Here is a 56,383-nt window from a genome sequence, read left to right as displayed (position 1 = left end):
GCTGGGTCGGCCCCGCCGAGGAGCGCGACCGGATCCTCGCGCAGCTCGAATTGCGGCGTGACCGCGCCCGCGCTCGGCTGAACGGCCGCCTGGAACGCCTGCGTCGCCGCGCGACGCGGGTGATGGCCGCGGACCGCCCGACGGGCGCGGCCCAGGGCGCCTCGCTTCACTGAGCGGTATCCGCTCGACGGGATCGTGGTCGTCTCCGGCATCCTTGCGGGCGGAGCGATGCGACCTCGGGAAGCGCACAACCGGCGAGCGTAGCGCCGCAGGGTCGCGGCGCTACGCTCGCGATGACGATGGGGGCGCCGTCGCGGAGCCGCTCAGGCGTGAAGTTTGACCGGGGCTGGACCCTCGACGAGTGCGGGGATCACCGGGAGCGGCGCGCGCGTCTCGGCCTCGGACAGCGGCACGACCATCGTGGGCGGGAGTTCGATCGGCGCCGCGTCCGCCACGGCATCGGCGGTATGGCGCGCCATGAACGCGACGATCTCCGGCACGATCTCGGCCCGGAACCGGGAGCCGTTGAACACGCCGTAATGCCCCGCGCCCATCTGGAGATGGTAGGCCTTCCGCGCGTCGGGCAGGTTCGGCGTTAGGTCCAGAGCGGCGCGGGTCTGGCCGATCCCGGTGATGTCGTCCTTCTCGCCCTCGATCGCCATCAGAGCGCAGCGGCGGATCGCGCCGAGATCGACCGGCTGGCCCCGGTGGCGCATCTCGCCCTTCGGCAGCGCGTGGCGGATGAACACCGTGTCCACGGTCTGGAGGTAGTACTCCGCCGGCAAGTCCATCACGGCGAGGTACTCGTCGTAGAACTCGCGGTGCTTGGCCGCCGAATCGCCGTCTCCCTGCACGAGCTGGTCGAACAGGTCCCAGTGCGCCTTGCGGTGGCGCTCCAGGTTCATGCTGACGAAGCCGGCGAGTTGCAGGAAGCCCGGGTACACGTCGCGGCCGTGGCCGGCGTGCGGCCAGGGCACCGTGTGGATGCAGTGCCGCTCGAACCACGCGATCGGGTGCTCCTGCGCCAGCCGGTTGACGGCGGTCGGCCCGCGGCGGGTGTCGATCGGGCCGCCGATCAGGGTCGCGGTGCGCGGTATGGCGGGGTGGTCCTCCGCCTCCATGCGGGCGATCGCCGCCAGCACCGGAACCGAGGGCTGGCAGACGGCCATCACGTTGAGATCGGGACCCAGCGCCTCGAACAGGGCGATGCAGGTGTCGATGTAGTCGTCGAGGTCGAAGCGCCCGGCCGTCACCGGCACCTGCTTGGCGTCGGTCCAGTCGGTGATGAACACCTGATGCGTGTCGAGGAAGCCGGCCACCGTGCCGCGCAGCAGGGTCGCGTAGTGCCCCGACAGCGGTGCGACGAGCAGCAGCTTCGGCTTGTCCGAGGGCTGGCCGAAGGCGATGACGCGGCAGAACGGCCGCTCCCAGACGATCCGCTCGGGCACGCCGAGGCCGAAGATCGGCTTGGCGTAGGTGCGCGTCGCGCGCTCGAACAGTTCGCAGGAGGCGGCCAGCGCCCGGCTGCTGGGCGTGTAGGCGAGTGGGCTGAACGGGCTCTCGCAGGCGTTCCGGGTCGCCGTCACCGCCATTCGGGCGGGGGCGAGCATCAGGTCGCACGCGTCGCGCATCAGGTAGAGCATACCGACGTTCCTCCGACAGGCCCGCCACGCAGCCCTGTCCAGAGCCGCCTAACGCTTCAGCACTATGATGCGTTGCATCGGCAGGAAACGAAGCCTCTGCCTGCGCAAACGGCATCAGAGGATGTCACATGCGCGCTCTTTGACCAGCACACTTTCCGGTCGAGGAATCCGATCCCGTAGGTCTGGTGCAATCCGGCAACATAATCCGGCAACATAATGCGCCCCCGGCATCGCGGGTCCGGGATCGGGCCCCGGTCTCCGGGCGATCCGGCGTTCAAGCTTCCGGCGCGGGATGCGCGGCGAAGCGGCCGGCGGCGTAGAGGAGCGAGACGATCGCCGCCGCGGCGAGGCTGCCGCCGACGGGGGCGAGGATCATGGCGCGCACCGGACCGTGGGCCCACAGCGTCGCCAGCACGATGCCGCTGCCGAGGAAGGCGGCGCCGATCACCCGGAAGACACAGCACTCGGACGATCTCATCGGGATCTCCCCGCCCTCGCCGTTCTCAACTTTCAATTGTTCCAAGGTTAAGCTTAAGCGGAGCCAGAATCAATGGTCCCGCGGCGGGAGACGCCGCGCTGTCCGCGCGCCGGCTCCGGGGTCAATCCGTCGTGGAGCGCGAGATTGCATCGGCGCGCGGATCCCCAACGCGTTCGGTGCTCCGCGACGGCGCGCTCGCGATGTGGCCACCCTTGACGCTTCGTTAACCATGGGCCGATAGCGCCTCGGATATGCAACCTGTAGGCGAGAACCTGATGCCCACCCTGTCGCCTGACGACGAGGGCGCCGTCGATCGGCTGCTGCTGCACCTCGTGCGCGACGCCTATTGCGACCTCGCCGCGCTGCTGAGCGGCGCCCGGCCGGCGGTGACCGAGGCGATCATCCACGTGATCGAGCTGCGCACCCTCGGTGTCCTGAAGCGCATCTGCGAGGGACGCACCGAGGGCGAGGCGTCCGAGGCCATCGCGCGGGCGGTCGGCGCCGAGATCTGCGCCCTGCTCGATCGGGCGCACGGAATCCGCACGTCCGGAGCCAGCGCCTACGGAGACGGTGCCCGTGGGGATAGCGCGCTCGCGCCGCAACCGTCGCTGGCGTCCTGCGCATAGGCGCGCCGACGATCCTGAGAACCTGCGGTATGCATCCCGCGGGCAACGCATGGGTCGTTTCGCGGCCTTTCAACAGCGTAGGGTTGTGATACCTCCTGGCACATCGCGGCGCGGCCGCATGCCTGTTCGCGAGGAGGCAGCGACATGACTTCTCCCTTTCGGGCGGCCCTCGACGCATCGGGCTACGTCGGAACCTGGGAAACGGATCTCGACACGCAGGTGGTCGCACTCACCGGCGCCCTGCCCGACCTGCTCGGCATCGCGGCGCCGCGGGCGGCGGCGGGTGTGCCGCTCGCGGCGTTCCTGGAGGGCGTGCATCCCGACGACCGTGCCCGCGTCGCCCATCTCGTCCGCGAGGCCCACACCGCGACGGGGCGGTTCGAGGCCGAGTTCCGCACCCGGAACCGGGACGGCGACCACTGGGTGGCGGCGCGCGGGCGGGTCGAGACGGACGCGGCCGGACGCGGGCTGCGCTGCCTCGGCATCGCCGTCGACGTCACCGACAGCCGTCAGGCCGATCCGGCGGGCGACCGGACCGTGCAGGCGGTCGATCGGATCGCGGATGCGCTGCTCGCCGTGCGGCCCCTGACCGAGGATCTCGATTCGCCGATCCTGCGGACGCTGATCGACGCGCTGCTGCACGAACTCGGGACGCTGCTGGCCCGCCACACCCGAGGCGACGCCCGCGGCCTGCACTGATCCGCGCCCCCGCCACGCGGGATCACGTCGGCCGGCCACGTGCGGCGACCGCGCGGACGAAGTCGAGGCAGGCGCGGCGCTCGGCCGGATCGGCGAGGCCCGCGAACAGCCGCAGCAGTTCCACCGCCTCGCGATCGAAGTCCGGCCGCGCCTGGGGGGCGGTGAAACCTGCCGGGTCCGTCCCGAGTGCGGCGGCGATGCGTCGGAGGGTCCGCGCCGCCTTCGAGCGATCGTCCTCCATGAGCGCCGCTCCTGAATGGCAGGTCCGCCGATGCGACGCCCCGGCGGAGGGCGCGCGTCCCGCCGCGCCCGGGCCCGCGCGCAAAACGGCCGTGTGTTAGGGGGCCGGGACCCATGGGCCTACGGCTACGCCGACCTCGAAGTAACCCGGCGGGGGAGGAACAGCTTCGGCATGGCTGACTCTCGTCCGACGCATGCCACCCCGTGCCGCTGATCCGCGAGCCGAGTGCGATGAGTGTCGTGACCGACGCCCGAGGCGCCCTCACCGGCATCGGCTCGGAATGGGCCGCCTTCACGGGACAGTCCCAGGCGGAGGCGCTGGGAGTCGGCTGGCCCGAGCAGGTCCGCGCGGCGGACCGCGGCACGATCGGGGCGCTCCTCGCCGCGGCGCTCGGCCAGCGGCGGGCGTTCAGCCTGCGCGACCGCCCGCGCGCCTGGGACGGCTACGCCGGGATGGGGGCGGTGCCGAGATCCCGCCCTCGGTCCGGCGCGCGCCGGCCTCGATCGGACCGCAACGCCCCCGGGTCGCCAACGGGCCGGACGGGCCCGACCGCATCCACCGACGCGGCCGCGGCCCGGGGACGTGCGCGTCGGCCGTCCCCGTCGTTCGGCCTACTCCACCGGCCTACTCCGCCGCCTTCTGGCGGAGTCCGATCCGGCCCCAGATCGTGCTCAGCGCGTCGACGAGGTGGGCGATGTCGGCGTCCGAGTGGAGCGGCGACGGGGTGATCCGCAGGCGCTCGGTGCCGCGGGCCACCGTCGGGTAGTTGATCGGCTGCACGTAGATCCCGAACTCGTCGAGCAGGGTGTCGGAGATCGCCTTGCACAGCACGGGATCGCAGACCATCACCGGCACGATGTGGCTGTCGTTGGGCATCACCGGGATGTCGGCGGCCTCCAGGGCGGCGCGGACCCGCGCCACGCGCTCCTGATGCCGGGCGCGCTCGGCGCCGCTGGCCTTGAGGTGGCGGATCGAGGCCGCCGCGCCCGCGGCCACCGCCGGGGGCAGCGAGGTCGTGAAGATGAACCCTGAGGCGAAGCTGCGCACGAAGTCGCACAGCCGCTCGCTGGCGGTGATGTAGCCGCCGTGGACGGCGAAGGCCTTGCCCAGCGTGCCCTCGATCACGTCGAGACGGTGGGCCACCCCGTCGCGCTCCGAGATGCCGCCGCCCCGCGCGCCGTACAGGCCGACCGCGTGGACCTCGTCGAGGTAGGTGAGCGCCCCGTGCGCCTCGGCCACGTCGCAGATCTCGTCGATCGGCGCGATGTCGCCGTCCATCGAGTAGACGGACTCGAAGGCCACGAGCTTCGGGCGTGACGGATCGACCAGCGCCAGCTTGCGGTTCAGATCCTCCGGGTCGTTGTGGCGGAAGACGTGGCGCTCGGCCCGCGAGAACCGGATGCCCTCGATCATCGAGGCGTGGTTCTCGGAATCGGAGAACACCGCGCAGTTCGGCAGGCGGGAGGCCAGGGTGCCGAGCGCCGCCCAGTTCGACACGTATCCGGAGGTGAACAGCAGCGCCGCCTCCTTGCCGTGCAGGTCGGCGAGTTCGCGCTCCAGCAGCACGTGGTAGTGGTTGGTGCCGGAGATGTTGCGGGTGCCGCCCGCGCCGGCGCCGCAGCGGTCGAGCGCCTCGTGCATCGCGCCGACCACCGTCGGGTGCTGGCCCATGCCGAGATAGTCGTTGGAGCACCACACCGTCACCGGGCGCGTGCCGCCGGCGTGGTGGTGGGTGGCGTGCGGGAAGTTGCCGGCGTGGCGTTCGAGATCGGTGAAGACGCGGTAGCGCCCCTCGCGGTGCAGCCCGGCGATCTCGGCGCCGAAGAAGGCCTCGTAGTCCATTCGCCTCTCCCGATCCCGTCGCGGCTTCCCGCCGCTTTCTTCGGTGATCCGGAATTCGCCTTGGACGAATTCCAGATGGGTGCGCGCACGCGTCCGGGAAGAAGGCCCCGGGCGCGAGGTGCTCAGTCGCGCGGCCGGGCCGCGCCGTCGATGTCCCGCCCCGGCAGGCTCCACCGCCACAGGGCGGCGGAGGGCAGCGGCAGCATCAGGAACCAGTGCTCCAGCACCGCGAGCGCCGTCAGCGTCGTCAGCACCGCGAAGCCGACCAGCTCGTGCTCCGGGGCCGCCTCGGCGAGCGCCGCCCGCCCGAGCAGCACCGCCGCGGCCGTGCCGAGGGTCACGGAGACCGGGAACAGCACGTTCATCGGCTTCCGCGTCAGGTAGCAGGCGAGGTAGCCGAGATGGTCCGGCAGGAACTCGGCGTGCAGGTTGCGCACCCCGAGGAACAGATTGAGCCGGGCCGAGAGGTTCATCACCACCAGCGTCCCGTAGGTCCACAGGGCGAACTTGTTCGGGTTGCCCCACACGAGCACGAGGATCGCGAGCCCGCCGATCACGATGGCGAACTCGTGCCACAGGCTGGTGGCCAGCGCGGCGAAGAACCGGTCGAGGCCGCGGGTGGCGGGCGGGCAGGCCACCGGCCGCGGGCCGGACAGGAAGCCCATGTAGTAGCTCATCTCCTGCCAGCCCCACACGACGAGGGCGGCGGTGAAGGCGGTGTAGGCGCCGGTCGCGCTCGCGTCCCCGGCGCTGGTCCGGATCGCCCACAGGGCCGCGGCGAGCGCCAGCGTCGCCGCCGCCATGCTCCACGGGTGCGTGCGGCGCGGGGCGTGGTCCAGCATCAGGATCACCCCGGTGGAGAACCACCAGAGCAGCACCGCGTAGAGGGCGGGTCCGGCGTAGGTCGTCATCCTACCAGACCGGTTGCAGGCGGATGTCGGCGGGCAGGGCGTTCGGCTTCACCGGCAGCGCGTAGAGCCGGACGAAGGTCACCGCCCCGGCGAGCGCGTGGCCGGCCTGGGCGACCCGGCCGAGGATCCCGCCCCGGGCCTTCGCGTCGGCGATCCCGCGCGAGCAGGCGAGCAGCCGGTCGAGGCCCGCCTTGAACCGGGGGTTGTCGATGTCGAGCTCCAGCGGGAAGGTCTGCTTCGAGATGTCGGAGGTGATCCGGAAGACCTTGAAGTCGTAGTCGGTCGGGTCGACCCCGAGCGCCGCGTGGAAGGCCGGGCGATGGTGGTCGCGCACGTACATCGTCGCGAACACCGCGAGCAGGAAGAAGCGGATCCAGTAGCGGTTCACGCCGCTCGTCAGGCGCGGGTTGGCGCGCATCAGGAGCGCGAACGCCTCGCCGTGGCGGAACTCGTCGTTGCACCACTTCTCGAACCACTTGAAGATCGGGTGGATGCGCCTCTCGGGGTGCTTTTCGAGTTCCCGGAAGATGGTGATGTAGCGGGCGTAGCCGATCTTCTCGGACAGGTACGTCGCGTAGAAGATGAACTTTGGCTTGAAGAAGGTGTACTTCTTGGTCTTGGTCAGGAAGCCGAGATCGACGCCGATGCCGAAATCCTTGAGGGTGTCGTTGATGAAGCCGGCGTGGCGGGCCTCGTCGCGGCTCATGAAGCCGAACAGCTCCTTGATGTCCTTGTTCTTGGCGCGCTTGCGCATCTCGGCGTAGAGCACGCAGCCCGAGAACTCCGCCGTGATCGAGGAGACGAGGAAGTCCAGGAACTCCTTGCGCAGCTCCGGATCGAGTCCCGACAGGTCGCAGTCGAACTCGGCGTTGCGCACGAAGTGGCGCTTGTTCGGGTCGGCGCGCAGCTCGGCGATGAGCAGGTCCCAGTCGCGCCGCACCGGCTCCACGTCGGTGCGGTCCAGCTCGTCGAAATCGGTGGTGTAGAAGCGCGGCGACAGGAAGGTGGTCTCCTGCGCGGCCCGGGTCGATTCGTTGACGGGCGTCCTCGGTACGGGGATGCCGGTCGGGGGCTGGACGGTGGCGTTCACAGCTTCCTCCGCTCGGAAAAGCTCACCTCGTAGAGCTCGGTCAGTTCGAGGTGGGCGGTCAGCTTGGTCCAGAGCCGCTCCAGCACGCCGGCGCGGGTGACGGTGGCGGTGCGGCGCACGACGAGGCGCTCGCCGTAGGGCACGGTGGTCGGCGCGTCGTGCACCTGCACCGCGTCGCCGGGCTCGATCTCGAAATCCGCGTCGAGGGTCACGTGCGCGTGCAGGCTCTCGGGCGTCTGCTCGATCTCGACCGTGCACGGCACGGTGACGGTGCGCGATCCGGGCCAGCCCATCAGCGCGTCTCCGTCGCCGGCCCGGCCGCCGCGGCCTGATCGGCGTGCGGGAGCGCGGCGAGGCAGGGGGTCGGCGCCCCGCCGGCCTGCGGCTGGCACGGCGCCAGGAGACGGGCGAAGGCGCCGGCATTGGTGGGGCCGAAGGCCTCCAGGGGCACGCGCCGGCCGGTGGCCTCGTCGGAGAGCTGGAGGCGGCCGTCGTCGTAGCGGGTCAGGCTGAAGGGCGCCTGCGGCCCGAGACCGTCGCGCTGGCGGGCCTGTGCCAGGCCCCGCAGGGTGCCGCGCAGGAACCCGTCCTCGCCGGGGCGGATCCAGGCGATGACCCGCCCGCCCGCGGCGTTGCGCAGCGCGATCGACCCATCGGCCTGGTCCTCGGCGCGGAAGTCGAGCCGCACCACCGGCTTGGCCGGGGGGAGCTGGGTCAGGCCGATGCCCTCGCCGCGCCCGACCGCCACCGCCAGCATCGCGAAGCCGACGACCGCCCCGGCGCCGATGATCGTCAGCGCCGGCACCGGCCCGGTCTCGCGGCGGATCTGCGCTGGCCCGGCCATCGTCCCTCCCTACTCCGCGGCCATGAGGCGGCCCGGATTCTCCTCGCCCGCCGGGCGCGCCCGCGCCACGACCACCGGCGCCATCGCCCCGTCGGCGTGGGCTTCGAGCGCCCGCGCCAGCAGCCGCGCCACGGTATCCGCTTCCGGCACGGAACGCAGCATGGGCTCGGTCCGCGACAGGCGCCAGGGCCTGGCATGGGGCCAGAGCTGGAGGTAGGCGACACGCAGGCCGGGCTGCAACCGCAGAGGCAGGTCGCCGCTGCCGTCGGTGAAGGCGCGGAACCCCGCGTTCTCGATCTGCGCGAAGGGCAGGTTGTGGGTCACCGGCAGGGCGATGCCGACCTGGAGCACCACCCGGCGATCGGTGATCGTGTAGACCGTGCTGCGGTGGGTCAGATACGCGAGCAGCCACAGCAGCGCCACGGCGGCCGCGCCGACCAGCACCGTCGGCCCGGCGAGCATCAGCGCCCGCTGAACCGAGCCGGCGGTGGACGCCACCGCCAGCGCGCAGGCGGCGAACCACAGCACCACGAGCCGGGCGTGGAACACCCGGACCAGCAGGCCGGCGGTGGTCGGCGCCCCCTGCCAGAGGATCCGCTCGCCCCGCGGCAGCGGCCCGGGCAGCCCGCGCAGGGTGCCCTCGGGGAGGAAGTCGCCGCTCACAGCAGCGGCTCCGCGCGGGCCGGGGTGGCGTAGAGGGTGCCGGCGCCGAAGTAGGAGACGATCCGCTCCTCCTCCAGGAAGGTGACGCTGTCGGGGTCGCGGGTGCCCGGTATGTCGGCGAACTGGGCGGCCAGCAGCGCCTCCGACTTCACGGTCTTGGTGAAGCGGCCGGTGCGGCAGAAGGTGGCCGGCATCAGCCGCCGCCCGCCCGCCGGCAGCTCGACCTCGTAGTAGCGCACCAGCGACTCGCCCCGGTCCACCCACAGGTCGGTGACGACGCCCGCGACCGCGTCGTCGCTGCCGAACACCGTCATGCCGATCGGGTTCGGCCCCAGCTCGTGCACGACGAAGTTCTTGGCGACCCGCAGCGGCACGAGGCGGATCTGCTCGTCCCAGGTCCGGTCATGCACGTCGTGGCGATCGACCCAGGAGCCGGGGCCGACGCCGGCGGCGAGCGAGGTCTCGGTACGCTGGTAGGGGGCACCGGGCCAGGGCTCGAGCTTGCGCGCCGGGATGCCGGTCTCGATGTCGTCGCGGCCCTTCATCGCCTGGGGCGCGTAGGTCACCTCGCCGCCGGCGAGGCGGAAGGCCTTGGCCGAGGGGACCAGGAACGGGGCCGGCGTGTGGCGCAGGCCGACCGCCTCGTCCTCCAGCGGGTAGCCTTCCCGCCGGTCCTCGCGGCGCAGGTAGAACACCAGGCCGGCGAAGAACAGGAAGAACGCGTAGAGCACGAGCTGCGCGACGTCGACGTATCCGGTGATGGCACCCGTGGGCATGACGTTCCTCCCCGATCTCAGGCAGTGCGTTCGATGAGGACGCGGCCCCTGTCCTCCCGGACCAGCGGTCCGAGGGCGACGAGGGCCGCGAACAGCAGGGCGATCTCGACGTGGTAGACGATGAGGTAGCCGATCGCCGGCTCGTCCATCCCCGCCCCGAGGACGCCGGTCCGGGCGACCGCCTCGCCGACGTCGCGCACGACGCCGCTCGCGGCGATCGCGAGGCCCGCGGCGGTGGCCTGGACGGCGCCCCAGGCCCCGAGCGCGAGGCCCGTGTCCTCCGGCCCGGCCCGGTCCATCGAGGCGGTGAGGGTCCCGTGGGCGAACAGGCCGCCGCCGAGCCCGATCAGCCCGACGCCGACCGCGAACAGGTGGGCTGAGGCGAGGGGCGCGGCGAAGACCACGGCGGAGAAGGCGAGGATGCCGACCCCGACCCCGACCCCGGCCACCCGGAACGGGTCGCCGCCGCGGCCGAGCCAGCGCGCGGCGATCACCAGGCCGAGGCCGCCGCCGGCCGCGAGCAGGGCGGTGAGCGCGGTGGTGGCGCCGACCGGCAGATGCAGGATCTGCCCGCCGTAGGGCTCCAGCAGGATGTCCTGCATCGAGAAGCCCGCTGTGCCGAGCCCGATCGCCACGAGCCGCCGCCGGGCGTGTCCGCGCCCCGCGTAGCCCCGCCACGATTCGGCGAAGCTCGCCCGCGGCGCATCTCGGGTCCGGCCCGGATCGCGCGGCTCCTGCTTCCATAGGGCGAGACCGTTGAGGACGATCGTGGCGAGCGCCGCACCCTGGATCACCTGGATCAGGCGCAGGGCCGAGAAGTTCGCCAGGAACAGGCCGAACAGCAGCGCGCTCGCCATCATGCCGACGAGCAGCGCGACGCAGAGCAGCGCCACCACCTTCGGCCGGGCGTGGGCGGGGGCGAGGTCGGTGGCGAGCGCCAAGCCCACCGTCTGCGTGGTGTGGAGCCCCGCCCCGACCAGCAGGAAGGCGAGCGCCGCGGCCGCGTCGCCGACCCAGAGCGGGCCGGTCGTGTCGCCCGACAGGATCAGCAGGGCGAAGGGCATGATCGCGAGCCCCCCGAACTGGAGCAGCGTGCCGAACCAGATGTAGGGGACCCGCCGCCAGCCGAGCACCGAGCGGTGCGTGTCCGAGCGGAACCCCACCAGCGCCCGCAAGGGGGCGAAGACCAGCGGCAGGGCGAGCATCACCGCCACGATCCAGGCCGGCACGCCGAGTTCGACAATCATCACCCGGTTGAGCGTGCCGATCAGCAGCACCGCGGCCATGCCGACCGTGACCTGGAACAAGGCGAGCCGCAGCAGCCGGCCCATCGGCAGCTCCGCGGTCGCCGCGTCCGCGAAGGGCAGGATCGCGGGGGTGAGGCGCATCAGGGCGCCGGTGATCCTCCTGGACGGGGCGACGCTCATCTCAGGCCCCCGGCGGGAACCGCGGAGGGGGGAGGGACGACGCGCGCGAGTTCGATCGCGTTCGAGAGGTAGAATCCGCTGTCGATCCGCCGGCTGCGCATCACCGAGAAGCCGGACAGCCCCGGCTCGCGCAGGATCCGCCGACGGAGGCCGCCTTCCGTCACCGGCACGATCGCCGGCGAGCGGTCGCCGCGGGGAAACAGCTTGCCGGCGGCGTGCATCACCGTCAGCAGGGCGGTGCGCGGCGCGACCGTGAAGAGCACCGAGCCGTCGGTGCGCTCGGCAAGGATACTCAGCGCCCGGACGATGTCGGCGGCGCGGTAGTGGATCAGCGAATCCATCGCCACCACGTGGTCGAAGCGGCCGAGCCCCGGATCGAGCATGTCGCCGACGTGGAACGCGATGCGGCCGGCGCCGATCGAGGCGGGCAGCCGCTCCCGGGCGAGCCCGACCAGGGTCGGCGAGACGTCGACCGCGACCACCTCCGCGCCGCGCCGGGCCGCCTCGACGGCGAGCGCGCCGGTGCCGCAGCCGGCGTCGAGCAGGCGGGCGCCGGTCAGGTCGTCCGGCAGCCACGACAGCAGATTCGCCCGCATCGCGTCGCGGCCGGCGCGCACCGTGGCGCGCACCCGGCTCACCGGCGCGTCGGAGGTCAGCCGCGCCCAGGCCTCGACCGCGGTGCGGTCGAAGTAGGTGGTCAGCTCGCCCCGGCGGGCTTCGTAGGGCGCGGTTGCCATCAGTCGAACCCCAGGAACTCGAACAGGTCGCGGTCCTTCATCGGCACGGCCTCGCAGGGCTCGGCGCCGGCCCAGAGCCCCTCGGCGAGCCGCATGTACTCGTCCTGCACGGCGCGCAGCTCGGGCGAATCGTCCATCTCGAACAGGGTCGACTTCTTGAGGCGCGAGCGGCGCACCACGTCGAGGTCGGGGAAGTGGGCGAGACGGCGCAGGCCGACCGCTTCGTTGAACCGGTCGATCTCGTCGGTCTTTGCCGAGCGGTTGGCAATGACGCCGCCGAGCCGCACGCCGTAGTTCTTCGACTTGGCGTGGATCGCCGCGACGATGCGGTTCATCGCGAAGATCGAGTCGAAGTCGTTGGCGGTGACGATCAGCGCCCGGTCGGCGTGCTGGAGGGGCGAGGCGAAGCCGCCGCAGACCACGTCGCCCAGCACGTCGAACACCACCACGTCGGTGTCTTCGAGGAGATGGTGCTCCTTGAGGAGCTTCACCGTCTGGCCGACCACGTAGCCGCCGCAGCCGGTGCCGGCCGGCGGCCCGCCGGCCTCGACGCACATCACGCCATTGTAGCCCTCGACGACGAAATCCTCGACGCGCAGCTCCTCGGAGTGGAAGTTCACCGATTCGAGGGCGTCGATGACGGTGGGCGCCAGCCGCTTCGTCAGCGTGAAGGTCGAATCGTGCTTGGGGTCGCAGCCGATCTGGAGCACCCGCTTGCCGAGCCGCGAGAACGCCACCGACAGGTTCGAGCTCGTGGTCGACTTGCCGATGCCGCCCTTGCCGTAGACGGCGAACACCTTCGCGGTCTCGATCCGCACGTCCGGGTCGAGGGCGACCTGCAGGCTGCCCTCCTCCTTCCGCGCGACGACGGGGTTGCGGATGGCGATGTTCATGCGGCCACTCCCGGGGTGACGCCTTCCAGCCGGTCCTCCAGCTCCTCCTCCGCCCGATCGAGGGCGTCGCGCGTCTGCGCGTCGGGGGTCCAGAAGCCGCGGCGATGCGCCTCGATTAGGCGGCTCGCCACCTTGGCCGAGGCGGTGGGGTTCAGGGACGCCATGCGCTCGCGCATGGCGGGGTCGAGGACGAAGGTCTCGGTGATGCGCTCGTAGATCCAGGGTTGCACGGCGCCCGCGGTGGCCGACCAGCCCACCGTGTTGGTCAGTTGCGCCTCGATCTGGCGCACGCCCTCGTAGCCGTGGCCGAGCAGGCCCTCGTACCATTTGGGGTTCAGCATGCGGGTGCGGGTCTCCAGCGCCACCTGCTCCGGCAGGGTGCGCACCCGACCCTCCCCGCGGGTCTGGTCGCTGATGTAGATCGGCACCGCCGCGCCCTTGGCGCGGGCCACCGCGCGGCCCATGCCGCCGAGCCCGTCGAAGTAGTGGTCGACGCTGGTGACCCCGACCTCGACCGAGTCGAGGTTCTGGTAGGCGAGATCGACGGAGGCGAGCACCGACTTCATCAGCGCGCGCTGCGGCGCCGGCCGGCCCGTGCGGCCGTATGCGAAGCTCTTGCGGCGCGAGAAAGCCTCGCACAGCTCGTCCGCGTCGTCCCAGCCGCCGGACTCGACGAGGTGGTTGACGTTCGCCCCGTAGGCGCCTTCCGCGTTGGAGAACACGCGGAGCGCCGCGGTCTCCAGGTCGCAGCCCTGCTCGGCCTGGATCGCCAGCGCGTGCTTGCGCACGAAGTTCCGCTCGACCGGCTCGTCGGCGGTGGCGGCGAGGAAGCTCGCCTCCGCCAGCAGCTTCGTCTGGAGCGGCAGCAGATCGCGGAAGATGCCGGAGAGAGTGACGACCGCGTCGATGCGCGGGCGCCCGAGCCGCTCCAGCGGGATCAGTTCCGGCCCGCACAGCCGGCCGTAGCCGTCGAAGCGCGGCACGGCGCCGATCAGCGCCAGCGCCTGGGCGATCGGGCCGCCCTCGCTCTTGAGGTTGTCGGTGCCCCACAGGACGATCGCCACGCTCTCCGGCAGCGGCCGGCCTTCCGCCGCGTGCCGCTCCAGCACGCGGGTCACCTGCCGGGCGCCGTCGGCGACCGCGAAGGCGGAGGGCAGCCGGTAGGGGTCGAAGCCGTGCAGGTTGCGGCCGGTCGGCAGCACGGACGGGTTGCGCAGCAGGTCGCCGCCGGCGACCGGGGGTACGAACCGGCCGTCGAGTGCCCGCAGCAGCCCCGCCACCTCGTGGTCCCGGGCGAGCAGCCGGTCGGTCTCGGCGAGGCTCGCGAAGGCGGCGCGGACGGGCTCGCTCGCTGGCAGGCCGGAGGCGCGGAGCGCCACCTCGACCCCCTCCCCCGCCACCAGGGCCATGAGGCCCGCGCGGTCCGGCTTCAGCCCGTGCGAGGCGTCGGCGAGCGCCGCGAGCAGGTCGATCCGCTCCTCGGCCGGTATGCCTGCGCCGACCACGTGCAGGCCGTGCGGGATCAGCGTCTGCTCCAGCTCGACCACCGCCTCCCACAGGGCGGTGACGCGGGCGCCGAGGTCGCCGTCCCAGTCCGGCTCGGCCGGCGCGAGGTCGACGGCGGCGGCCTGGCTCTGGATCAGCCGGGCGAGGTCCGCGCGCTCGCCGGCCGCGCCGTCCAGCGCGCGCCAGCGGTCCAGCGAACTCTTGAGGTCGATCAGCCCGCGGTAGAGGCCGGCGGCCGCGAGGCTCGGGGTCAGGTAGCTCACCAGCGTGGCGGCCGAGCGGCGCTTGGCGAGCGTGCCCTCGGACGGGTTGTTGGCGGCGTAGAGGTAGACGTTGGGCGTCGCGCCGATCAGCCGCTCCGGCCAGCAGGCCGCCGACAGGCCGGTCTGCTTGCCCGGCATGAATTCCAGCGCCCCGTGCGTGCCGAAATGCAGCACCGCGTCGGCGGCAAAGTCCTCGCGCAGGTAGCGGTAGAAGGCGCTGAAGGCGTGGGTCGGCGCGAAGCCGCGCTCGAACAGCAGCCGCATCGGGTCGCCCTCGTAGCCGAAGGCCGGCTGCACCCCGACGAACACGTTGCCGAACTGCGCCCCGAGGACGAGGATCTCGGCGCCGTTGCTCTGGTGGCGGCCCGGCGCCGGGCCCCACTGCGCCTCGATCTCGGCCAGATGCGGCTCGCGGCGGACGTGGTCCTCGGCCGGGATGCGGGCGTGGACGTTGGCCGGGGTGCCGAGCCGCGCGGCGTTGCCGCCGAGGATTCTTTCGCGCAGCGCGTCGACGCTCTCCGGCACGTCGACCGTGTAGCCGTCGGCCTTCAGGCCGCGCAGCACGTTCAGCAGCGAGGCGTAGACGGCGAGGAAGGCGGCGGTGCCGGTGGCGCCCGCATTCGGCGGGAAGTTGAACAGCACCACCGCGAGCCTGCGCTCGGCCTTCTCCCTGCGCCGCAGGGCCACGAGGCGCGCGACGCGCTCGGCGAGGCGCTCCGCCCGCTCCGGGTGGACGCGCATGTCCCGGGCGTTGTCGGCGCCCGAGGCCGAGGAGCGACCGCCGAACACCATCGGAGCCACCGCGCCGTCGAGTTCGGGGATGGCGACCATCATCGTCGCCTCGACCGGCGACAGGCCGCGGTCGCCCGCCTCCCACTGCTCGATCGTCTGGAACTCCAGCGCCTGGGCGGCGAGGTAGGGCACGTCGAGCCGGGCGAGCGCCGTCTCGGCCGCCGCGGCGTCGTTGTAGGCGGGACCGCCGACGAGCGAGAAGCCGGTGAGCGAGACGAGGGCGTCGATCGTCGCGCGCCCGTCCCGGGTGAAGAAGGCGTCGACCGCGGGCCGGTTGTCGAGGCCCGCGGCGAAGGCCGGCACCACGTCGAGCCCGCGCGCCTCCAGGGCGGCGATCACCCCGTCGTAGTGGGCGGTGTTGCCGGCGAGCACGTAGCTGCGCATCAGCAGCAGGCCGACGCGCCCCTTCGCCCCCCGCTGCCGCGGGATCCGCGACGCGTCCTCGCCGATCCGGCCGGGCAGGCGCGGGTGGTAGAGGCCGGTCTCGGGGTAGTGCAGCGGCGCCGGCGCCGGCGCGCCCTCGCGCCACCCCGCCCGCTCGCCGGCCGCGTAGCGCTGCACGAGGAAGCGCACCAGCGCGGCGACGTTCTCGTCCGAGCCGGCGAGCCAGTATTGCAGCGTCAGGAAGTAGGCGCGCACGTCCTGTGCAGAGCCCGGGATGAAGCGCAGGATCTTCGGCAGCTTGCGCACCAGCGCCATCTGCCGGGCGGCGTTGCCCTCCGCCCCCGGCTTGCCGCGCAGCCGCTTGAGGAAGTCGAGCGCGCTGCGCTTCGTCCCGCTCATGTCGAAGCGGTTGAGCTTGGTCGTGCGCACGACCTCGGCGGCCGACAGGCAGCCGACCATCGCGTCGCAGTGCGGCCGCCGCGCCTGGAGCGCCGGCAGGATCGCGCGGACGTGCTCGTCCATGAACAGCATCGCGCTCAGCACGATGTCGGCCCGGGCGATGTCGGCCCGGCAGGCGTCGAGAGCGGCGGGGTCGGTCTCCCACTCGGCGGCGGCGTGGAAGCCGAGCTGGAGGCCCGGCATCTCGGCCCGGAGCCGCAGGCGCGCCCGCTCCACCGCGCTCGCCAAGTGATTGTCGAGCGTGACGACGACGACGCGGAGTTCGGGCCTAGCGGCCGAAATGCGCTTTGGCATCGTACAGGGTCTCGAGGGTGATGAGCGGCAGCCGCCGCTCGCGGGCGAACTTTTCCGTGTTGCTGCGCGCCTTGCCGCGCACGAAGAACGGGATTTTTTTCAGCTCCTTCTCGGCGTCGGGCGCCCAGATCGCGTCCGCGCCGGCGGGGCCAGGGGAGGCGGGCGCAGAGGCCTCAGGGGTTTCGACGGGCGCCCGTCCGACGGCCTCGGGCGTCGCCGCCGGCCGGCCGCCGAGGTGCGAGGGCGCGACGCCGTCGTGGAATTCGGGGTCCTCCCGGAACATGCCGAGGAGGTGTTCTTCGAGGCCCATCATCAGCGGGTGGACCAGGGTGTCGAACAGCACGTCGGCGCCCGCGAAGCCCATCTGCGGGGAATGGCGCGCCGGGAAATCCTGGACGTGGACCGGGGCCGAGATCACCGCGCAGGGCAGCCCGAGCCGCTTAGCGACGTGGCGCTCCATCTGCGTGCCGAGCACCAGTTCCGGCGCCGCGGCGCGGATCGCCGCCTCCACATCGAGGTAATCGTCGGTGATCAGGGCCTCGACCCCGTGCTCGGCGGCCTCCGCCCGGACCTCGCGGGCGAACTCGCGGCTGTAGGTCCCGAGCCCGACCACCGTGAAGCCGAGTTCCCGGGCCGCCACCCGGGCGAGGCCGATCGCGTGGGTGGCGTCGCCGAACACGAAGACGCGCTTGGCCGTGAGGTAGGTCGAGTCGACGGAGCGGCTGTACCAGGGCAGGCGGGAGCCGGCGCCGTCGAGCACCGGTCCGGCGTCGAGACCGGCGAGTGCGGCCACCTCCTCGACGAAGCGGCGGGTGCCGCCGACGCCGATCGGCACCTCGCGGGTGAAGGGCTGCCCGTGGTGCTTCTTCAGATAGTCGGCCGCGCTCCGCGCCGTCTCCGGGTAGAGCACGACGTTGAAGTCGGCCGCGCCGAGTCGGGCGAGGTCGGCGGGCGTCGCGTCGAGGGGGGCGACGACGTTCACGTCCACGCCGAGCCGGTCGAGCAGCGCCCGGACCTCGACGAGGTCGTCGCGGTGGCGGAAGCCCAGGGCGGTCGGCCCGAGGACGTTGCAGAGCGGGCGCCGGCCGGGCTCGCGCACCGGTCGGCTCACCGCCGGGCCCGCCAGCGCGCGGACCAGTCTGTAGAAGGTCTCGGCGGCCCCCCAGTTCTCCTTCTTCTGGTAGGCGGGCAGCTCCAGCGGGACCACCGGGATCGGCAGGTCGAGCGCCCGGGCGAGGCCGCCGGGATCGTCCTGGATCAGCTCGGCGGTGCAGGAGGCGCCGACGATCATCGCCTGGGGGGCGAAGCGGGCATGCGCCTCGGCCACCGCGGTCTTGAACAGCTCGGCGGTGTCGCGGCCGAGATCCTGGGCGCGGAAGGTGGTGTAGGTCACGGGCGGGCGCCGGTCGCGGCGCTCGATCATCGTGAACAGCAGGTCGGCGTAGGTGTCGCCCTGGGGCGCGTGCAGCACGTAGTGCAGGCCGCGCATCGCGGTGGCGATCCGCATGGCGCCGATATGCGGCGGCCCCTCGTAGGTCCAGAGCGTGAGCTGCATCGCTACACCTCCAGCAGGGCGCGGCGGCGCAGCGGCCGGGCGAACAGTTCGGCGAGGTCGCCGGCCTGCTCGTAGCCCTGGACGGGGGTGAACAGCAGCTCGATCGACCACTTGGTCGCGAGCCCCTCCGCCTCCAGCGGGTTGGCGAGGCCGAGGCCGCAGACCGTCAGGTCGGGCCGGGCCGCGCGGCAACGGTCCATCTGGTCGTCGAGGCTCTGGCCCTCGGTGACGCGGGTGCCGTCCGGCAGCAGCTCGATCTCGGCGGCCAGATGCGCCCGGTGCAGGTAGGGCGTGCCGACCTCGACGAGCTCCGCCCCGAGCTCGCGGGCAAGGAAGCGGGCGAGCGGCACTTCGAGCTGCGAATCGGGGAAGAAGAACACCCGTCGCCCGCCGAGCTTGTCGCGGTATGCGGCCAGCGCGGTCTCGGCGCGGGCGCGGCCGGAGGCCGTCGCCGTCGCGAACGTCTCCTCGGAGACGCCGAACGCCTCCGCCGCGGCGCGCAGCCAGCCGGTCGTGCCCTCGGCGCCGAGGGGGAACGGGGCGCAGAGCCGGCGGGCACCCAGCCCGTCGAGCGCCCGGGCGGTGTCGGCCAGGAACGGCTGGGCGAGGAGGTAGCGGGTGCCGCGGCCCACCGCCGGCATCTCCCCCGCCCGGCGGGCCGGCAGGAAGCGCAGGTCGGCGATGCCCATCGCGGCGAAGGTCCGCCGGAACTGGTCCTCGACCACGTCGGCGAGCGAGCCGACCACGAGGAGCGACGGCGCGGCGTCGGGCGCCTCCCGCGGCAGGTCCGGCACCAGGGCGGCGAGGCAGGCATCCTCGCCCTGCGTGAACGTCGTCTCGATGCCGGAGCCCGAGTAGTTCAGCACCCGCACCGGGGCCATCCGCGCCGAGAGGCGCTGCGCGGCCCGCGACAGGTCGAGCTTGATCACCTCCGAGGGGCAGGAGCCGACGAGGAACAGGAGCTTGATGTCGGGGCGCCGCTCGATCAGCCGCGACACCACCCGGTCGAGCTCGTCGTTGGCGTCGGCGAGGCCGGCGAGATCGCGCTCGTCGATGATCGCCGTGGCGAAGCGCGGCTCGGCGAAGATCATGACGCCGGCGGCCGACTGGATCAGGTGCGCGCAGGTGCGCGAGCCGACCACGAGGAAGAACGCGTCCCGGATCTTGCGGTGCAGCCAGACGATGCCGGTCAGGCCGCAGAACACCGCCCGCTGCCCGTCCTCCTGGCGCAGGTCGATGCCGCCGCAGCCGCCGGCGGGGGGGAGGACGGGGGCGTTCACGGGTGCGCTCCCGCCAGCGCCGCCCCGGCCCGGGGGCCCTGGAGGCGCGCGGCCCGTAGCTTGAGCAGGAACTGCCCGGCATTGACGACGTAGGTCGCGTAGGCCGCGAGCGCGAGGAGCAGCAGCGCCCGCTCGTCCAGCAGCCCGGTCGCCAGGGCGACGAGATAGGCGGTGTGGAGCGCCAGCACGAGCATGCTGACCACGTCCTCCCAGAAGAAGGCCGGCGCGAACAGCCAGCGGCCGAACACCGCCTTCTCCCAGATCGAGCCGGTGACCATGATCGCGTAGAGCGCCAGCGTCTTGACCACGACGGAGGCCTGCGCGGCGGCCGCGCCCTCGCCGGTCGCCAGCGTCCGCAGCACCAGGGCGAGACTCACGAGGAAGATCGCGAATTGCAGCGGCGCCAACACGCCCTGCACCAGCGTCCACGGCGAGGCGTCGCGCCGCCGACGCTCGGCGTTCGTGTAGAGCGGTGATGCCGGCCGTCCCTCGCGTGCCATGCCTCCGCCCCCTTTCCCCAGCGGGTCCCGCGGACGGGCCCGATTGCCGCGAGGGTAGGGCCGGGCGTCCAAAAGTGTCAATCCAGCTTTACGTTCTTTGTGTGTGACAAGCGTCGGCGACTTTCGCGCTCAAGCCCATTGCCAAGGCGGCGCGGAGGCGTATCGTCCACGCCACGGCGACCGCGAGGGACTCCGGACATTGGGTTGAGGCGGCAGGCGAGCGAAGCGGGGCGCCCAGGCGCCGTCGGGTGCAGGGTGTGGAACCGCCGTCCGAGCGGTCCGCGCCGAAGGGTCGGAGGAAAGCCGATGCGGGATTGGGGGCACGTCGTCGACTGCCAGGATTCCCCGCCCGACTGGGTCGCGTGGCCCGTCGCGTCGGCCGCCATCGACGACGCCCCCGGCCTCCACGCCGCCTGCCACGCCCCCGGGGCCCTGTTCCGCCTCGTCGAGGCCGAGATCCTGCCGCGGCTGATGCTCGCCCACGCCGACGGCCCGGACCGCCCGGCCGCGACCCGGCGCCCGAGCCCGGACGAGACCGCCCGGTTCAGCGCGCTGCTGCTCGCGCCGGGGCCGGTGGACCTCGATGCCGAGGTGCGCGCGCTCCTCGACGGCGGCCTGCCGCTGCCCACCCTGCTCCTCGACCTGCTGGCCCCGGCCGCCCGCCATCTCGGGGTGCTGTGGGAGGAGGATGCCAGCGACTTCCTCGCCGTCACCGAGGGGCTGGGACGCCTTCAGGCGATCACCCGCCGGCTCTGCGACCGGCTGGAGGGCGATCCCGCGGAGAGCGGCCGCAGCATCCTCCTGGCCCCGAGTCCCGGCGAGACCCACGGCTACGGACTCGCGCTGGTGGCGAGCTTCTTCCGCGAGGCCGGCTGGCAGGCGCGCGTCGCGGGCGGCGAGGCGTCGGCCGAGATCTTGCAGGCGATGCTGGCGGAGGGCTGGTACGACGCGCTCGGCCTGTCCCTGTCCTGCGACGTGTACCTGCCGGGGCTGCGCGCGGCGATTCCGGCCCTGCGCCGCGCCTCGCGCAATCCTGCCCTGCGCGTGATCGTCGGCGGCACGTGGTTCGCCCGCACGGGTGCGGACGCCGGCGCCGTCGGGGCGGATGCCTGCGCCCTCGACGGTCGACTCGCGCCTGGGATAGCTGAAGCTTTGCTGGACAACCGACGATTGGCCTGTTGAAAGACCCCGACCCGCGACGCATCACGATAAGGTGACCGTGACGCCCCAGACCCGACCAGCGCCGCTCTGGCCCATCCCGAACCTGCAGCAGGTCGCCGGCCTGCTCGGGGGCGAGGCGGCCGGGCTCGCCATCGCGACGGCGACCGACGTGTCGCTGGTGGTCGATGCCGACGGCGTCATCCGCGAGGCCGTGGGCGGCGAGGAGCTGGCGGCCGAGGATATCGGCGGCTGGCTCGGACGCCGCTGGGTCGACACCGTCACGGTCGAGAGCCGGCCGAAGGTCGACGCCCTGCTGCGCGACGCCGGCCCGGGGGCCGTCACCCGCTGGCGCCAGGTCAACCACCCCTCCCCCACCGGGATCGATCTGCCGATCCGCTACGCCGCCCTGCGCCCGGCGGACGACGGCCCGATCCTCGTGCTCGGCCGCGACATGCGGGCGGTCGCCGCGCTCCAGCGGCGGCTGGCCGACGCGCAGCAGGTGCTGGAGCGCGACTACGACCGTCTGCGCGCCGCCGAGACCCGCTACCGGCTGCTGTTCCAGGTCTCCGGCGAGGCGGTGCTGGTGGCCGATGCCGCCACCCGCCGGGTGGTCGAGGCGAACCCGGCGGCCGCCCGCCTCCTCGGTCGCCCCGTGCGGCGGCTCGCGGGCCAGGACGCGGTCGAGCTGTTCGACGGGCTCGGCGCCCGGGCCGTCGAGGCGCAGTTCTCGGCCCTGCGCGCCGCCGGCCAGGCGGCGGATGCCCGGGCCGTCCTCCCCCAGGGGCGCGGCACGGTGGTGGTCTCGGCCTCGCTGTTCCGCGGCGAGCGGATGACCGGCGTGCTCCTGCGCCTCGTGTCGGATCGCGTGGGGCCCGATCCGGCGCCGGAGGAGGCGCCGACCCGGGCGGTGATCGAGCGGATGCCGGAGGCGTTCGTCGTCACCGACACCGCCCGCCGCGTGCTCACCGCCAACGCCGCCTTCCTCGAACTCGCCCAGCTCGCCACCGAGAGCCAGGCCCGCGGCCGCCCCCTCGACGAGTGGCTCGGCCGCGGCGAGACGGAGGCGCAGGCCCTGTTCGCCACGCTGCTCGACCACGGCGCGGTCCGCCGGTTCGCGACCGCCGTGCGCGGGACCTACGGCGTCGTCGAGGACGTGGAGGTGGCCGCGGTCTCGGTGCCGGGGCCGAACGCGTGCCTCGGCTTCGCGATCCGCACCCTGCCGCGTCGGCAGGCGGTGCCCCTGCCCGGGCACCCGGTGCCGCGCTCCGTCGAGCAGATGGCCGAGCTGGTCGGCCGCGTCTCGATGAAGACGCTGGTGCGCGAGACCACCGACCTGATCGAGAAGCTGTGCATCGAGGCGGCCCTGCGCATCACCCGCGACAACCGCGCCTCGGCCGCCGAGATGCTCGGGCTGAGCCGCCAGGGCCTCTACGCCAAGATGCGCCGCTACGGCGTCGGCGACCTCGACGGGGCGGCCGACGACGAGGCCTGATGGCCGGGCGCCGCGGCCCCCGCGATTCGTGGCGCTGCGGCGAGACGGGGCGATCGCTCTGTGCACTGCGGCGGGATCCGGGCGCTGCGCGGGCGTGGGCCCGTCGGGCCGCGAACGCTCGGCGCGCGCCGCTGCGGCTACGCCGACGAGCGCCCGACGCGCGCGGCGCACGCCCGATGAGCGTCGCCGCCGGCCGTCGCTGCATTGCGGCATGAATGGGGAGCCGCGCGCGGCCGCGATCCGCGCCGCTCCGGGCGGGCACGACATATTCTAAATACATTCTGGCCCGGTCGGGTTCCGGGCGACAACCCGGGGTGCGATGACGACCGTACCTGTCATCCTGGCTTGACACTCGCGCGGCCGCCGATAGCCTCCGTCCATGGCCGCCACGCCCGCTCCCAGTGCCGTCGTCGAGCTCCTGAAGCCGCTCACGTGGTTCGCGCCGATGTGGGCCTTCGCCTGCGGCGTGGTCTCGTCCGGCCAGCCCGCGCAGGGGCAGTGGCCGGTGATCGCGGCCGGGGTGCTGCTCGCCGGGCCGCTGGTCTGCGCCACCAGCCAGGCCGCCAACGACTGGTTCGACCGGCACGTCGACGCGATCAACGAGCCGGGCCGGCCGATCCCCTCGGGGCGCATCCCCGGCCGCTGGGGCCTCTACCTCGCGCTCGGCTGGACGGCCCTGTCCCTGGTCGTGGCCGCGGCGCTGGGGCCGTGGATCCTCGGCGCCGCCCTGTTCGGGCTGGTGCTCGCCTGGATCTACTCGGCGCCGCCGCTGCGCCTGAAGAAGAACGGCTGGTGGGGCAACTCGGCGGTGGCGCTCTGCTACGAGGGCCTGCCGTGGTTCACCGGCGCCGCGGTGATGGCGGCCGCGATGCCCGACCGGCGGGTGCTGCTGATCGCCCTGCTCTACTCGGTCGGCGCGCACGGCATCATGACGCTCAACGACTTCAAGTCGGTGGAGGGCGACCGGGCGACCGGCGTCCGCTCCCTCCCCGTCCAGCTCGGCTCGGAGGCGGCCGCCCGCCTCGCCTGCGGCGTCATGGCGGCGCCGCAGGCGGTGGTCGTCGCCCTGCTCTTCGCCTGGGACCGGCCCTGGCACGCCGCCATCGTGGCCGCGCTGCTGGCGGGACAGGCGGCGCTGATGGTCCGCTTCCTCCAGGCCCCCCGGGAGCGGGCGGCGTGGTACAACGGCACCGGCACGAGCCTCTACGTGCTCGGCATGCTCGCCGCCGCCTTCGCCCTCCGGCCGCTGGTGGGGGCGTGATGGGTATGCCATCCGCCCGGACGACCGCCGCTCCCCCTCCCCCCCGACAGATCTCGGGCTTGCCCGAGATCGGCACGCCTCCTGTCGAAGTCGGGCAAGCCCGACTTCGAGCGGGGGAAGGTCCCCTGCGCAGCAGGCGGGGAGAGGGGCCGCGCGACCTCTCCGGACACGGCGCTCCCCTCTCCCGACCCGGCCTCTCGGCCGGGCCACCCTCCCCCGCGGAGGGGGGAGGGAAGCCGGGCGGTGACGCCGCCAGAACCCTCTCGTGGCTCCAGATCGCCCGCCTCGGCCTCGTGCAGACGGCGCTCGGCAGCGTCGTGGTGCTGATGACCTCGACCCTCAACCGCGTGATGGTGGTGGAGCTGGCGCTGCCAGCCCTGGTGCCGGGGCTGCTCGTCGCCCTGCACTACGCCGTGCAGGTGCTGCGCCCGCGCTGGGGCTACGGCTCCGACCGGACCGGCCGGCGCACGCCCTGGATCGTCGGCGGCATGGCCGCCCTGTGCATCGGCGGGGTCGGCGCCGCCGCCGGCACCGCGCTGGCGGCGACCGACGTCGTCCTGGGGCTGGCGCTCGCCGCCCTCTCCTTCCTGCTGGTCGGCCTCGGCGCCGGCGCGGCGGGCACCTCGCTGCTGGTCCTGCTCGCGGGCGGCGTCGCGCCCGCCCGCCGCGGGGCCGCGGCGACGGTCGTGTGGGTGATGATGATCGTCGGGTTCGCGCTGACCGCGCCCCTGGCCGGGCATTTCCTCGATCCGTTCTCGCAGGCGCGGCTGGTGGCCGTGTCGGGGGCGGTGTCGCTGATCGCCTTCTGCGTCGCCGCACTCGCGGTCGCGGGGGTCGAGCGCCGCCTGCCCCTCCCGCCGCCGGAGCCGGCCGCGGCGAAGCGGCCCTTCCTCGCCGTCCTCGCCCAGGTCCTCGCCGACCCGGTGGCGAAGCGCTTCACGGTGTTCGTGTTCATCTCGATGCTGGCCTACAGCGCCCAGGAGCTGATCCTGGAGCCCTATGCCGGCCTCGTCTTCGCGATGAGCCCCGGCGCCACCACCAAGCTCGCCGGCCTCCAGCACGGCGGCGTGCTCGCCGGGATGCTGCTGGTGGCGGGCGTCACGCTCGCCGCCCGCGGCACCGCCCTGGCCTCGCTGAAGCTGTGGACGGCGCTCGGCTGCGCCGGCTCGGCGCTCGCCCTGTTCGCCATCGCCTGGGGCGGCCCGCTCGGGCCCGAGTTCCCCCTGCGCCCGGCGGTGTTCGCCCTGGGGCTCGCCAACGGCGCCTACGCGGTGGCGGCGATCGGCTCGATGATGGCGCTCGCCGGCCGCGGCGACCCCCGCGAGCGCGGGGTCCGCATGGGCGTCTGGGGCGCGGCGCAGGGTCTGGCCTTCGGCGGCGGCGGGTTCCTCGGCGCGGTGGCGGTCGATGCCCTGCGCCTCGCCGTCCCGGACCCGGTCCAGGCCTACGCGGCGGTGTTCTGCGCCGAGGGGCTCCTGTTTCTCGTGGCGGTCGCCGTGGCGCTGCGCGTCGATGCGGCGCCCGAGCCGGCCGTCGCGCTCAACCCGGCCTTCGAGGGGAGGTAGGCATGGTGTCTCCGCAAGATGGCACCTTGGGTGCAGCCGCACCCCCTCCCCCCTCTGCGGGGGAGGGTGGGCCTCGCGTGAGCGAGGGTCGGGAGAGGGGAGCGGCGGTGCCGGATCAGGCCGTGGCCTTCACGGCGGCTCAGCCTCGTTCTGAGGCCGGGCTCCCCTCTCCCGACCCGCTTCGCGGGCCACCCTCCCCCGCAGAGGGGGGAGGGATCGCCCAGGCTGCGGAGGAAAAAATCTACGACGTGGTGGTGGTCGGCGGCGGGCCGGCCGGCGCCACGGCGGCCACCGACCTCGCCCGGGCGGGCCACAGCGTCCTGCTCCTCGACAAGCCCGGCCGCATCAAGCCCTGCGGCGGCGCGATCCCGCCGCGCCTGATCCGCGACTTCGCGATCCCCGACGCGCTGCTGGTGGCCAAGATCCGCGCGGCGCGGATGGTCGCCCCGAGCGGCAAGACGGTGGACATGCCGGTCGGCGAGGGCTTCGTCGGCATGGTCGACCGCGAGCACTTCGACCCGTGGCTGCGCGCGCGCGCGGCCGAGGCCGGGGCGGACCTGCGCGAGGCCGCCTACGAGGGTCTGGAGCGGCCGGATGCCGGCCCGCCCCGGGTCCGGTTCACCACCGGCAAGGGGGCGGACCTCGCCCGCCACGCGGTGCGCGCCCGCCTCGTGATCGGCGCGGACGGCGCCTGCTCCCCCGTGGGCCGGGCCGAGGTGCCGGGCCACGACCAGATGCGGCAGGTCTTCGCCTATCACGAGATCGTCCGGGTGCCCCGGGCCGGCGAGGCCGGCGACGGGGCGGTGGAGGCGGCGCGCTGCGACGTCTACTACCAGGGCCGGCACTCGCCGGACTTCTACGCTTGGATCTTCCCGCACGGCGAGACCGCCAGCATCGGCACCGGCAGCGCCCGCAAGGGCTTCTCCCTGCGCTCCTCGATCCGGGCGCTGCGGGAGGCCACCGGCCTCGCGGAGGCGGAGACGGTCCGCCGCGAGGGCGCGCCGCTGCCGCTCAAGCCGCTGCGGCGCTGGGACAACGGCCGCGACGTGCTGCTGGCCGGCGACGCCGCCGGAGTGGTCGCGCCGGCCTCCGGCGAGGGCATCTACTACGCGATGCTCGGCGGCCGGCTCTCGGCCGAGGCGGCCGACGTGTTCCTGCGGACGGGGGAGGCCGGCGCGCTGAAACTCGCCCGGCGCCGGTTCATGCGCCTGCACGGGCGCGTGTTCTGGGTGCTCGGGATGATGCAGTGGGTCTGGTACCGCAGCGACGCCCTGCGCGAGCGCTTCGTCTCGATCTGCCGCGACAAGGACGTGCAGCGCCTCACCTGGGACAGCTACATGAACAAGGAGCTCGTGCGGAACAGGCCGGTGGCGCACGTGCGGATCTTCTTCAAGGACCTCGCCCACCTGTTCCGCTGGGTCTCCCCGTGACCGCGCTGACCGGGCAGGGCCTGGGGCCGCCCCTCGTGGCGGCACTCTGCGCCGTGCTGGTGGCGGTGGCGGGCGGGCTCGCGACCACCACCGACGCGTGGTACCGCCGGCTGCGGGTGCCGGCCTGGAAGCCGCCGGACTGGGCGTTCGGGCCGGTCTGGGCCGCCATCTTCGCCTGCACCGCGACCTCCGGGGTGCTGGCGTGGAACGCCGCCCCGGACGCGGGCGCGCGCGGGCTGCTGATCGCCGCCTTTTCCGTCAACGCGGTGCTCAACATCGCCTGGAGCGTGCTGTTCTTCCGCTTCCGCCGGCCGGACTGGGCGCTCGCCGAGGTCGCGGTGCTGTGGCTGTCGATCGCCGTGCTGATGCTGGTGACCGGCCGCACCCTGCTCGCCGCCGGGCTCCTGAACCTGCCCTACCTCGCCTGGGTCAGCGTGGCCGCCTGCCTCAACCTGCGCATCGTCCGGCTCAACCCGCGGCGGGGCGGGCGGGCGGGCCGGGGGGCGGATGGGGGGACGTGCGAGGGGGCATGATGGACGCGCTGTTCGCCTCCGGCCACATCGTCGACCTGATCCTGCTCGGCGTCCTCGGCGAGGCGCTGGTCCTGGGCCTGCGGCGCCGGCTCTCCGCCGGCCTCGTCGCCAACCTCGCCGCGGGCGCGGCGCTGATGCTCGCCCTGCGCGCCGCGCTCACCGGCGCCGGGTGGCCGATCGTCGCGGGCTGCCTGCTCGCCGGGCTGGTCGCCCATCTCGCCGATCTCGGATTGCGGCTGCGACAGGGCCGTTCGCCGCGGGACAGGACAGATCTTTCAGGGAACAACCGAATAGACGGCGCGTTCACGGGCGTCCGCGCTCTGAAACGACTCTAAATTACACGCTTTCCGGGAGGTAACGGACCATGCAACGCAGCGATGTCTTGTCGTTCGGTCTGGTCGCCGGCTTCCTTCTCGGGACGCCCGCGCTGGCGCAGGGGGATCAGAGCCAGATCGACCGCGGCAAGTACCTCGTCACGGTCGGCGACTGCGCCGCCTGCCACACCGCGCCGGGCGGCAAGTACCTCGCCGGCAACTACGCGCTGAACATGCCGTTCGGGGTGATCATGACCCCCAACCTCACGCCGGACAAGGAGACGGGGCTCGGCGACTACAGCTACAACGACTTCGAGCAGGCGTTCCGCAACGGCTACAGCAAGCACGTCGGCTATCTCTACCCGGCCTTCCCGTTCGGCTGGTTCACCAAGGTGACGGACGACGACACCAAGGCGATCTGGGCCTACCTCCAGTCGGTGCCGGCGGTGAACGAGAAGCGCAAGGACAATCAGATCCCGTTCCCGTTCAGCGTCCGCGAGGCGCTGGTGACGTGGCGCACGGTGTTCTTCACCAACGAGCGCTTCAAGCCCGACCCGTCGGCGAGCGCCGAGGTGAACCGCGGCGGCTACCTCGTCGAGAGCCTCGGCCACTGCGCCATGTGCCACAACGAGAACAAGCTGGTGGGCAATTCGAGCTTCGCCGGCCGGTTCGGCGGCGGGGTGATCGACGGCTGGTACGCCCCCAACATCACCCCCAACGATCACCAGGGCATCGGCGCCTGGACCGACGACCAGGTGGTGACCTACCTCAAGACCGGCACCGCCCCGGGCGACCGCCCCGGCGTCGCCGCCGGCCCGATGCGCCAGACCATCGAGGAATCGCTCTCCAAGCTCCCCGAGGCCGACCTGCGGGCGATGGTGCTCTACCTGCGCACGGTCCCCGCCAAGCAGACCTACAAGCCGAAGGACCTCGCCGCCTTCGACACCGCGGACGCGCCGGGCGCCTCGACCTACCTGACCTACTGCTCCTCCTGCCACCAGCCCGACGGCAAGGGCATCCCCGGCGCGGTCCCGGGGCTCGCCGGCAACACCTCCGTCCAGTCCGAGGGGCCGGAGACGGTGCTGCGCGTGATCTACGGCGGGCTGGCCGCCCAGAGCGGCTACGCGCCGATGCTCGCCATCGGCCAGCAGATGACCGACGTCGAGGTGAAGAACGTCACCGACTACGTCCGCAATTCCTGGGGCAACAAGGCGCCGGTGGTGACCGGCGACAAGGCCTCCGAGGCGCGCGCCGCGACCAAGACCATGCTCGCGGGCACCGCGCCCTGCGGCGTGATCGCCCAGGACAAGCTCAAGGCGGCGTTCCAGCAGGTCGGCATCCAGGACAGCCTCAAGGGCCTGAAGATGCAGGACTTCGTGCCGACGCTGGCCCGCCTCGTGCCGCAGATCAAGGCGGTGCCGACCGGGGCGAGCGACGACGACATCGTCAACGGCCTCACCGACGCCTTCTGCGCCGTCGGCCGCGACGACCCGCAATACGGCAGCCCGGGCTGGCCGACCGTGATCGGCTCCTTCGCCAACGTGGCCTACAGCCAGGTGCGCAACCCGGAGAAGCAGGCGATCGCGGTGCCCGGCGCGACGGTGCCGCCGAAGCGGAACTGAGATCGCACCCCCGGGTCGGAGCCGAGCCCGCTCCGGGGAACGCGAACCGCCCCGCTTCGTTGGGGCGGTGAACCCCTCAGACCCGCCTGTCCGGAGTCCCCGTGTCCAGCCTGATCCGTATCCTGCTCGCGATCTTCATCCCGCCGGTGGCGGTGCTCGTCACCACCGGCTTCGGCCTCCAGTTCCTGCTGAACGTCCTGCTGTGGGTCCTCGGCTGGCTGCCGGGCACGGTCCACGCGCTGTGGCTGATGAACCGCGACCGGCCGCTGCTCTGAGGCGCGCACGGGGCGCCGCCCCGGAACCCCGCCGAAGGGACACGTCCCTTCGGGATCCCCGGATTCCCGGACCCGCTACGGCGTCGCGGGCTTGGCGGCGGTTTTGGCCTCGACCCGGGCCGGCTTGGCCGGGTGCGCGGCCGCCGGGCGGGGCGCCGGCTTGGGCGCCTCGGCCTGCTGGAGCGAGCCGGTCGCGGCCGCGTCGGCGGTCGGGTTGGCGGGCGCCGCCGCCTCCCGGGTGAACAGGCGGCCGAGCAGCTTCTGGTAGGCGCTCGGGTCGCCGTCCGCGTCGGCCACGGCGATCCGCGCCGGCCGCGGCGCCTCGGCATTCGTCCCGGGGGGCGTTCCCGCGGCCGTCTCCGCGGGCTTGGCCGGCTCGCGGGCCGCCATCAGCGTCGACGGGGCGGCCGCCGGGGCCGGGGCCAGCGTCGCCGTCCCGCTCGGTGTCGCCGTCCCGCTCGGTGTCGCCTTGGCCGCGCCGTGGGCGTGCGACGCGGCCGATGCCGGCGCCTCGACGCCCGCCAGCATCACCGGCCGGCCCTTGGGATCGATCTCGACCTCCTGCGGACCCGCGGCCAGGGTCTCGGGCCGGCTCACCTCGCCGAGGTTGTGGCGGCCGTACTCCTTGGCGTCGTAGGGCAGCACCGTCTCGGTGCCGCCGAGGCTTGCGAACGCGCTCGGGTTGTTCTGCGGGCGGAAGACCGGGTTCTGGCCGCCGTCCTGGTAGACGACGCGCACCGCCGGGGTGCCCTTGGCGACGAGGTCGGCGACGTCGCGGGTGTCGCGCTCGCGCTTCTCGGCCACCAGCGGCTCCACGCGCGGCGTGCAGGACCCGGCGGCGGCGTCCGCGCCGCCGAACACGTACTTGGTGCCGCACTGCCCCACCCGCGGCTCCTCGTGCAGCGCCTCGAAATAATCCGAGCCCTCCTTGAGGTTCTGCCAGAACGGCATGTTCGGGTCGTTGCGGAACTTGGCGAGGTTCTGCGCCGTCATCCGGAACGGGTAGGACTGGAACTGGAACGCCCGCTGCCCGCCCGAGAACGCCTCCCGGGCCACCGCGTAGATCTCGGCGATCGAGGCGTCGGTCATCGCGAAGCAGCCCGCCGAGGAGCAGGTGCCGTGCACCATCAGGTAGGTGCCGGTGCGCCCGTTGGCCCGGTCGACCGCGTTCGGGAAGCCGGTATCGAAGGACAGGTAGTACGAGGAGTTCGGGTTCATCAGGCCCGGGGTGATCGTGTAGAACCCCTCCGGCGCCTGCCGGTCGCCCTGCTTGTTCTTCGGCCCGAGCTGCCCGGACCAGCGGCAGATCGGGTAGGTCTTGAGAAGCGCGTAGCGCCCGTCGGCGCCGCGCTTCCAGATCTCCATCTCCGATTCCTTCTTGTAGGCGCGGATCAGGATCGGGTCGGATTGCTGCATCCCCTTGGTCTGCATCAGCGCCAGGGTCTGCGGCGGGATCGGGGCGATGCTGCGCGCGGACGGGCCACCGACGCCCCCGTCCTGGCAGGCGCCGAGGGACAGGGCGGTCAGGGAAGCGGCCGCCAGCATCCGCGCGGTCGCGGGACGCGCCGTCATGGGGAACCTCGTCCTCAAGTCACGTGCGCCCGCGGGCCGCTTCGGGCTCGCGTCGGGCGCCACTCCCCAACCCTTTAACGTCGTTAAGCTTGCGCGGACGTTACCGCAATGACCCCGCTGCAACACAGATCCGTCCGCGCGCGCATCCGCCTGTGGATGCCGGGGACAGGATCGCCGCGGGGCATCCTAGCCGACGCGGCGCCCGGCCTCGTCGCGGATGAGCGCCACCAGCCGGGCGTCGTCGGCCGGGTCGGCCAGCCGCAGGCCGACCGGCTCGGAGGGCGTGCGGACCGTGAGCCAGCGCAGGGTGGGCCGCAGGTCGAGGGCCTCGGCCACCTCCACCCGGGGGTGGCCGGGCTCCAGTTGCAGGAACGTCAGGTGGTTGCGCGCGGCCCGGGCGGCGAGCAGGTCGTCGATCGCCTCCGCCACGGGACGGGGCGTGTGGAGATGGGTCATCATCCACAGGCGGTTCCCGGTGCCGGGCGTGTCCAGGGCGGTGCGCAGCCGGCGGACGCCCTCGGTGAGGAAGGCGTAGTCCGCAGCGCTCGCGGCCGGGTCGTGGTGGTTGAACACGCATTCGAGCCCGTGGCGCTCCCGGTAGAGCCGGTGGCGCCCCCGCCAGATCTCGGGCCCGCGCCGCTCGGGCAGCGGGATGCTCTCCAACTGAGCCGGGTCGACCAGATCGGAAAAGTCGTCGGCGAGGCAGTCCCGGACCATGCCGGGCATCGAGAAGATCCAGTCGAACGGGCCGGTCCAGCCGCGCAGGTCGAGCGTCTTGAGGACGTGCGCCATCTGGCAGTTGCAGCCGAGCGAGATGTGGTTGAACCCGCCCGGCTCGCGCTCGGACCGCCCGAGCCGGCGGCCCAGCCGGCCCAGCGCGCCGAGCAGGCCGCCCGGCTGCCCGCGCGACCCGTCCGCGCCGCTCACAGCCGCCGGCCGATCTCGAGGAATTTCTGGGCGCGCCGGTCGCGGATCTCGGCGCCGGGCAGGCCCTCGAAGGCGGCGAGCGCCTCGGCGACCGCGTCCCCGGCGGCGCGGACGGCGGCGGCCCGGTCGCGGTGGGCGCCGCCGGTGGCCTCGGGCACGATCGCGTCGATGACGCCGAGCCGCAGCAGGTCCTGGGCGGTGATCTTCATGGCGGTGGCCGCCTCGTGGGCGCGGCCGCCGTCGCGCCACAGGATCGAGGCGGCGCCCTCCGGCGAGATCACCCCGTAGATCGCGTGCTCCAGCATCAGCACGCGGTTTGCGGTGGCGAGCGCGATGGCGCCTCCCGAGCCGCCCTCGCCGATGATCACCGCGACGTTGGGCACGCCGAGCCCGAGGCAGGCCTCGGTGGAGCGGGCGATGGCCTCGGCCTGGCCGCGCTCCTCCGCCTCGATGCCGGGATAGGCGCCGGCGGTGTCGACGAAGGCGATGACCGGCAGCCCGAACCGGTCGGCGGTCTCCATCAGCCGCACCGCCTTGCGGTAGCCCTCGGGGCGGGCCATGCCGAAATTGTGACGCAGGCGCGCCTCGGTGGTCGCCCCCTTCTCCTGGCCGATCACGCAGACCGGGCGGCCGCGGAACCGCCCGAACCCGCCGAGGATCGCCGCGTCCTCGCCGAAGGCCCGGTCGCCGGCCAGCGGCGTGAACCCGGTGATGAGGCCGGCGCAGTAGTCGACGAAGTGCGGCCGCTGCGGGTGGCGGGCGACCTGTGTCTTCTGCCACGGGGTGAGGTTGGCGTAGATCTCGGCGAGCGCCTGACCCGCCTTGGCCTCCAGCCGCCCGACCTCCTCGGCGATCGACACCGCGCCGTCCTGCGCGCCCACCGCCCGCAGCTCCTCCAGCTTGGCCTCCAGCTCGGCCACGGGCTTCTCGAAGTCGAGATAGGTGCGCGTCACCGCCATCGCACGGGGGTCCTGTCCTGCCGCCCCGCGCGACGCGGGATGTCCTCAGGGCGAATGGCGCGTGGTGTCGGGAAAGCGGGTGCGGGTGTCAACCGTGCCGGCTGGCGACGGGGGCATCGTCAACGCGATGCCGTTCCCGGCCGGCGCCCATCGTGCACGGACCGGCCTGATGCAGGACGTGCGGCGGGACGGGTTCGACCTGTGATACCGGTGCTGGTCGAACCGCCCGGTTGTCCGCGCCAACGCCGTCATCGCGAGCGGCAGCGAAGCGACCCAGGGCTGCGCGCGGTTTCAGACCGTGGCGCAACTGGATTGCTTCGCTCCGCTCGCAAAGACGTATGGAGCCGGTCACGGCCCCTGCTGCCGTAGCAGGCGCACGCCGCCTGCGCCTCGACCCGCCCGCGGATCCGTGCGGAGTTCACCCCGTTTCCGGCCGACGGCCGGATCCTGTTCCTGCCGTACGAGACCCTGACGCCCGCCCCTCACGCCGCCTGCGCCTCGACCCGGTTGCGGCCCGCGCGCTTGGCCCGGTAGAGGGCGAGGTCCGCGCGCCGGAGCATGTCGCCGGGGCCGGCATCCTCGGGCCGGCGCACGGCGACGCCGATCGAGACGGTGACCGGGACCGACCGGGTGGCGCGCTGCACCGGGAACGGGGCGGCCTCGACCCGCTCGCGGATGCGCTCGGCGATGCCCTGGGCCTCGGCGAGGCCGGCCTCGGGCAGCACCACGACGATCTCCTCGCCGCCGTAGCGGGCGACGATGTCGGCGGGCCGGGTGTGCTGGCGGACGCGCTCGGCGAAGCCGCGCAGCACCTCGTCCCCGGCCTCGTGGCCGAACGTGTCGTTGATGCCCTTGAAGCGGTCGATGTCGAGGATCAGCGCGGCGACGCCGCGGCGGCGCCCGTCCTCGGCGAACAGCGCGCCGAGGTGGCTGTCGAGGTAGCGCCGGTTGTGCAGGCCGGTCAGCCCGTCGGTCACTGCCATCTGCAGGCCCGCCTGCATCGCCCCGCGCAGCACGTCCGAGTAGCGCTTGCGCCGCACCTGGGTGCGGGCGCGGGCCAGCAGCTCGGTGCGGTCGACCGGGCGCATCAGGAAATCGTGGACGCCGAATTCGAGCCCGCGCATCACCCGGGCGCGATCCCCCTCCTCGGCCAGCATGATCAGCGGCACGGCGCGCGTCCGGTCCAGGGACCGGAGCTGGCTGCACAGGCGCAGGCCGTCGGTGCCGGCCAGATCGAGGCTCACGAGGATCAGGTCGAACGCCTCGGCCCCGGCCGCCGCCAGTGCCGCCGCCGGGTCCGGCTCGACGGTGACCGCGTGGTGCTGGCGCAGGGCCGCCGCCATCCGCTCGGCCGCCCCCGGGCGGTCCTCGACCAGCAGGATCCGCGCGTCGAGCCCGGTCTCGGCCGCGGCCACCGCCAGGGGATCGCCGATGCCGTACTCGCGGGACGCGAGCGCGCGCTGGCGCAGCTCGTCGGTCACCGCCTTGAGGCGCACGAGGCTGCGCACCCGGGTGAACAGGGCGGTGTCGTCGACCGGCTTGGTCAGGAAATCGTCGGCGCCCGCGTCGAGGCCGCGCAGCCGGTCGGCGGGCTGGTCCAGCGCCGTGACCATCACCACCGGGATGTGCGCGGTCACCGGGTTGTTCTTGATGTGGCGGCACACCTCGAACCCGTCCATGCCCGGCATCATCACGTCGAGCAGGACGAGGTCGCACAGGCCCCGCTCGCAGATCGCGATCGCGTCCGGGCCGTTCATCGCGGCCAGCGTGTCGAAGTATTCGAGCGCGAGCTTCGTCTCGAGCAGCTTCACGTTCGGGAACAGGTCGTCGACGATCAGGACGCGGGCCGACATGCTACCTCGCTGCGCGGGGGCGCCGGCCTCCGAACCCGGGCCGCGCCGCCCCCGGCGCTGTCCGGCGCGTGCCGCGGGGCCTCAGGCCCCGGCGGCGTCGCCCCGCCCCTCACTTGGGCTCAAGATACGTGCGAACCGTTGCCAAAAACTTCGCGACCGAGATGGGCTTGGACAGGTAGGCCTCGCAGCCCCCCTCGCGGATCCGCTCCTCGTCGCCCTTCATGGCGAAGGCGGTGATCGCGATCACCGGGATGCCCTTCAGGTCGTCGTCCTCCTTCAGCCACTTGGTCACCTCGAGCCCCGAGACTTCGGGGAGCTGGATGTCCATCAGGATCAGGTCGGGATGGTGGGCGCGGGCGAGTTCGATCGCCTCGATGCCGTGGGCGGTCTTGAGCGTCGCGTAGCCGTTCGCCTCCAGGAGGTCGTTGAACAGCTTCATGTTCAGCTCGTTGTCTTCTACGATCAGCACCGTCTTCTTCATGAGCCGCTGCCTCGGTACGCGCCGATCATGATTAACGACCCGTGAGCCCCATACAGGTCATTGTAGCGGTTACATGTTGATGAAAGGCAAATCTCTTCAAGGGGATGAATCCGCGGAGCGTCTCGCCCTCGACGTTCTGCTGTGGATCGCCGGGGACGACGACCGCATGGGCCCGTTCCTCGCCGCCAGCGGCCTCACCCCCGACACCCTGCGCGCGAGCGCGCGGGAGCCGGGCTTCCTCGCGGGCGTGCTCGACCACGTGATGGGCGACGAGCCGGTTCTGCTCGCCTGCGCCCGGGCCCTCGACGTCGAGCCCGAGCGCATCGCCGAGGCGTGGCGGCGGCTGTCGCCCGATCCGGGCGAGGACTGGGCCTGAGGCCGGATCCGGGGCGGCCGCCGGCCCGCCTCAGGGCGCGCAGCCCTTCGCCTCCCCGCCCCGGCCCTTCTCTCCGCCCTTCTCCGCCGCCTTGTCGGCTTCGAGATCGAGCGCCGTCATGTCGCCGCGGATGGCGAACTCGCCGTAATCGAGCTTGAGCGCGCCGCTGACGCCGTTCTCGTACAGGTCGAAGGACAGGGTGTAGATCGGCGTGCGCTCGCCGGCGCCGGCCGTGAAGTAGCTCAGCGTCACCGGCCAATGGGGCACCGCGGCGATCGGGCCGGTGCGCAGGGGCTTGTCGCGGGCGTCCCCCGCGGCGGGGGCGGGGCCGGTGGCGGCGTGGCCGATCACGGCGAAGGTGTCGTAGACCTTCCGGCCGTCGTCGGAGCCGTCGTAGACCTTGGCCGAGAGCGTCGTCTTGCCGGCCCGGGCCGCCTCGACGAGGCGGCGCATGTGCAGGCTCGGGAACAGCACCGGCCCCTCGACCGACAGTGGCTTGCCCGGGCCCTTCAGCTTGACGGTCAGGGCGTCGGCGGTCGCGGTGGCGGTGCCGTCCACCGGCGCGGCCGGCTTGTTGTCGGTCAGCGTCGTCGTCTTGAAGCGGAACTCGCGCCCCTGGCCGCCCTCGAAGGTGGTGCTGCGCATGTCCGACAGGCGCGCGCCGGTCTCGGCGGAGGTCAGCTCCGTCACCTGCCGGGTCTGCATCGTGTAGCCGCGGCATGCGTCGCCCCGGAAGTCGATGACGATCCGCCCGCGGGCGGATTCCACCGCGCGGGTGCCGCCGCCGGAGGCCAGCGACAGGTCGTAGACGGCGCGGTGGTTGGCGAGCACCTCCGGGGCCCCCTCCCCCGCCGGGACTTCCTTCCCCGCCGGGGCCTCGGGAGCCGCCGGCGCGGTCGGTGCGGCCTGGGCGGTCCCCGCCAGGAGGACGAGGCCGGCGGCGAGGCGGCGTGCACGCGGGTACGGTATCATCGGGATCCCTGTTCTCGGCCCACCGCAGGTGGGACGCGGCGAGGACGGGGCAAGCCGTGGGACTGCGCCCCGTCCCGGTTCGCGGGACGGGGCGGCGCGTCTCACTCGGTCGGCGCGTCCCCGGCGGGCGAGGCTCCGGCGGGCGCGGCGGCCTCGGCCCCGTCCACGCCCTCGAAGCGCGGCCGGCGGCGGCGGCGCGGCTTGGGCGCCGGCGCCTCGTCCGCGGCGGCCTCGTGGGCGGGCGGCGCCGGTTCCGGGGCCGCGGTCGCGGCGGCCGGAGCGGAGGGCGGGGCGACGGGCGCCGCGGCCGGACGGGCCGGGGCCATCAGGAACGCCGGCAGCCCGGCCGGATCCTCTGCGGCGGCGACGGGCTCCTCCCGACGGCGCTCGCGCCGCGGGGCCGGCTCGGCCGCGCGCGGCTGCTCGCTCATCTCGCGGCGCTGGCGCTCGGGGCGGTCCTGCCGGTACTCCGGCCGGCCCTCGGCGCGCGGCTCGCCGCGGCCGTCCTGGCGGTTGTTGTCCTGACGGCTCTCTTGGCGGTTGTCCTGGCGGCTTTCCTGCCGCCCGTCGCGGAAGTCGCGGCGGTCGTCCGGCCGGCCCTCGCCCCGGTACTCGCCGCGGTCCTGCCGCCCGTAATCCTGGCGCGACCCGTCCTGGCGCGCGTCCTGGCGCGGCCCGTCCTGCCGGCCGTAATCCGGCCGCTGCCGGTCGCGGCCGTACTCGCCGCGGTTCTCCTGGCGGTTGTTGTCGAAGCGGCGCTGGTCGCGGTTCTGGAAGCGGTCGCGGTTCCGGCCCTCCGGCTGGCTGTCCGGGCGGCTCTCGTAGGGCTGCGGCTGCTGGCCGGGATCGGCCTGCTCGTCGTAGCCGCTGTAGCCCTGGCCGCCGTAGCCCTGGCCGTTGTAGGCGTGGCCGTTCTGCTGCGGGCCGGAGCCCTGCCCCTCGTCGTCGCCCTCGTCGAGGTCGTCGTCGTAGGGCCGGCTGGCGTAGCCGCCGCCATGGGCCGGGCGGTTCTGCTCCTGGGCGCCGGAGATGATCCGGAAATAGTGCTCGCCGTGCTGGAAGTAGTTCTCGGCCGCCACCGGGTCGCCCGCCGCCTGCGCGTCGCGGGCGAGCTGCGCGTACTTGTCGGCGATGTGCTGGGCGGTGCCGCGGAGCTTGACGTCGGGGCCGTTGGATTCGTAGGAGCGCGTCAGCGGATTGGGACCCTTGGGCCGGTTGCGGCCGCGCATCCGTCGATTCTGGTTCGGTCTCATCGGTCTTCGGTGACCCTCGTTCACGCAGACATGTTGTCGAGGCGCCCGGTGCCGGCGATCCGGCGGCTGCGCGCCGGCCGGCTGCCTGACCCATCCCGCACGCCGCGCTGGCAGCGCGGGATATCGGCCGGTTGTCAGGTTCGCGTGCGGCCGGTCCGTCGCGCTGACCTCGCGCGCGCCTCGATCCGGCGGTTCGGGGGATCTGCGAACACTTCGGCGACCGCGGTTCTCATCGAACCTAGTGCCGTCCGTCTTAACGAAACGTTCGCGATCTTCAACCCGACTTTAGCGTCTCCCGCTTGAGCCAACAAGCCTTTTTCTCCGGCCGCAGGCTGCACGGGAATCAAGGCGCGGCTGCGGCAGGGTCAGGCGGAGAAGGCCAGCACCCGGTCGCGGCCGGCGAGGTCGCGGAACAGCCCGCGCCCGGTCCAGCCCGCGGTGCGGGCGAGGTCGCCCACCGCCCCGGCCTGGTCGTAGCCGATCTCCAGGAGGACGAGGCCGCCGGGGGCGATGAGGCCGGTCAGGCCGGCGAGGATGCGCCGGTAGGCGTCGAGCCCGTCCGGGCCGCCGTCGAGCGCCGCGGCGGGGTCGTGCTCCGCCACCGCCCGGTCGAGGCCGGGGATGACGGCGCTCGCGATGTAGGGTGGGTTCGAGACCGCGAGGTCGAAGGGGCCGCGCAGGGCGTCGCACCAGTCGCCGGCTGCGAAGCGGGCGCGCTCGCCGACGCCGTTGGCGCGGGCGTTGGCGCGGGCGGTGCGCAGGGCGCCCTCCGAGCGGTCGAGCCCGAGCCCGCGGGCGGCGGGCAGCTCGGACAGCAGCGCCACGAGGATGCAGCCGGAGCCGACCCCGAGGTCGAGCACCGACAGGGGCGCGTCCCGGTCCGGCACCAGCCCGAGGGCGGCCTCGACCAGGGTCTCGGTGTCGGGGCGCGGCACCAGGGTCTCGGGGGCGAGGCGGAAGGGCAGGCCCCAGAACTCCCAGGCGCTGAGGATCCGCGCCACCGGCTCCCCCGCCGCCCGCCGGGCGAGCGCCGCCGACAGCGCCGCGGCGCCCGCCGCCCCGACGGCGCGGGCGCCGTCGAGGGCGAGGTCCCGGGCCGTCAGGCCGAGCACCCCGAGGGCGAGGAAGCGCGCCTCCCGCTCCGCGTCGGCGATCCCCGCCGCTGCGAGGTGCGCGGCGGCCGCGCGCAGGGCGGCGCGGCGGGAGAGATTCTCGTCGATGAGCGCAGCTACGATGGGCCGGGATGTCCCGCCCGGGCTCACGGGACGGCTCGCCGCAGCGAGCCACGCCATCGTCCGACGAGAGACACCTCGCGCCGCCGCGGGCCTCGGAACGGCCGGGGTCCGAAGCCGTGTGGGGCCTGTCGACGAAGCGGGGCCGGGAGGCGGGTGTCCCCTCTCCCCGCGGGCGGGGAGAGGCCCGCACGGACCTCGTCGTCCGTGCGGGAAGCGGAGGCGAAGCCGGAGCGGCGGTGAGGGGGTATCGCCGGATGCGCCTCCGTCGGATACGCCCCCTCACCTCCGGCTGCCGCCTCGCCGCGCCCCCTGCAAGGGGGGCTCGGCCCTCTCCCCGCGAGCGGGGAGAGGGGATCCGTCTGACGCGCTCGGGCCTCTCCCTGCCGGAAAGGCAGCCTCCGCGCGCGCGTCGAAACCCTCACGCCATCCCCTCGGCGGCGAGCAGTTCCGCCTGGTGCTCGGCGATCAGCGCGTCGACGACCTCGTCGAGCGCGGCGCCGGCCATCACCTCTTCGAGCTTGTACAGGGTCAGGTTGATGCGGTGGTCGGTCACCCGGCCCTGCGGGAAGTTGTAGGTGCGGATCCGCTCCGAGCGGTCGCCGGAGCCGACCTGGGCGCGGCGGTCGGCGGCGCGGGCCGAGTCCTTGGCGGTCCGCTCGGCGTCGTAGAGGCGGGCGCGCAGCAGGGCCATCGCCCGGGCGCGGTTCTTGTGCTGCGAGCGCTCCTCCTGGACGAACACCACGATGCCGCTCGGCAGGTGGGTGATCCGGATCGCCGACTCGGTCTTGTTGACGTGCTGGCCGCCCGCGCCCTGCGCCCGCATCGTGTCGATCTTCAGGTCGGCGTCGCTGACGACGATGTCGACCTCCTCCGCCTCGGGCAGCACCGCCACGGTGGCCGCCGAGGTGTGGATGCGCCCCTGCGTCTCGGTGTCGGGCACCCGCTGCACCCGGTGGGCGCCGCTCTCGTACTTCAGCCGGGCGAACACGCCGCGGCCCTTCACCTCGGCCACGACCTCGCGGAAGCCGCCGACCGTGCCCTCGCTCTCGGAGATCACCTCCACGCGCCAGCCCTTGGAGTCCGCGTACTTGGCGTACATCCGGAACAGGTCGCCCGCGAACAGGGCCGCCTCGTCGCCGCCGGTCCCGGCCCGGACCTCCAGGATCGCGCTCTTCTCGTCGGCGGCGTCCTTGGGCAGCAGCATGAGCTGGAGGGCGCGGTGGGCGTCTTCGAGCGCGGCCTCCGCCCCCGGCTTCTCCTCGGCGGCGAGCGCGCGCATCTCGGCGTCCGAGCCCGGCTCGTCGATCATCGCCGCGATGCCGGCGAGGTCGGCCAGAGCCGCGCGGTAGCTGCGGATCGCCGCCACCACCGGATCGAGGTCGGAGAGTTCGCGGGAGAGCTGCACGACGAGGCCCGCCTCGCCCTCGCCGGAGGCGAGCTGCGCAGTGACGAGGTCGTGCCGGGCCAGGATCGCGTCGAGGCGCTCGGGAGGAAAGGGGATCATCGCTGTTGTTGTGACTCTGTCGACGGTCTCGCGGTGACACGACCGCCGTTCGCCGCGACGCCGTACAACCCCGGCCGAAGAGTCCGCAAGGCCGGCGGCGGGGCACGAGGAATCCTAGACCGGCACGCCCCGGGCGCGGGCGAAGGCGGTGAGCACCGGGCGCAGGGAATCGCCGTCGTGCATCCGGGCCATCTCGGCCTCGATCGTCGCGCGCACCGCGGCGGCGTCGAGGCTCAGCACCATCGCCTTGATCGGGCCGATCGCCGCCGGCGACATCGACAGGTTGCGGTAGCCCAGCCCGATCAGCGCCATCGCGTCGAGGGGCCGCCCGCCGATCTCGCCGCAGACGGTGACCGGGCAGCCGGCCGCCGCGGCGCGCTCGGCGATCAGCCGGAAGGCGCGCAGGGCGGCGACGCTCAGCGGGTCGAACCGGTCGGCGACCCGGCGGTTCTCGCGGTCGACGGCGAACAGGAACTGCATCAGGTCGTTCGAGCCGACCGAGAGGAAGTCGGCCTCCCGGGCGATCTCGTCGATCTGGAACAGCAGCGAGGGCACCTCGACCATGGCACCGAGCCGGCACTCGCTCGGGAGCCGGTGGCCGTGGCGGCTGAGATGCGCCTTCTCCCGGGCGACGATGCCCTTGGCGCGGACGAACTCGTCGACGGTGGCCACCATCGGGAACATGATCTTGAGGGGCCGCCCGTCCGCGGCCTTGAGCAGCGCGCGGAGCTGCATCCGCAGCAGCCCCGGCCGGTCGAGGCCGATGCGGATCGCCCGCCAGCCGAGCGCCGGGTTCTCCTCCTCGAGTTTCGCCATGTACGGCAGGATCTTGTCGCCGCCGATGTCGAGGGTGCGCACGGTGACCGGCTTGCCGCCCGAGGCCGCGAACACCTTGCGGTAGAGTTCCTGCTGCTCGGCCGCGGTCGGCATGCGCTGCGCGACCATGAACTGCAACTCGGTGCGGAACAGGCCGACGCCCTCCGCGCCGGTCTCGTGCAAATGGCCGAAATCGATCAGCAGGCCGGCGTTGAGGTGCAGGCCGATATGCACCCCGTCGCGGGTGACGGCCGGCACGTCGCGCAGGGCCCGGTACTGCTCCTGCCGCCGGGCGCGCAGGCGCACCATCTCGGCGTAGGCCGCCTCGACCTCGGGGCCGGGCCGGACGTGGAACTCGCCGGCCACGCCGTCGACGATGATCGCGTCGCCCGCGTCGCACAGCGCGGTGGCATTCTCGACCTCGCCCACCGCCGGGATGCCGAGCGCCCGGGCCACGATGGCGACGTGGCTGGTGGGACCGCCCTCCTCCAGCACGATGCCGCGCAGCGTCGAGGCCTCGTAGTCGAGCAGCGCCGCCGGGCCCATGGTGCGCGCCACCAGGATCGCGTTCTCGGGCAGCAGCCCCACGCCGGTGGCCGCGTCGCCGGTCAGCGCCCGCAGCAGGCGGTTGGCGAGGTCGTCGAGGTCGTGCAGGCGCTCGCGCAGGTAGGGGTCGCTCTGGCGCATCATCCGCGCGCGGTTGTCGGACTGCACCCGCTCCACGGCGGCCTCGGCGGTGAGGCCGGAGGCCACCGCCTCGCGCATCCGGCGCAGCCAGCCCTGGTCGTGGGCGAACATCCGCACCGTCTCCAGCACCTCGCGGGCATCCGCCGTGCCGATCCGGTCGCCGCGCTCCACCAGCGCGTCGATGGCCGAGCGCACGCCCTCGATCGCCGCGTCGAGGCGCTCGACTTCGCGCTCGACGTTCTCGGCGATCAGGGTCTTCACGACGACGCGCGGCTCGTGCAGCACCACGTGGCCGAGGCCGATCCCGTCGGCCAGCGCGACGCCCTTGGCCACCAGCGGGCGCCGGGCGGCGGTGCCGGTGTCCGTGGCGAGCCCCTCCAGCTCGCCCGAGGCGATCATCTCCGCGAGCACCATCGCGGTGGTCTGGAGCGCCTCGATCTCCTCCTCGGAATAGACCCGGTAGGTCTTGTTCTGGACGGTGAGCACGCCCAGCGTGTTGCCCGCCCGCAGGAGCGGCACGCCGAGGAAGGCGTGGTAGGCCTCCTCGCCCGTCTCGGGGCGGTAGGAGAAGGCCGGGTGGCTCTGGGCGTCGGAGAGCGCCAGCGGCTCGGCGGTGGAGGCGATCAGGCCGACGAGGCCCTCGTCGGCGCGCATCCGCGTGAGGTGCACCGCCTCCCGGTTCAGGCCCTCGGTGGCGAACAGCTCCAGGGTGTTGTCGGTGCGCAGGACGTAGACCGAGCAGACCTCGGCCACCACGTTGGCGGCGATCAGGACGACGATCCGGTCGAGGCGCGCCTGGGGGCCGACCGGGTCCGCCATCGCCTCGCGAAGGCGGCGCAGCAGCAGGCGCGGTCCTCCGGGCGTTGCGGGCATCGGCTCGTCGTTCCAGCGTCGGCGGGCGGCCGTGGCGTCGATCGCCCTGCAACCTCGGCGCCAACCCGGGAGGGTGCCGCCGGAACCCCCGCGTTGGCCGCGCGGATCCCTAAAATCAAGACCTATGGTCCGGCGGATCGTTCCGCCGCAACCTTCAGTTTCGGTCGAGGCCGTATAGCGAGTGCAGCGTCCGCACCGCAAGCTCGGTATAGGCCGCTTCGATCAGCACGGAGAACTTGATCTCGGATGTGGTGATCGCGCGGATGTTGATGCCCTTCTCGGCGAGCGCCCGGAAGGCCTTGGCGGCGACGCCCGCGTGGCTGCGCATGCCGACGCCGATCGCCGAGACCTTGACCACGTCGGTGGCGCCCTCGATCTGGGCGTAGCCGATCGTCTCGCGCGCCGCGTCGAGGATCGCCCGCGAGCGCCCGTACTCGGCCGTCGGCACCGTGAAGGTCATGTCGGTGGTCGAGGCGTCGCCGGACACGGTCTGGATGATCATGTCGACGTTGATGTTGGCGTCCGCCAGCGGGCCGAAGATCGCCGCGGCGACGCCGGGGCTGTCCTTGACCTTGCGCAGGGTGATCTGCGCCTCGTCGCGCGAGAACGCGATCCCGGTGATGATCTGCTGTTCCACGATCTGGTCCTCGTCGCAGATGAGGGTGCCCGGGCGCGCCGCGTCCGGCGGGTCGAAGGAGGAGCGCACGGTGGTCGGCACCCGGTGCACCATGGCGAGCTCCACGGAGCGGACCTGGAGCACCTTGGCCCCGAGCGAGGCCATCTCCAGCATCTCCTCGAAGGTCACGCGCTCCATGCGCTGCGCCTTCGGCACGATCCGCGGGTCGGTGGTGTAGACGCCGTCGACGTCGGTGTAGATGTCGCAGCGCTCCGCGCCGATCGCCGCGGCGACCGCCACCGCCGAGGTGTCCGAGCCGCCGCGCCCGAGGGTCGTGACCCGGCCGGTCTCGGCGTGCATCCCCTGGAAGCCCGCGATCACCGCCACCTCGCCGCGGGCGAACCCGGCCTCCAGGTTGGCGGCCGGGATGTCGGCGATGCGGGCCGAGCCGTGGGCGTCGCTGGTCAGCACCGGGATCTGCCAGCCCTGCCAGGAGCGGGCGGCGATCCCGTCCTTGCGCAGGGCGGTGGCCAGCAGGCCGGCGGTGACGAGTTCGCCGGACGCCACCACCGCGTCGTACTCGGCGGCGTCGTAGAGAGGATCGGCGTCCTTCATCCAGTCGACCAGCTCGTTGGTCTTGCCCGACATCGCCGAGACGATCACCGCCACGTCGTAGCCGGCCGCGACCTCGCGGGCGACGTGGCGGGCGACGTTGCGGATGCGCTCGACGTTGGCGACGGAGGTCCCGCCGAATTTCATCACCAGACGGGGCATGGTCCCTTCGCGTTTCCGGTGCCGGGTGGCGGCCGGACCCGGCCGGCGCCCGGCGGGTACAAGCGGCCCGGACCGGAGTCAACGTCCGGCCAAGCATGCCCCTCGGCATGCCCCTCGGCATGGCCCCGGCGCGCCCGGGACGGGCGACCGGCGGCGTGCTATGCGGCGGCCGGGACACGGTGTTGAGGGTGGGTGGCCGATGGTGGGCGAAAGCGCGGGCGGCTTCATCGACCGGGGCGAGGTGGCGCGGTTCGACGCGCTCGCCGCCACGTGGTGGGACGAGGCCGGGCCGATGCGGGTGCTGCACCGCTTCAATCCCGTGCGCGTCGCCCATATCCGGGACGCCCTGTGCCGCCGCCACGGGCGCGACCCGGAGGCGCCGTTCCCGCTGGAGGGCCTGACGATCTGCGACGTGGGCTGCGGCGGCGGCGTGCTGTCCGAGCCGCTCGCCCGCCTCGGCGCCACGGTGACCGGGCTCGATCCGGCCGCGAACAACCTCGCCGTGGCCCGGGCGCATGCCGAGGCCGCGGGCGTCCCGGTCGACTACCGGGCGGAGACGATCGAGGCCCTGGTCGCCTCCGGGCGGACCTTCGACGCGGTGCTGATCATGGAGGTGGTCGAGCACGTCTCCGACATGCCCGCCTTCGTGCGGACCGCCTGCGCCGCGGTGCGCCCCGGCGGGCAGCTCTTCGCGGCGACGATCAACCGGACCCTGCGCTCCTTCGCGCTCGCCATCGTCGGGGCCGAGTACGTGCTGGGCTGGCTGCCGCGGGGCACGCACGACTGGGAGAAGTTCGTCACCCCCGACGAGCTGTCGCGGGCGATCCGCGCGGGCGGCCTCGCCGTCGGGGAGACGGTCGGCGTGGTGTTCAACCCGCTGACCGGGGGCTGGCGCCCGAGCCGCGACGCGGCAGTCAACTACATGCTGGACGCCGAGCGCCCCGCCTGAGCGGGGCGGGCCGGTCTCAGCGCGGGCCGGCCGCGGCGGCGCGCCGGTGGCGGCTGACCGCCTCGCGCAGCACCCGCGAGAGCTGCTCGACCGAGTAGGGCTTCTGCACCAGCGTGAAGCCGTGCGCGCCCTCCTGGGCCAGCACGTGGCTGTAGCCGGAGGTGAGCACCACCGGCAGGTCGGGGCGCCGCCGCCGCAGTTCTTCTGCCAGCGCGATCCCGCCCATGCCCGGCATCACCACGTCGGAGAACACCGCGTCGAAGCGGAAGGGGACCTTCTCCAGCTCCGCCAGCGCCTCCTCCCCGTTCGTCACCCAGACCGTGTCGTGGCCGAGATCCTGGAGGATCTGGGTGGCGAAGCGGCCGACCTCGACGTTGTCCTCCACCACGAGGATGCACAGGCCGCCGGGCTCGGGCGTCCCCGGCGCGCCGTCGGCGGCCTCCGCCTCCTGCGGCGGCTCGACCTCCGGCAGGTACAGGGTGAAGCTCGTGCCGGCGCCGAGCGCGCTGTGCACGTCCACGTCGCCGCCCGACTGCTTGGCGAAGCCGAACACCTGGCTGAGCCCGAGGCCGGTGCCCTTGCCGATCTCCTTGGTGGTGAAGAACGGCTCGAAGATGCGCGGCAGCACCTCCGGGGCGATGCCGGCGCCGGTATCGGTGAGCGACACCGCCGCGAAGGCGCTCTGAGAGCCGGCGTGGCCGCGGATCCGGGGCATCGGCCGGCCGGCCACGAGCTTCAGGGTCAGCGCGCCCTCGCCGGACATCGCGTCGCGGGCGTTGACCGCCATGTTGATCAGCGCGGTCTCGAACTGGCTGAGGTCGGCGCGGATGTAGCACGGCTCGGGCGGCGCGCTCACCGTCACCGCGATGCGCGCGCCGGTGACCGAGTCGAGCATCTCGGCGACCGCGCGCAGGGCGGCGCCGACCTCGAACACCTCGGGCTTGAGCGCCTGCCGCCGGGCGAAGGCGAGGAGCTGGCCGGTGAGCTTGGCCGCCCGGTCCACCGTGTCGGAGATCGCCTCGACGTAGCGGCGGCGGCGCTCCTCGGCGAGGTCGGGCCGCTTCAGCAGGTCGGTCGAGGACTTGATGACGGTCAGCAGGTTGTTGAAGTCGTGGGCGACGCCGCCGGTGAGCTGGCCCACCGCCTCCAGCTTCTGCGACTGCCGCAGGGCTTCCTCGACGCGCTCGCGCTCCTGGCTCTCGGACTGGAGCCGGGTGTTGGCCTCGGCGAGCGCGCGCAGGTGGCGGGTCTGCTCGGTCAGATCGGTGAGGACGCCGCAGAGCAGCGTCTGGCCGTCCTGCCGGTCGAGCCGGCTGAGCGACAGGTGGGCCGGCCGCTCGGCGCCGTCGGCCGCCCGCAGGCAGACCTCGTCGCGGGCGGGCTCGTCCAGCGCCGCGCCGGCCATGCGATCGAGGGCCCCGGGATCGACCACCAGCCGGCGCAGGGCCTGCCCGATCAGCCGCTCCTGGGGGATGTCCAGCATCTCGGCGAACCGCCGGTTGCAGTAGAGCAGCGCCCCGTCCGGCCCGAGGGTGAAGGCCCCTTCCTGGATCTGCTCGATCAGCACCCGGTACGGCCGGTCGGCGTTCTCCAGGGTGTAGACCAGCCGCTCGTGGTTCGGCCCCTCGACCACCACCGCGTCGAAATCGCCCCGGCGGATCGCGGCCAGCGTCTCCTCGCTCTCCTCCAGCCGCGCTTCCAGCTCGCGGATATGCGCGCGGTAGGCCTCCGGCGTCGGCTCGCCGCCCGGGAGCAGGTCGTCGAGGCCGGTCATAGGCGCGCCTCCGCCAGCGACGGATCGAGGCCGCGCAGGATGCGCCCCGGGTCCGACAGGTCGCCGGTGATCCGGCGCACGGGAGCCGGGGCGGCCCGGACCAGCGTCGGGGCGGCGACGACGCCGTCGCGCTCGGCCAGTTCCGGCTGCTGATAGATGTCGATCACCTCCAGCTCGTAGCGGCCGGCGAGGTGCGCCTCGCAGATCCGGCGCAGGCTCTCGACCGTGCGCAGGGAGCGGGGCGCCGTGCCGGCGACGAACAGGCGCAGGAGGTAGCGGCCCGGCGCGGCGTCGCCGGTCAAGGCCGGTCGTCCTTCGGGCGGATGTCGAGCCCGACGAGCACCTTCTCGGTGTTGGACAGGTCGCCGATGATCCGCTTCAGCGGCGAGGGCAGGCGCCGCACCAGGGTCGGGATCGCCAGGATCTGGTCCCCGGCCGCGAGCTGCGGGTTCTTCATCAGGTCCACGACCTCGATGTCGTAGCGCCCCGCGAGGTGCTCCTCGCAGAACCGCTGGAGGTTCTTCATGGCGGCGAGCGACTTGGCGGTCTGCCCGGCGACGTAGAGGCGCAGGTGGTAGTGGCCGGGATCGCCGTCGGGATCCGCCTCCGGTTCGCCGGCCTGGGAGATGTCGCCGCTCATTCCGCCCTGCTCCGTCTCGCCCGCAGCTCGTCCCGCTCGTCCGCCAGCGCCGTCTCGCGCAGCGCGTCCTCGTCCCGCAGCAGGCGCTCCTCGTCCGCCACCGCGTCGAGGCCGGCGTGCAGTTCGGCGATCTGGCGCTCGATCGCCGCGCGCCGCCGCGCCGCGTCGCGGACGCGCCGCTCCGTCTCCTGCCGGCGGCGCAGGGATTCCGCCCGCTCGTGCGCCTCCTGCACGAGGCGGGCCGTGCCGGTCAGGACCCCGGCGGGGCCCATGTAGGCGTCGACCAGCCGGATCCCGTCCCCCGACATCAGGAACTCCCGCACCTGGTGCGAGTGGCTCATGCCGCGCGCCTTGATGACGTAGAGCGTCCGGGTGCGCTCGCCGTTCGCCTCGACGTTGAGCAGCTTGATCCACGTGTCCATCAGCGAGGACACGCCGAGATCGTCGGCGGCCTCGACGACGCCCTCCTGGCGCAGGCTGGTGAACACCGCGGTGATGCCGCGGCCCTTCAGGAGGTCGATCATCCGCAGCAGGGTCGCCTGCAACTCGCTCGTCGGGCCGCGCAGGGCCGAGAGCGGGTCGATCACCACCACGTCTGGACGGAACCGGTCGATGTCGCGGTGCATGCGCGCGAGGTGCATCTCCAGCCCGAACAGGGTCGGGCGCGCCGCCTCGAAGCGCAGGAGACCGCTCGCCTCGTGGCGGGCGAGGTCGAGGCCGATGGAGCGGGCGTTGCGGCAGATCTGCGCGCCGCTCTCCTCGAACACGAAGGAGAGGCAGCGCTCGCCGCGGGCGCAGGCGGCGTCGATCAGGCTCGACGACAGCATGGTCTTGCCGGTGCCCGCCTCACCCGAGATCAGGACGCTGGTGCCGCGGTAGAACCCGCCGGGGCCGAGCATCGCGTCGAGGCCGGCGACGCCCGACGAGATCACCCCCTCCGCCACCCCGTAGTTCAGGTCGGCCGAGGTGACCGGCAGGACGCTGATGCCGCCCTCGTCGATCAGGAACGGGTACTCGTTGGTGCCGTGGGCCGAGCCGCGGTACTTCACGACCCGCAGGCGGCGGGTGGTGATCTGGTCCGCCACGCGGTTGTCGAGCAGCACCACGCAGTCGGAGACGTACTCCTCCAGGCCCTGGCGGGTGAGCTGGCCGTCGCCCCGCTCGCCGGTGATGACCGCCGTGAGCCCCCGATCCTTGATCCAGCCGAACAGGCGGCGCAGCTCGGCCCTGAGCAGCGACGGGTCGGTGAAGCCGGAAAACAGCGTCTCGATCGTGTCGAGCACCACGCGCTTGGCGCCGACGCTGTCGACCGCGAAGCCGAGGCGGATGAACAGGCCCTCCAGGTCGTACTCGCCGGTCTCCTCGATCTCGCTGCGCTCGACGCGGACGTGGTCGATCGCGAGCTTGCCCGCCGCGATCAGGCCGTCGAGGTCGTAGCCCAGCGAGGCGACGTTGGCGGCCAGATCCTCCGCCCGCTCCTCGAAGCTCATGAACACGCCGGGCTCGCCGTAGAGCGTCGCCCCGTTCACGAGGAAGGTGGTCGCGAACAGCGTCTTGCCGCAGCCCGCGGCGCCGCAGATCAGCGCGGGGCGTCCGGCCGGAAGGCCGCCGAAGGTGATCTCGTCGAAGCCCGCGATGCCGGTGGGCGCCTTGGGAAGCTTCGGGACGGCTTGGGGTTCGGGCACGACGGTTCCGGTTCTGAGGCGCGCGCCAGATCCGCAGGCCGGGGACGCCTGCCCTCGCGTCCCGGCTTCGCGCCGGCGCGGCGCGGTGGCGATGCGCGCGGTCCCCCGGGCGCCTCCGCCGAGCCCGGCCCGGGCCCGTTCGCGGTCGGGCCGCCCCGCGCGCCGATGCAGGATCCATCGGCAGGATCCACCGGGTAGTGGAACGGGCCCCCCGGTGCAATACGGGCGGGGGCCGCGCGCCGCGGATCCGGCCCGGCTTGTCCGGCCCGGCTTGCCTCGCGAGGGCGAATCCTGATATGGCCGCGCCCATCCCGCGATGCCTGAGCCGTCGTCGCCGGGCGCGCGGTGCGCGTCCCGAGACCGGCCGGACGTTCCCGAAGCCCCCTTTCGAGCGGCCCCGCCGGGCCGAGAGACCGATGAAGATCCGCAACTCCCTCAAGTCCCTGCTCGGCCGCCACCGGGACAACCAGCTCGTGCGCCGCAAGGGCCGCGTCTACATCATCAACAAGACCCAGAAGCGCTTCAAGGCCCGCCAGGGCTGAGCCTTCTCCGGCCGCAGGCGGTCCGGATCGCGAGTTCGAGGCGGCCGCGTCCGGGAGGGCGCGGCCGCTTTGCCGTGCGCGTCGCGCGCGCGGCGCGTCGCTCGGGCGCGTTGACGGACGGCCCCGGCGCGCGCAGGCTCGCGCCATGATCCCGACCTCGCTCCTGCGCCCGCTCCTCGTCGCCGCGGCGGTGCTGGCCGCGGCGGTGCTGATTGCGGGCGGCGCGCCGGCCGCGCCCGAGCGGGGACGCCCGGGCAAGGCGGACCGGGAGGCGCCGGAGAAGCCCGCGCCGAAGCCGCCGAGCCTCGACGACCTGTTCGCCCGCCTGAAGGCCAGCGCGGACCCGGCCGAGGCCAAGGGCATCGCCCGGCTGATCGAGCGCCGCCTCGACCGCTCGGGCAGCGCCACCGCCGACCTGCTCACCGACCGCGCCCGGCAGGCGATGACCAGCCACGACTTCCCGCTCGCCGCCGAGCTGATGGACCGGGTGACGGCGCTGGAGCCGACCTGGGCCGAGGGCTGGAACCGGCGCGCGACGGTGTTCTGGCTCCTGTCCGACAAGGCGGACGCGCTGGCCGACCTCCAGCGGGCGCTGGTGCTGGAGCCGCGCCACTTCGAGGCCTGGGCGTCGCTCGGCCGGATCTACGAGTCGATGGAGGACAAGGCCCGGGCGCTGGCCGCCTTCCGCCGGGCGCAGGGGCTCTACCCGCAGATGGAGAAGGTCCGCGAGGCCGTCGACCGCCTCGCGCCGGAGGTCGACGGCCGCGACCTGTGAGCCCGGCCGCGGGTCGGGTCCGGCCTGTGGCCGCCGCAATCCTCGTCCTCCTCGCCCTGCCCGTCGTGCTGGCCGGCCTCGCGCTGGCCGCGGGCGCGGCGGCGAGCCTCGTCATCGCCGCGCGGGTCGCCGCGCTCCACCCGCCCGCGGGGCCGTTCGTCCCGGTCGCGGGCGGCCGGCTCGCCACGCTCCAGGCGGGGCCTCCGGACGGGGTCCCGGTGGTGCTGCTGCACGGCGCCGCGGCCAACGCCGCCGACCCGATGGCGGGGATCGGCGGCCTGCTGGCGGACAGGGGGTTCCGGGTGATCGCCTTCGACCGGCCGGGCTTCGGCTGGAGCGACCGCCTCGGCGGCGCCGCGGCGGCCAGCCCCGCCGCGCAGGCGCGGATCATCGCCGAGGCGCTCGCGGGCATGGGCGTCGGCCCGGCCGTGGTGTTCGGCCATTCCTGGTCGGGCGCCCTGGCCCTGGCGCTGGCCCTCGACCACCCGGAGCGGGTGGCGGGCCTCGCGCTCGCCGCGCCGGTGGCGATGCCGTTCCCCGCCCGCCGCGACGCCCTGCCCTGGTTCTGGCGGCTCGCCCTGTCCCCGCCGGTGGCGTGGCTGCTCAGCCGGACGATCGGCCCGCCGGTCGCGCTCCTCTACCTCGACGCGGCGGCGCGGAACGTGTTCGCGCCCGAGGCGCCGGTGGCCGTCTACCGCGAGCGGGCCCGCGCCGCGCTGGTGCTGCGGCCCAACACCCTGCTCGCCGGCGTGCAGGATCTCGTCGCCCTGCCGGCCGCGCTGGCGGCGCAGGCGCCGCGCTACGGGGCTTTGCGGGTCCCGACCCTGATCGTCTCCGGGGCGGCCGACCCGGTCGTGCGGCCCGATGCGCAGGCTGAGCCCCTCGCCGCGGCGATCCCCGGCGCCCGCCTCGTCCTGCTGCCGGGCGTCGGGCACATGCTGCACTACACCGCGCCGGAGCGGCTGGCCGAGGAGGTCGGCCGGTTCGCGGAGACGGCCGCCGGGCGGTGAGCGCCGGCCTCACGCCTTCTCGGCGTGCTCCCGGGTGATGAAGGTGAGCCGCACGAGGTTCGTCGCACCGGGTGTGCCGAAGGGCAGGCCGGCTACGACGATCACCCGGTCGCCCACCGCCGCGAACCGCTCGCGCACCGCGAACTTCGCCGCGCGGAAGGCCATGTCGTCCACGTCGCTGGCGTCCTTGGTGACGATCGGGTGCGCCCCCCAGGCGATGGCGAGGCGCCGGGCGGTCTCGCGGCGCGGCGTGAGGGCGATCACCGAGGCGTTCGGCCGCTCGCGGGTGAGGCGCAGCACCGTCGAGCCGGAATTGGTCCAGGCCATGATCGCGGTCAGGTCGAGGGCGTCGACCATCTGGTGGGCGGCCGCGGCGATGGCGTCGGCCGCCGTCTGGTCGGGGGTGGCGTTCTGGGCGCGGATGATCGACCAGTAGAGCGTGTCCCGCTCCACCTGCTCGGCGATCCGGTTCATCGTCGCCACCGCTTCGAGGGGATAGCTGCCGGACGCGCTCTCGGCCGAGAGCATCACCGCGTCGGCGCCCTCGTAGACCGCGGTGGCCACGTCCGAGACCTCGGCCCGGGTCGGCACCGGGGCGGTGATCATCGATTCGAGCATCTGGGTGGCTACCACCACCGGCTTGCCGGAGCGGCGGGCGCCGCGGGTGATGCGCTTCTGCACGCCCGGCACCTGCTCCAGCGGCATCTCGACCCCGAGGTCGCCGCGGGCGACCATCAGCCCGTCCGAGATCTCGATGATCTCGTCGAGGCGGGTGAGCGCCTGGGGCTTCTCGATCTTGGCCATCACCAGGGCGCGGCCGGCGCAGACGCGCCTGACCTCGGCCACGTCCTCGGGGCGCTGCACGAACGAGACGGCGATCCAGTCGGCGCCCGCGCTCAAGCCCGCCTCCAGGTCGGAGCGGTCCTTGTCGGTCATCGCCGGCAGCGGCACCACCGTGTGGGGCAGCGACACGCCCTTGCGGTTCGAGATGCGCCCGCCGACCTCGACGCGGGTGAGCGCGCGGTTCTCGGACACCTCGACCACCGCGAGCCGCAGCTTGCCGTCGTCGAGCAGGATCGCGTGGCCGGGTTCCAGGGCGGAGAGGATCTCGGGATGCGGCAGGTGGCAGCGCGCCGCGTCGCCCGGGGTCGGGTCGCCGTCGAGGACGAAGGATGCGCCCGCCTCCAGCATCGCCGCGCCCTCGGCGAACACCCCGAGCCGGAGCTTCGGGCCCTGGAGGTCGACGAGGATGCCGATCGGCCGCTTGGCCTCGCGCTCGACGGCGCGGATCGCCTCGACCTTCTCCGGCAGCTTCTCCCGGGGCAGGTGGCTCATGTTGAGCCGGAACACGTCGACGCCCGCGCGGAACAGCCGCTCGATCATCTCCGGCGTGTCGGAGGCGGGCCCGAGGGTCGCGACGATCTTGGTGCGGCGGGAACGTTTCAAGCGGGCTTCCTCCGGCGGCCCCGCCCGCCGGGCCGGTGCCGCCGGGGGTCACGCCCGGCCCGGGTCTGAGCATCCGCGGCGCGGCGGCGTCAAGGGCGGCCCGGGTCGGGAATCCTTGACCCGGGCCGCAACGGATTTTTGCGCTCCGCCCGCGCCGGTGTTAGGCCGCGGCGCGACCGCCGGACCACGCGGTACGCCCGGGCCAGGGCGGCCGGCTCGCGGAGGCCGGCGCGCGCCGCTCGTGAACCACCGTGGTGAGGCCGTCCCAGGATCCATGAGCGACGCCCTCCCCTTCCTCGCCGGCGGCGGCGAGGCCGCCCGGCTGATCCGGGCCCGCAACTGGTCCGGCCACCCGCTCGGACCCCCCGAGGGCTGGCCGGAGGCCCTGCGCGTCGCGCTCAGCCTCGTGCTGAACTCGCCCGAGAGCATGATCCTGGCCTGGGGGCCGGAGCTGCACTTCTTCTTCAACGACACCTACATCCCGCTGCTCGGGCCCCGGATCGCCTGGGCGACGGGCGAGCGCTTCGACCGGGTCTGGGCCGACGCCTGGGAGCAGGCGAAGCCGATCATCGACGACGCCTTCGCCGGGCGCAGCCGCCGGTTCGACGACCTGCCGTGGCGGCTCGACACCGACCGCGGCGCCGCCGACACGTGGTTCACCTTCTCCTACTCCCGGGTGCTCGACGGCGACGGCCGGATCGCCGGCCTGTTCATCTTCACCAACGAGACCACCGAGCGGGTGGTCGCCGAGCGGCGGCGGCAGGAGGCGGAGACGGCACTGCGCGCCGAGCGCGACCGGGCGCAGGGCGTGCTCGACAACATGGGCGAGGCGTTCGCGCTCATCGACCGCGACCTCCGGATCGTCGCCATGAACGCCGAGGCGATGCGGATGGAGCGCCGCCCGCGCGCGGCGGTGGTCGGCCGGCCCCACGCGGAGGTCCATCCCGACGCCGAGCCCGCCCTGCTCGACGCCTACCGGCGCGCCCTGGACGGCGGCGTGCCGGTGGCGCTGGAGCACCGCTACGCGTGGCCCGACGGGCGCTCGGCCTGGATCGACATGCGCGCCTACCCCGTGCCGGAGGGGCTGGCCGTGTTCTACCGCGACGTCACCGCCCGGCGCGAGGCCGAGGAGAGCCTGCGCCGCAGTGAGGCCTTCCTCGCCGCGACCCTGGAAGCGCTGCCGGTCGGGGTGATCATCGCCGACGCGGACGGGCGGATCCTGCGCGACAACGCCGCCAACCGCGACATCTGGGGGATGCCCCCCGAGACCCTGAACTGGGAGCAGTACGGCGACTGGGTGGGCTACCGGCCCGAGACCGGCGCCCGCCTGCGCGCCGAGGACTGGGCCATGGCCCGGGCCCTGCGCAGCGGCGAGACCGTGCGCGACGAGTTGGTCGAGTGCGCGCGCTTCGACGGCGGCGGCCGTCGGCTCTTCCTCAACAACGCCGCGCCGATCCGCGACGCCGGGGGGGCGGTGATCGGCGGCGTGGTCGCCGAACTCGACGTGACCGAGCGGGTGGCGATCGAGCGGCGGCTGCGCGAGAGCGAGGCGCTCGCCCGGGAATACGCCGAGCGGGTGCAGCTCGCCCTCTCGGCCGGGGCGATCATCGGAACGTGGGTCTGGGACCTGCCGAGCGACCGCTTCACGGTCGACGAGGCGTTCGCGCGCAATTTCGGCCTCGACCCGGCGCTCGGCCGGGACGGGCTGAGCCTCGCCCAGGTGGTCGAGACGGTGCACCCCGACGACAAGCCGGGGCTCGCCGCGGCGATCGCCGACGCGGTCGCCCGCGGCGGTCCCTACGCCCACCAGTACCGGGTGCGCCGCGCCGACGGGAAGTACTACTGGCTGGAGGCGAACGGGCGGGTCGAACGCGGCCCGGACGGCACGCCGCTGCGCTTCCCCGGCGTGCTGATCGACGTGGAGGGGCGCCGGGCGGCGGAAGCCGAGCGCGACCGCGCCATCGCCCAGCTCCGGGCGCTCACCGACACGCTGGAGAGCCGCGTCGCGGCGCGCACGGCGGAGCTGATGCGGGCGGAGGAAGCCCTGCGTCAGGCCCAGAAGATGGAGGCGGTGGGCCAGCTCACGGGCGGGCTGGCGCACGACTTCAACAATCTGCTCGCGGGCATCACCGGCTCGCTGGAGCTGATGCAGACCCGCATCGGCCAGGGCCGGCTCAAGGACGTCGACCGCTACATGGCCGCCGCGCAAGGCGCCGCCCAGCGCGCCGCCGCCCTCACCCACCGCCTGCTCGCCTTCTCCCGCCGCCAGACGCTCGACCCCCGCGCCACCGACGTCAACCGCCTGGTCGCCGGCATGGAGGAGCTGATCCGCCGCACCGTCGGCCCGGCCGTGCGCATCGAGACCGATCCCGACCCCGACCTGTGGCCGGCGCTGGTCGACCCGCACCAGCTCGAGAACGCGCTGCTCAACCTCTGCCTCAACGCCCGCGACGCCATGCCCGAGGGCGGCCGCATCACCATCGTCACCGCCAACCGCCGCCTCGACGAAGCCGCCGCCCGCGCCGGGGACGTCCCGGCCGGCGACGCGATCCCGCCGGGGGCGTACCTGTCGCTGTGCGTGGCCGACACCGGCACGGGGATGAGCCCGGAGGTGGTGGCGCGCGCCTTCGACCCGTTCTTCACCACCAAGCCGACCGGCCAGGGCACGGGGCTGGGCCTGTCGATGATCTACGGCTTCGCCCGGCAGTCGGGCGGGCAGGTGCGGATCGCCTCGACGCCCGGGCGGGGGACGCGGGTGTGCCTGTACCTGCCGCGCCACGACGGCCCGGCGGAGGCGGCGGCCGCCGTGGCCGGCCCGGGGGCGGCGCCGCGCGCCGAGCGGGGGGAGACGGTCCTGGTGGTGGACGACGAGCCGACGGTGCGGATGCTGGTGACCGAGGTTCTGGAGGATCTGGGCTACACGGCGATCGAGGCGGGCGACAGCGCGGCGGGGTTGCGGGTGCTGCACTCGGACGTGCGGGTCGACCTCTTGGTGACCGATGTCGGCCTGCCCGGGGGCATGAACGGCCGGCAGATGGCCGATGCCGGCCGCGCCCGCCGCCCCGCCCTCAAGGTCCTGTTCATCACCGGATACGCCGACACCGCGGC

The 56,383-nt window shown here is 73.6% G+C and carries 52 protein-coding genes (1 of these 52 cut by a window edge); 19 read left to right on the top strand and 33 right to left on the bottom strand.

Going from position 1 to position 56,383, the window contains the following annotated elements:
* A protein-coding gene (locus Q8W71_RS22660; protein ID WP_305527674.1) for a histidine kinase crosses the window boundary here: on the top strand, positions 1–173 show its end. 646 nt of this gene lie to the left of the window's left edge; the window shows 173 of its 819 coding nt (coding positions 647–819); its start codon lies beyond the left edge, outside the window; it ends in the stop codon at positions 171–173.
* Between the two features lie 150 nt (positions 174–323).
* Here Q8W71_RS22660 and Q8W71_RS22655 read toward each other — a convergent pair whose 3' ends face one another.
* Both Q8W71_RS22655 and Q8W71_RS22650 read right to left on the bottom strand, forming a co-directional pair.
* Positions 324–1,643, bottom strand: a complete 1,320-nt coding sequence (locus Q8W71_RS22655; RefSeq protein ID WP_305527673.1) for a polyhydroxyalkanoate depolymerase — start codon at positions 1,641–1,643, stop codon at positions 324–326.
* A 274-nt stretch (positions 1,644–1,917) separates the two neighbouring features.
* A complete protein-coding gene (locus Q8W71_RS22650) occupies positions 1,918–2,121 on the bottom strand; it encodes a hypothetical protein (RefSeq protein ID WP_305527672.1) in 204 nt (67 codons plus the stop codon).
* A 275-nt stretch (positions 2,122–2,396) separates the two neighbouring features.
* Here Q8W71_RS22650 and Q8W71_RS22645 point away from each other — a divergent pair, with 275 nt between their 5' ends.
* Positions 2,397–2,747: a hypothetical protein gene (locus Q8W71_RS22645; protein ID WP_305527671.1), complete on the top strand. Its 351-nt coding sequence runs from the start codon at positions 2,397–2,399 to the stop codon at positions 2,745–2,747.
* Positions 2,748–2,891: 144 nt separating this feature from the next.
* Positions 2,892–3,446, top strand: a complete 555-nt coding sequence (locus tag Q8W71_RS22640; protein ID WP_305527670.1) for a PAS domain-containing protein — start codon at positions 2,892–2,894, stop codon at positions 3,444–3,446.
* Positions 3,447–3,468: 22 nt separating this feature from the next.
* On the opposite strand, the gene Q8W71_RS22635 is transcribed toward Q8W71_RS22640, so the two are convergent.
* The 15 genes from Q8W71_RS22635 to bchF form a co-directional block, all read right to left on the bottom strand.
* Positions 3,469–3,687, bottom strand: coding sequence for a hypothetical protein (locus tag Q8W71_RS22635; protein WP_305527669.1), 219 nt, complete (start codon positions 3,685–3,687; stop codon positions 3,469–3,471).
* Between the two features lie 624 nt (positions 3,688–4,311).
* Positions 4,312–5,529: a 5-aminolevulinate synthase gene (gene hemA, locus Q8W71_RS22630; protein WP_305527668.1), complete on the bottom strand. Its 1,218-nt coding sequence runs from the start codon at positions 5,527–5,529 to the stop codon at positions 4,312–4,314.
* 122 nt (positions 5,530–5,651) lie between these two features.
* Entirely contained in the window at positions 5,652–6,440 is a 789-nt protein-coding gene (gene puhE, locus Q8W71_RS22625; RefSeq protein WP_305527667.1) for a putative photosynthetic complex assembly protein PuhE, read from the bottom strand.
* A 1-nt stretch (position 6,441) separates the two neighbouring features.
* Entirely contained in the window at positions 6,442–7,530 is a 1,089-nt protein-coding gene (gene acsF / locus Q8W71_RS22620) for a magnesium-protoporphyrin IX monomethyl ester (oxidative) cyclase (RefSeq protein WP_305527666.1), read from the bottom strand.
* On the bottom strand, positions 7,527–7,823 hold the full coding sequence (locus Q8W71_RS22615; protein ID WP_305527665.1) for a hypothetical protein: 297 nt from the start codon (positions 7,821–7,823) through the stop codon (positions 7,527–7,529). Before Q8W71_RS22615 ends, acsF begins: the two co-directional genes overlap by 4 nt.
* The gene (gene puhC / locus Q8W71_RS22610) at positions 7,823–8,374 is read right to left on the bottom strand and encodes a photosynthetic complex assembly protein PuhC (protein WP_305527664.1); all 552 of its coding nucleotides are present in this window, start codon (positions 8,372–8,374) and stop codon (positions 7,823–7,825) included. Before puhC ends, Q8W71_RS22615 begins: the two co-directional genes overlap by 1 nt.
* A gap of 9 nt (positions 8,375–8,383) precedes the next feature.
* Entirely contained in the window at positions 8,384–9,037 is a 654-nt protein-coding gene (puhB, locus tag Q8W71_RS22605) for a photosynthetic complex putative assembly protein PuhB (protein WP_305527663.1), read from the bottom strand.
* Positions 9,034–9,813 carry a photosynthetic reaction center subunit H gene (gene puhA / locus Q8W71_RS22600; RefSeq protein ID WP_305527662.1) on the bottom strand — a complete coding sequence of 260 codons (780 nt, stop codon included), beginning with the start codon at positions 9,811–9,813 and terminating at the stop codon, positions 9,034–9,036. The genes puhB and puhA overlap by 4 nt, the downstream gene beginning before the upstream one ends.
* Before the next feature lie 17 nt (positions 9,814–9,830).
* On the bottom strand, positions 9,831–11,240 hold the full coding sequence (locus Q8W71_RS22595) for a BCD family MFS transporter (protein WP_305527661.1): 1,410 nt from the start codon (positions 11,238–11,240) through the stop codon (positions 9,831–9,833).
* Positions 11,237–11,977 (bottom strand): magnesium protoporphyrin IX methyltransferase, encoded by a 741-nt coding sequence (gene bchM / locus Q8W71_RS22590; protein ID WP_305527660.1) that lies wholly within the window; start codon positions 11,975–11,977, stop codon positions 11,237–11,239. The genes Q8W71_RS22595 and bchM overlap by 4 nt, the downstream gene beginning before the upstream one ends.
* The gene (gene bchL, locus Q8W71_RS22585) at positions 11,977–12,870 is read right to left on the bottom strand and encodes a ferredoxin:protochlorophyllide reductase (ATP-dependent) iron-sulfur ATP-binding protein (protein WP_305527659.1); all 894 of its coding nucleotides are present in this window, start codon (positions 12,868–12,870) and stop codon (positions 11,977–11,979) included. Before bchL ends, bchM begins: the two co-directional genes overlap by 1 nt.
* Positions 12,867–16,568 carry a magnesium chelatase subunit H gene (locus tag Q8W71_RS22580; protein WP_305527658.1) on the bottom strand — a complete coding sequence of 1,234 codons (3,702 nt, stop codon included), beginning with the start codon at positions 16,566–16,568 and terminating at the stop codon, positions 12,867–12,869. The genes bchL and Q8W71_RS22580 overlap by 4 nt, the downstream gene beginning before the upstream one ends.
* Positions 16,543–18,123 (bottom strand): ferredoxin:protochlorophyllide reductase (ATP-dependent) subunit B, encoded by a 1,581-nt coding sequence (bchB, locus tag Q8W71_RS22575; protein ID WP_305527657.1) that lies wholly within the window; start codon positions 18,121–18,123, stop codon positions 16,543–16,545. Before bchB ends, Q8W71_RS22580 begins: the two co-directional genes overlap by 26 nt.
* Before the next feature lie 2 nt (positions 18,124–18,125).
* Positions 18,126–19,403: a ferredoxin:protochlorophyllide reductase (ATP-dependent) subunit N gene (locus tag Q8W71_RS22570; RefSeq protein ID WP_305527656.1), complete on the bottom strand. Its 1,278-nt coding sequence runs from the start codon at positions 19,401–19,403 to the stop codon at positions 18,126–18,128.
* Entirely contained in the window at positions 19,400–19,903 is a 504-nt protein-coding gene (gene bchF / locus Q8W71_RS22565) for a 2-vinyl bacteriochlorophyllide hydratase (protein WP_305527655.1), read from the bottom strand. Before bchF ends, Q8W71_RS22570 begins: the two co-directional genes overlap by 4 nt.
* Positions 19,904–20,209: 306 nt before the next feature.
* Here bchF and Q8W71_RS22560 point away from each other — a divergent pair, with 306 nt between their 5' ends.
* From Q8W71_RS22560 to Q8W71_RS22520, 9 genes are all read left to right on the top strand, one after another.
* On the top strand, positions 20,210–21,085 hold the full coding sequence (locus tag Q8W71_RS22560) for a cobalamin B12-binding domain-containing protein (RefSeq protein WP_305527654.1): 876 nt from the start codon (positions 20,210–20,212) through the stop codon (positions 21,083–21,085).
* 31 nt (positions 21,086–21,116) lie between these two features.
* Positions 21,117–22,556 carry a transcriptional regulator PpsR gene (gene ppsR, locus Q8W71_RS22555; protein WP_305527653.1) on the top strand — a complete coding sequence of 480 codons (1,440 nt, stop codon included), beginning with the start codon at positions 21,117–21,119 and terminating at the stop codon, positions 22,554–22,556.
* Positions 22,557–22,935: 379 nt separating this feature from the next.
* Positions 22,936–23,817 (top strand): chlorophyll synthase ChlG, encoded by an 882-nt coding sequence (gene chlG, locus Q8W71_RS22550; protein ID WP_305527652.1) that lies wholly within the window; start codon positions 22,936–22,938, stop codon positions 23,815–23,817.
* A 275-nt stretch (positions 23,818–24,092) separates the two neighbouring features.
* Entirely contained in the window at positions 24,093–25,382 is a 1,290-nt protein-coding gene (locus Q8W71_RS22545) for a BCD family MFS transporter (RefSeq protein ID WP_305527688.1), read from the top strand.
* A 215-nt stretch (positions 25,383–25,597) separates the two neighbouring features.
* A complete protein-coding gene (locus tag Q8W71_RS22540) occupies positions 25,598–26,812 on the top strand; it encodes a geranylgeranyl diphosphate reductase (RefSeq protein WP_305527687.1) in 1,215 nt (404 codons plus the stop codon).
* Entirely contained in the window at positions 26,809–27,345 is a 537-nt protein-coding gene (locus Q8W71_RS22535) for a TspO/MBR family protein (protein ID WP_305527651.1), read from the top strand. Before Q8W71_RS22540 ends, Q8W71_RS22535 begins: the two co-directional genes overlap by 4 nt.
* Positions 27,345–27,680, top strand: coding sequence for a hypothetical protein (locus tag Q8W71_RS22530; RefSeq protein WP_305527686.1), 336 nt, complete (start codon positions 27,345–27,347; stop codon positions 27,678–27,680). Before Q8W71_RS22535 ends, Q8W71_RS22530 begins: the two co-directional genes overlap by 1 nt.
* Positions 27,681–27,709: 29 nt before the next feature.
* Entirely contained in the window at positions 27,710–29,281 is a 1,572-nt protein-coding gene (locus Q8W71_RS22525; RefSeq protein WP_305527650.1) for a c-type cytochrome, read from the top strand.
* A 101-nt stretch (positions 29,282–29,382) separates the two neighbouring features.
* Positions 29,383–29,556, top strand: a complete 174-nt coding sequence (locus tag Q8W71_RS22520; protein WP_305527649.1) for a YqaE/Pmp3 family membrane protein — start codon at positions 29,383–29,385, stop codon at positions 29,554–29,556.
* Between the two features lie 75 nt (positions 29,557–29,631).
* On the opposite strand, the gene Q8W71_RS22515 is transcribed toward Q8W71_RS22520, so the two are convergent.
* From Q8W71_RS22515 to Q8W71_RS22505, 3 genes are all read right to left on the bottom strand, one after another.
* The gene (locus tag Q8W71_RS22515; RefSeq protein ID WP_305527648.1) at positions 29,632–31,128 is read right to left on the bottom strand and encodes a L,D-transpeptidase family protein; all 1,497 of its coding nucleotides are present in this window, start codon (positions 31,126–31,128) and stop codon (positions 29,632–29,634) included.
* Positions 31,129–31,314: 186 nt separating this feature from the next.
* Positions 31,315–32,055, bottom strand: coding sequence for a DUF1796 family putative cysteine peptidase (locus tag Q8W71_RS22510; RefSeq protein WP_305527647.1), 741 nt, complete (start codon positions 32,053–32,055; stop codon positions 31,315–31,317).
* Entirely contained in the window at positions 32,052–33,014 is a 963-nt protein-coding gene (locus tag Q8W71_RS22505; RefSeq protein WP_305527646.1) for an acetyl-CoA carboxylase carboxyltransferase subunit alpha, read from the bottom strand. Before Q8W71_RS22505 ends, Q8W71_RS22510 begins: the two co-directional genes overlap by 4 nt.
* 79 nt (positions 33,015–33,093) lie before the next feature.
* On the opposite strand from Q8W71_RS22505, the gene Q8W71_RS22500 reads away from it, so the two are divergent.
* Positions 33,094–33,219 carry a hypothetical protein gene (locus Q8W71_RS22500; RefSeq protein ID WP_305527645.1) on the top strand — a complete coding sequence of 42 codons (126 nt, stop codon included), beginning with the start codon at positions 33,094–33,096 and terminating at the stop codon, positions 33,217–33,219.
* Positions 33,220–33,496: 277 nt separating this feature from the next.
* Here the strand turns inward: Q8W71_RS22500 and Q8W71_RS22495 are convergent, their stop codons facing one another.
* Both Q8W71_RS22495 and Q8W71_RS22490 read right to left on the bottom strand, forming a co-directional pair.
* Positions 33,497–34,867 (bottom strand): PleD family two-component system response regulator, encoded by a 1,371-nt coding sequence (locus Q8W71_RS22495; RefSeq protein WP_305527644.1) that lies wholly within the window; start codon positions 34,865–34,867, stop codon positions 33,497–33,499.
* Between the two features lie 109 nt (positions 34,868–34,976).
* Positions 34,977–35,348, bottom strand: a complete 372-nt coding sequence (locus Q8W71_RS22490) for a response regulator (protein WP_305527643.1) — start codon at positions 35,346–35,348, stop codon at positions 34,977–34,979.
* A gap of 79 nt (positions 35,349–35,427) precedes the next feature.
* Here Q8W71_RS22490 and Q8W71_RS22485 point away from each other — a divergent pair, with 79 nt between their 5' ends.
* A complete protein-coding gene (locus tag Q8W71_RS22485) occupies positions 35,428–35,724 on the top strand; it encodes a DUF3572 domain-containing protein (protein WP_305527642.1) in 297 nt (98 codons plus the stop codon).
* 30 nt (positions 35,725–35,754) lie between these two features.
* On the opposite strand, the gene Q8W71_RS22480 is transcribed toward Q8W71_RS22485, so the two are convergent.
* From Q8W71_RS22480 to Q8W71_RS22455, 6 genes are all read right to left on the bottom strand, one after another.
* Positions 35,755–36,696: a cell envelope integrity EipB family protein gene (locus Q8W71_RS22480; protein ID WP_305527641.1), complete on the bottom strand. Its 942-nt coding sequence runs from the start codon at positions 36,694–36,696 to the stop codon at positions 35,755–35,757.
* A gap of 101 nt (positions 36,697–36,797) precedes the next feature.
* A complete protein-coding gene (locus tag Q8W71_RS22475) occupies positions 36,798–37,925 on the bottom strand; it encodes a DUF4167 domain-containing protein (protein WP_305527640.1) in 1,128 nt (375 codons plus the stop codon).
* A 389-nt stretch (positions 37,926–38,314) separates the two neighbouring features.
* Positions 38,315–39,211 (bottom strand): peptide chain release factor N(5)-glutamine methyltransferase, encoded by an 897-nt coding sequence (gene prmC, locus Q8W71_RS22470; protein WP_370875506.1) that lies wholly within the window; start codon positions 39,209–39,211, stop codon positions 38,315–38,317.
* A 391-nt stretch (positions 39,212–39,602) separates the two neighbouring features.
* Positions 39,603–40,688 (bottom strand): peptide chain release factor 1, encoded by a 1,086-nt coding sequence (gene prfA / locus Q8W71_RS22465; protein ID WP_305527639.1) that lies wholly within the window; start codon positions 40,686–40,688, stop codon positions 39,603–39,605.
* A gap of 114 nt (positions 40,689–40,802) precedes the next feature.
* Positions 40,803–43,064, bottom strand: a complete 2,262-nt coding sequence (gene ptsP / locus Q8W71_RS22460; protein WP_305527638.1) for a phosphoenolpyruvate--protein phosphotransferase — start codon at positions 43,062–43,064, stop codon at positions 40,803–40,805.
* A gap of 154 nt (positions 43,065–43,218) precedes the next feature.
* Complete coding sequence (locus tag Q8W71_RS22455) at positions 43,219–44,454, bottom strand: aspartate kinase (RefSeq protein WP_305527637.1); 1,236 nt, start codon at positions 44,452–44,454, stop codon at positions 43,219–43,221.
* A 199-nt stretch (positions 44,455–44,653) separates the two neighbouring features.
* Between Q8W71_RS22455 and ubiG the strand changes: the two genes are divergently transcribed.
* Entirely contained in the window at positions 44,654–45,403 is a 750-nt protein-coding gene (gene ubiG, locus Q8W71_RS22450) for a bifunctional 2-polyprenyl-6-hydroxyphenol methylase/3-demethylubiquinol 3-O-methyltransferase UbiG (RefSeq protein ID WP_305527636.1), read from the top strand.
* Between the two features lie 16 nt (positions 45,404–45,419).
* Here the strand turns inward: ubiG and Q8W71_RS22445 are convergent, their stop codons facing one another.
* Genes Q8W71_RS22445 through kaiC form a run of 4 tightly spaced genes read right to left on the bottom strand, consistent with a single transcriptional unit; the run spans position 45,420 to position 49,502 of the window.
* Positions 45,420–47,177, bottom strand: coding sequence for a PAS domain-containing hybrid sensor histidine kinase/response regulator (locus tag Q8W71_RS22445; RefSeq protein ID WP_305527635.1), 1,758 nt, complete (start codon positions 47,175–47,177; stop codon positions 45,420–45,422).
* Positions 47,174–47,479 (bottom strand): circadian clock KaiB family protein, encoded by a 306-nt coding sequence (locus tag Q8W71_RS22440; protein ID WP_305527634.1) that lies wholly within the window; start codon positions 47,477–47,479, stop codon positions 47,174–47,176. The genes Q8W71_RS22445 and Q8W71_RS22440 overlap by 4 nt, the downstream gene beginning before the upstream one ends.
* Positions 47,476–47,817, bottom strand: coding sequence for a circadian clock KaiB family protein (locus Q8W71_RS22435; RefSeq protein WP_305527633.1), 342 nt, complete (start codon positions 47,815–47,817; stop codon positions 47,476–47,478). Before Q8W71_RS22435 ends, Q8W71_RS22440 begins: the two co-directional genes overlap by 4 nt.
* Complete coding sequence (kaiC, locus tag Q8W71_RS22430; RefSeq protein ID WP_305527632.1) at positions 47,814–49,502, bottom strand: circadian clock protein KaiC; 1,689 nt, start codon at positions 49,500–49,502, stop codon at positions 47,814–47,816. The genes Q8W71_RS22435 and kaiC overlap by 4 nt, the downstream gene beginning before the upstream one ends.
* Before the next feature lie 416 nt (positions 49,503–49,918).
* On the opposite strand from kaiC, the gene ykgO reads away from it, so the two are divergent.
* From ykgO to Q8W71_RS22415, 3 genes are all read left to right on the top strand, one after another.
* The gene (gene ykgO, locus Q8W71_RS22425) at positions 49,919–50,044 is read left to right on the top strand and encodes a type B 50S ribosomal protein L36 (RefSeq protein WP_238207227.1); all 126 of its coding nucleotides are present in this window, start codon (positions 49,919–49,921) and stop codon (positions 50,042–50,044) included.
* 145 nt (positions 50,045–50,189) lie between these two features.
* Complete coding sequence (locus Q8W71_RS22420) at positions 50,190–50,819, top strand: tetratricopeptide repeat protein (protein ID WP_305527631.1); 630 nt, start codon at positions 50,190–50,192, stop codon at positions 50,817–50,819.
* 26 nt (positions 50,820–50,845) lie between these two features.
* The gene (locus tag Q8W71_RS22415) at positions 50,846–51,829 is read left to right on the top strand and encodes an alpha/beta fold hydrolase (protein ID WP_305527630.1); all 984 of its coding nucleotides are present in this window, start codon (positions 50,846–50,848) and stop codon (positions 51,827–51,829) included.
* A gap of 9 nt (positions 51,830–51,838) precedes the next feature.
* On the opposite strand, the gene pyk is transcribed toward Q8W71_RS22415, so the two are convergent.
* Positions 51,839–53,275, bottom strand: coding sequence for a pyruvate kinase (gene pyk / locus Q8W71_RS22410; RefSeq protein ID WP_305527629.1), 1,437 nt, complete (start codon positions 53,273–53,275; stop codon positions 51,839–51,841).
* A 274-nt stretch (positions 53,276–53,549) separates the two neighbouring features.
* Here pyk and Q8W71_RS22405 point away from each other — a divergent pair.
* A partial coding sequence (locus Q8W71_RS22405; RefSeq protein WP_305527628.1) for a PAS domain-containing hybrid sensor histidine kinase/response regulator occupies positions 53,550–56,383 on the top strand: 2,834 nt, incomplete at its 3' end.

Source organism: Methylobacterium amylolyticum (genome assembly GCF_030700245.1).
Classification (GTDB): Bacteria; Pseudomonadota; Alphaproteobacteria; order Rhizobiales; family Beijerinckiaceae; genus Methylobacterium.
The sequence above is the reverse complement of the archived record's forward strand: the minus strand, read 5'-3'. Positions and strand labels throughout refer to the sequence as shown.

Coding starts and splice junctions, on each gene's coding strand:
- Q8W71_RS22515 (WP_305527648.1), bottom strand. CDS start 31,128: ATGACGGCGCGTCCCGCGACCGCGCGGATGCTGGCGGCCGCTTCCCTG.
- ykgO (WP_238207227.1), top strand. CDS start 49,919: ATGAAGATCCGCAACTCCCTCAAGTCCCTGCTCGGCCGCCACCGGGAC.
- Q8W71_RS22475 (WP_305527640.1), bottom strand. CDS start 37,925: ATGCGCGGCCGCAACCGGCCCAAGGGTCCCAATCCGCTGACGCGCTCC.
- puhE (WP_305527667.1), bottom strand. CDS start 6,440: ATGACGACCTACGCCGGACCCGCCCTCTACGCGGTGCTGCTCTGGTGG.
- chlG (WP_305527652.1), top strand. CDS start 22,936: ATGGCCGCCACGCCCGCTCCCAGTGCCGTCGTCGAGCTCCTGAAGCCG.
- puhA (WP_305527662.1), bottom strand. CDS start 9,813: ATGCCCACGGGTGCCATCACCGGATACGTCGACGTCGCGCAGCTCGTG.
- Q8W71_RS22615 (WP_305527665.1), bottom strand. CDS start 7,823: ATGGGCTGGCCCGGATCGCGCACCGTCACCGTGCCGTGCACGGTCGAG.
- Q8W71_RS22525 (WP_305527650.1), top strand. CDS start 27,710: ATGCAACGCAGCGATGTCTTGTCGTTCGGTCTGGTCGCCGGCTTCCTT.
- Q8W71_RS22640 (WP_305527670.1), top strand. CDS start 2,892: ATGACTTCTCCCTTTCGGGCGGCCCTCGACGCATCGGGCTACGTCGGA.
- Q8W71_RS22445 (WP_305527635.1), bottom strand. CDS start 47,177: ATGACCGGCCTCGACGACCTGCTCCCGGGCGGCGAGCCGACGCCGGAG.
- Q8W71_RS22420 (WP_305527631.1), top strand. CDS start 50,190: ATGATCCCGACCTCGCTCCTGCGCCCGCTCCTCGTCGCCGCGGCGGTG.
- ubiG (WP_305527636.1), top strand. CDS start 44,654: ATGGTGGGCGAAAGCGCGGGCGGCTTCATCGACCGGGGCGAGGTGGCG.
- Q8W71_RS22530 (WP_305527686.1), top strand. CDS start 27,345: ATGGACGCGCTGTTCGCCTCCGGCCACATCGTCGACCTGATCCTGCTC.
- Q8W71_RS22485 (WP_305527642.1), top strand. CDS start 35,428: ATGAAAGGCAAATCTCTTCAAGGGGATGAATCCGCGGAGCGTCTCGCC.
- bchL (WP_305527659.1), bottom strand. CDS start 12,870: ATGAACATCGCCATCCGCAACCCCGTCGTCGCGCGGAAGGAGGAGGGC.
- Q8W71_RS22455 (WP_305527637.1), bottom strand. CDS start 44,454: ATGCCCCGTCTGGTGATGAAATTCGGCGGGACCTCCGTCGCCAACGTC.
- Q8W71_RS22435 (WP_305527633.1), bottom strand. CDS start 47,817: ATGAGCGGCGACATCTCCCAGGCCGGCGAACCGGAGGCGGATCCCGAC.
- Q8W71_RS22645 (WP_305527671.1), top strand. CDS start 2,397: ATGCCCACCCTGTCGCCTGACGACGAGGGCGCCGTCGATCGGCTGCTG.
- hemA (WP_305527668.1), bottom strand. CDS start 5,529: ATGGACTACGAGGCCTTCTTCGGCGCCGAGATCGCCGGGCTGCACCGC.
- Q8W71_RS22580 (WP_305527658.1), bottom strand. CDS start 16,568: ATGCCAAAGCGCATTTCGGCCGCTAGGCCCGAACTCCGCGTCGTCGTC.
- Q8W71_RS22495 (WP_305527644.1), bottom strand. CDS start 34,867: ATGTCGGCCCGCGTCCTGATCGTCGACGACCTGTTCCCGAACGTGAAG.
- Q8W71_RS22635 (WP_305527669.1), bottom strand. CDS start 3,687: ATGGAGGACGATCGCTCGAAGGCGGCGCGGACCCTCCGACGCATCGCC.
- ptsP (WP_305527638.1), bottom strand. CDS start 43,064: ATGCCCGCAACGCCCGGAGGACCGCGCCTGCTGCTGCGCCGCCTTCGC.
- bchB (WP_305527657.1), bottom strand. CDS start 18,123: ATGCAGCTCACGCTCTGGACCTACGAGGGGCCGCCGCATATCGGCGCC.
- Q8W71_RS22505 (WP_305527646.1), bottom strand. CDS start 33,014: ATGGCGGTGACGCGCACCTATCTCGACTTCGAGAAGCCCGTGGCCGAG.
- Q8W71_RS22655 (WP_305527673.1), bottom strand. CDS start 1,643: ATGCTCTACCTGATGCGCGACGCGTGCGACCTGATGCTCGCCCCCGCC.
- Q8W71_RS22650 (WP_305527672.1), bottom strand. CDS start 2,121: ATGAGATCGTCCGAGTGCTGTGTCTTCCGGGTGATCGGCGCCGCCTTC.
- Q8W71_RS22595 (WP_305527661.1), bottom strand. CDS start 11,240: ATGAGCGTCGCCCCGTCCAGGAGGATCACCGGCGCCCTGATGCGCCTC.
- prfA (WP_305527639.1), bottom strand. CDS start 40,688: ATGATCCCCTTTCCTCCCGAGCGCCTCGACGCGATCCTGGCCCGGCAC.
- bchM (WP_305527660.1), bottom strand. CDS start 11,977: ATGGCAACCGCGCCCTACGAAGCCCGCCGGGGCGAGCTGACCACCTAC.
- bchF (WP_305527655.1), bottom strand. CDS start 19,903: ATGGCACGCGAGGGACGGCCGGCATCACCGCTCTACACGAACGCCGAG.
- Q8W71_RS22560 (WP_305527654.1), top strand. CDS start 20,210: ATGCGGGATTGGGGGCACGTCGTCGACTGCCAGGATTCCCCGCCCGAC.
- puhC (WP_305527664.1), bottom strand. CDS start 8,374: ATGGCCGGGCCAGCGCAGATCCGCCGCGAGACCGGGCCGGTGCCGGCG.
- Q8W71_RS22490 (WP_305527643.1), bottom strand. CDS start 35,348: ATGAAGAAGACGGTGCTGATCGTAGAAGACAACGAGCTGAACATGAAG.
- Q8W71_RS22480 (WP_305527641.1), bottom strand. CDS start 36,696: ATGATACCGTACCCGCGTGCACGCCGCCTCGCCGCCGGCCTCGTCCTC.